At 67.2% G+C, this 55,573-nt stretch carries 57 protein-coding genes and 2 riboswitches (1 of these 59 cut by a window edge); of the genes, 20 read left to right on the top strand and 37 right to left on the bottom strand.

The window, feature by feature from the left end; genetic code table 11:
- Window positions 1-1,578: the 3' portion of an FAD-dependent oxidoreductase gene (locus ACWJIO_RS05960; RefSeq protein ID WP_480312084.1), read on the top strand. Its footprint begins 663 nt before the window's first position; the window shows 1,578 of its 2,241 coding nt (coding positions 664-2,241); the start codon falls outside the window, past its left edge; its stop codon occupies window positions 1,576-1,578.
- 66 nt (window positions 1,579-1,644) lie between these two features.
- Window positions 1,645-3,417, top strand: a complete 1,773-nt coding sequence (locus ACWJIO_RS05955; protein ID WP_480312407.1) for a mechanosensitive ion channel family protein — start codon at window positions 1,645-1,647, stop codon at window positions 3,415-3,417.
- Here ACWJIO_RS05955 and ACWJIO_RS05950 read toward each other — a convergent pair.
- Together ACWJIO_RS05950 and ACWJIO_RS05945 are read right to left on the bottom strand one after the other, a co-directional pair.
- The gene (locus tag ACWJIO_RS05950; RefSeq protein WP_480312083.1) at window positions 3,396-4,250 is read right to left on the bottom strand and encodes an aldose epimerase family protein; all 855 of its coding nucleotides are present in this window, start codon (window positions 4,248-4,250) and stop codon (window positions 3,396-3,398) included. The two genes, ACWJIO_RS05955 and ACWJIO_RS05950, sit on opposite strands and share 22 nt — an antisense overlap.
- Window positions 4,251-4,445: 195 nt before the next feature.
- Window positions 4,446-4,625, bottom strand: a complete 180-nt coding sequence (locus tag ACWJIO_RS05945; RefSeq protein ID WP_480312081.1) for a hypothetical protein — start codon at window positions 4,623-4,625, stop codon at window positions 4,446-4,448.
- A 103-nt stretch (window positions 4,626-4,728) separates the two neighbouring features.
- On the opposite strand from ACWJIO_RS05945, the gene ACWJIO_RS05940 reads away from it, so the two are divergent.
- A complete protein-coding gene (locus ACWJIO_RS05940; RefSeq protein WP_480312080.1) occupies window positions 4,729-5,256 on the top strand; it encodes a hypothetical protein in 528 nt (175 codons plus the stop codon).
- Here ACWJIO_RS05940 and hypE read toward each other — a convergent pair.
- From hypE to ACWJIO_RS05810, 26 genes are all read right to left on the bottom strand, one after another.
- Window positions 5,225-6,262: a hydrogenase expression/formation protein HypE gene (gene hypE, locus ACWJIO_RS05935; protein ID WP_480312078.1), complete on the bottom strand. Its 1,038-nt coding sequence runs from the start codon at window positions 6,260-6,262 to the stop codon at window positions 5,225-5,227. The two genes, ACWJIO_RS05940 and hypE, sit on opposite strands and share 32 nt — an antisense overlap.
- Complete coding sequence (gene hypD, locus ACWJIO_RS05930) at window positions 6,250-7,272, bottom strand: hydrogenase formation protein HypD (RefSeq protein WP_480312406.1); 1,023 nt, start codon at window positions 7,270-7,272, stop codon at window positions 6,250-6,252. Before hypD ends, hypE begins: the two co-directional genes overlap by 13 nt.
- 68 nt (window positions 7,273-7,340) lie before the next feature.
- On the bottom strand, window positions 7,341-8,375 hold the full coding sequence (locus tag ACWJIO_RS05925) for a dihydroorotate dehydrogenase-like protein (protein WP_480312077.1): 1,035 nt from the start codon (window positions 8,373-8,375) through the stop codon (window positions 7,341-7,343).
- Window positions 8,372-12,112, bottom strand: a complete 3,741-nt coding sequence (gene nifJ / locus ACWJIO_RS05920; RefSeq protein ID WP_480312075.1) for a pyruvate:ferredoxin (flavodoxin) oxidoreductase — start codon at window positions 12,110-12,112, stop codon at window positions 8,372-8,374. Before nifJ ends, ACWJIO_RS05925 begins: the two co-directional genes overlap by 4 nt.
- On the bottom strand, window positions 12,109-12,327 hold the full coding sequence (locus tag ACWJIO_RS05915) for a HypC/HybG/HupF family hydrogenase formation chaperone (protein ID WP_186697191.1): 219 nt from the start codon (window positions 12,325-12,327) through the stop codon (window positions 12,109-12,111). The genes nifJ and ACWJIO_RS05915 overlap by 4 nt, the downstream gene beginning before the upstream one ends.
- A gap of 27 nt (window positions 12,328-12,354) precedes the next feature.
- Entirely contained in the window at window positions 12,355-14,805 is a 2,451-nt protein-coding gene (gene hypF / locus ACWJIO_RS05910) for a carbamoyltransferase HypF (RefSeq protein ID WP_480312073.1), read from the bottom strand.
- A gap of 12 nt (window positions 14,806-14,817) precedes the next feature.
- Window positions 14,818-15,543, bottom strand: coding sequence for a hydrogenase nickel incorporation protein HypB (gene hypB, locus ACWJIO_RS05905; protein WP_480312071.1), 726 nt, complete (start codon window positions 15,541-15,543; stop codon window positions 14,818-14,820).
- A 25-nt stretch (window positions 15,544-15,568) separates the two neighbouring features.
- The gene (gene hypA / locus ACWJIO_RS05900; protein ID WP_193916070.1) at window positions 15,569-15,925 is read right to left on the bottom strand and encodes a hydrogenase maturation nickel metallochaperone HypA; all 357 of its coding nucleotides are present in this window, start codon (window positions 15,923-15,925) and stop codon (window positions 15,569-15,571) included.
- Window positions 15,926-15,970: 45 nt separating this feature from the next.
- Window positions 15,971-17,674, bottom strand: coding sequence for a protein adenylyltransferase SelO (locus ACWJIO_RS05895; RefSeq protein WP_480312069.1), 1,704 nt, complete (start codon window positions 17,672-17,674; stop codon window positions 15,971-15,973).
- A gap of 171 nt (window positions 17,675-17,845) precedes the next feature.
- Window positions 17,846-18,688, bottom strand: coding sequence for an HvfC/BufC family peptide modification chaperone (locus ACWJIO_RS05890; protein ID WP_480312067.1), 843 nt, complete (start codon window positions 18,686-18,688; stop codon window positions 17,846-17,848).
- Complete coding sequence (gene bufB / locus ACWJIO_RS05885) at window positions 18,685-19,509, bottom strand: MNIO family bufferin maturase (RefSeq protein ID WP_480312066.1); 825 nt, start codon at window positions 19,507-19,509, stop codon at window positions 18,685-18,687. Before bufB ends, ACWJIO_RS05890 begins: the two co-directional genes overlap by 4 nt.
- A gap of 82 nt (window positions 19,510-19,591) precedes the next feature.
- On the bottom strand, window positions 19,592-19,867 hold the full coding sequence (locus ACWJIO_RS05880) for a BufA1 family periplasmic bufferin-type metallophore (RefSeq protein WP_480312064.1): 276 nt from the start codon (window positions 19,865-19,867) through the stop codon (window positions 19,592-19,594).
- Between the two features lie 94 nt (window positions 19,868-19,961).
- On the bottom strand, window positions 19,962-20,414 hold the full coding sequence (locus ACWJIO_RS05875) for a hydrogenase maturation protease (RefSeq protein WP_480312062.1): 453 nt from the start codon (window positions 20,412-20,414) through the stop codon (window positions 19,962-19,964).
- A 22-nt stretch (window positions 20,415-20,436) separates the two neighbouring features.
- Window positions 20,437-20,946, bottom strand: a complete 510-nt coding sequence (locus ACWJIO_RS05870; RefSeq protein WP_480312061.1) for a hypothetical protein — start codon at window positions 20,944-20,946, stop codon at window positions 20,437-20,439.
- 22 nt (window positions 20,947-20,968) lie between these two features.
- Window positions 20,969-21,604 (bottom strand): HXXEE domain-containing protein, encoded by a 636-nt coding sequence (locus ACWJIO_RS05865; protein WP_480312059.1) that lies wholly within the window; start codon window positions 21,602-21,604, stop codon window positions 20,969-20,971.
- 740 nt (window positions 21,605-22,344) lie between these two features.
- Window positions 22,345-23,274 carry a CPBP family intramembrane glutamic endopeptidase gene (locus tag ACWJIO_RS05860; RefSeq protein WP_480312057.1) on the bottom strand — a complete coding sequence of 310 codons (930 nt, stop codon included), beginning with the start codon at window positions 23,272-23,274 and terminating at the stop codon, window positions 22,345-22,347.
- Window positions 23,275-23,375: 101 nt separating this feature from the next.
- The gene (locus ACWJIO_RS05855) at window positions 23,376-23,906 is read right to left on the bottom strand and encodes a dienelactone hydrolase (RefSeq protein ID WP_480312056.1); all 531 of its coding nucleotides are present in this window, start codon (window positions 23,904-23,906) and stop codon (window positions 23,376-23,378) included.
- Window positions 23,907-24,592: 686 nt separating this feature from the next.
- Window positions 24,593-26,842: a hypothetical protein gene (locus tag ACWJIO_RS05850; protein ID WP_480312054.1), complete on the bottom strand. Its 2,250-nt coding sequence runs from the start codon at window positions 26,840-26,842 to the stop codon at window positions 24,593-24,595.
- A 183-nt stretch (window positions 26,843-27,025) separates the two neighbouring features.
- Window positions 27,026-27,823 carry a hypothetical protein gene (locus tag ACWJIO_RS05845; RefSeq protein ID WP_480312052.1) on the bottom strand — a complete coding sequence of 266 codons (798 nt, stop codon included), beginning with the start codon at window positions 27,821-27,823 and terminating at the stop codon, window positions 27,026-27,028.
- 166 nt (window positions 27,824-27,989) lie between these two features.
- Window positions 27,990-28,745, bottom strand: a complete 756-nt coding sequence (locus ACWJIO_RS05840) for a hypothetical protein (protein WP_480312051.1) — start codon at window positions 28,743-28,745, stop codon at window positions 27,990-27,992.
- Window positions 28,746-29,042: 297 nt separating this feature from the next.
- A complete protein-coding gene (locus ACWJIO_RS05835) occupies window positions 29,043-30,503 on the bottom strand; it encodes a Ni/Fe hydrogenase subunit alpha (RefSeq protein WP_480312049.1) in 1,461 nt (486 codons plus the stop codon).
- A gap of 7 nt (window positions 30,504-30,510) precedes the next feature.
- Window positions 30,511-31,086 (bottom strand): NADH-quinone oxidoreductase subunit B family protein, encoded by a 576-nt coding sequence (locus ACWJIO_RS05830; RefSeq protein WP_480312047.1) that lies wholly within the window; start codon window positions 31,084-31,086, stop codon window positions 30,511-30,513.
- Between the two features lie 7 nt (window positions 31,087-31,093).
- On the bottom strand, window positions 31,094-31,819 hold the full coding sequence (hoxU, locus tag ACWJIO_RS05825; RefSeq protein ID WP_480312046.1) for a bidirectional hydrogenase complex protein HoxU: 726 nt from the start codon (window positions 31,817-31,819) through the stop codon (window positions 31,094-31,096).
- Window positions 31,816-33,423 carry a NuoF family protein gene (locus ACWJIO_RS05820; protein WP_480312044.1) on the bottom strand — a complete coding sequence of 536 codons (1,608 nt, stop codon included), beginning with the start codon at window positions 33,421-33,423 and terminating at the stop codon, window positions 31,816-31,818. The genes hoxU and ACWJIO_RS05820 overlap by 4 nt, the downstream gene beginning before the upstream one ends.
- Window positions 33,423-33,965: an NADH-quinone oxidoreductase subunit NuoE family protein gene (locus ACWJIO_RS05815; protein ID WP_480312042.1), complete on the bottom strand. Its 543-nt coding sequence runs from the start codon at window positions 33,963-33,965 to the stop codon at window positions 33,423-33,425. Before ACWJIO_RS05815 ends, ACWJIO_RS05820 begins: the two co-directional genes overlap by 1 nt.
- A 72-nt stretch (window positions 33,966-34,037) precedes the next feature.
- Window positions 34,038-34,310, bottom strand: a complete 273-nt coding sequence (locus ACWJIO_RS05810) for a hypothetical protein (RefSeq protein ID WP_480312041.1) — start codon at window positions 34,308-34,310, stop codon at window positions 34,038-34,040.
- 45 nt (window positions 34,311-34,355) lie between these two features.
- Between ACWJIO_RS05810 and ACWJIO_RS05805 the strand changes: the two genes are divergently transcribed.
- A complete protein-coding gene (locus tag ACWJIO_RS05805; protein WP_480312434.1) occupies window positions 34,356-34,496 on the top strand; it encodes a hypothetical protein in 141 nt (46 codons plus the stop codon).
- Between the two features lie 336 nt (window positions 34,497-34,832).
- Here ACWJIO_RS05805 and gluQRS read toward each other — a convergent pair whose 3' ends face one another.
- From gluQRS to ACWJIO_RS05790, 3 genes are all read right to left on the bottom strand, one after another.
- Complete coding sequence (gene gluQRS / locus ACWJIO_RS05800; RefSeq protein ID WP_480312039.1) at window positions 34,833-35,780, bottom strand: tRNA glutamyl-Q(34) synthetase GluQRS; 948 nt, start codon at window positions 35,778-35,780, stop codon at window positions 34,833-34,835.
- Between the two features lie 39 nt (window positions 35,781-35,819).
- Window positions 35,820-36,095 carry an HU family DNA-binding protein gene (locus ACWJIO_RS05795; protein ID WP_186697163.1) on the bottom strand — a complete coding sequence of 92 codons (276 nt, stop codon included), beginning with the start codon at window positions 36,093-36,095 and terminating at the stop codon, window positions 35,820-35,822.
- A gap of 203 nt (window positions 36,096-36,298) precedes the next feature.
- On the bottom strand, window positions 36,299-36,916 hold the full coding sequence (locus tag ACWJIO_RS05790; protein ID WP_480312038.1) for an MBL fold metallo-hydrolase: 618 nt from the start codon (window positions 36,914-36,916) through the stop codon (window positions 36,299-36,301).
- 137 nt (window positions 36,917-37,053) lie between these two features.
- Here ACWJIO_RS05790 and ACWJIO_RS05785 point away from each other — a divergent pair, with 137 nt between their 5' ends.
- Together ACWJIO_RS05785 and ACWJIO_RS05780 are read left to right on the top strand one after the other, a co-directional pair.
- The gene (locus ACWJIO_RS05785) at window positions 37,054-39,153 is read left to right on the top strand and encodes a glycogen debranching protein (protein WP_480312036.1); all 2,100 of its coding nucleotides are present in this window, start codon (window positions 37,054-37,056) and stop codon (window positions 39,151-39,153) included.
- Between the two features lie 107 nt (window positions 39,154-39,260).
- Window positions 39,261-39,467: a hypothetical protein gene (locus tag ACWJIO_RS05780; RefSeq protein WP_480312034.1), complete on the top strand. Its 207-nt coding sequence runs from the start codon at window positions 39,261-39,263 to the stop codon at window positions 39,465-39,467.
- 141 nt (window positions 39,468-39,608) lie between these two features.
- Here the strand turns inward: ACWJIO_RS05780 and ACWJIO_RS05775 are convergent, their stop codons facing one another.
- Window positions 39,609-39,752: a high light inducible protein gene (locus ACWJIO_RS05775; RefSeq protein WP_480312033.1), complete on the bottom strand. Its 144-nt coding sequence runs from the start codon at window positions 39,750-39,752 to the stop codon at window positions 39,609-39,611.
- A gap of 169 nt (window positions 39,753-39,921) precedes the next feature.
- Between ACWJIO_RS05775 and ACWJIO_RS05770 the strand changes: the two genes are divergently transcribed.
- The gene (locus ACWJIO_RS05770) at window positions 39,922-40,575 is read left to right on the top strand and encodes a DoxX family protein (protein WP_480312032.1); all 654 of its coding nucleotides are present in this window, start codon (window positions 39,922-39,924) and stop codon (window positions 40,573-40,575) included.
- A gap of 39 nt (window positions 40,576-40,614) precedes the next feature.
- Window positions 40,615-41,262, top strand: coding sequence for a thermonuclease family protein (locus ACWJIO_RS05765; RefSeq protein WP_480312030.1), 648 nt, complete (start codon window positions 40,615-40,617; stop codon window positions 41,260-41,262).
- Here ACWJIO_RS05765 and ACWJIO_RS05760 read toward each other — a convergent pair.
- Entirely contained in the window at window positions 41,214-41,957 is a 744-nt protein-coding gene (locus tag ACWJIO_RS05760) for a hypothetical protein (RefSeq protein ID WP_480312028.1), read from the bottom strand. The genes ACWJIO_RS05765 and ACWJIO_RS05760 overlap by 49 nt on opposite strands.
- Before the next feature lie 63 nt (window positions 41,958-42,020).
- Entirely contained in the window at window positions 42,021-42,230 is a 210-nt protein-coding gene (locus tag ACWJIO_RS05755; protein WP_480312026.1) for a hypothetical protein, read from the bottom strand.
- 90 nt (window positions 42,231-42,320) lie between these two features.
- On the opposite strand from ACWJIO_RS05755, the gene ACWJIO_RS05750 reads away from it, so the two are divergent.
- The 10 genes from ACWJIO_RS05750 (at window position 42,321) to ACWJIO_RS05705 (ending at window position 51,607) form a co-directional block, all read left to right on the top strand.
- Entirely contained in the window at window positions 42,321-44,480 is a 2,160-nt protein-coding gene (locus ACWJIO_RS05750; protein WP_480312024.1) for a PhoX family protein, read from the top strand.
- Between the two features lie 3 nt (window positions 44,481-44,483).
- Window positions 44,484-44,933: a CopD family protein gene (locus ACWJIO_RS05745; protein WP_480312021.1), complete on the top strand. Its 450-nt coding sequence runs from the start codon at window positions 44,484-44,486 to the stop codon at window positions 44,931-44,933.
- Between the two features lie 57 nt (window positions 44,934-44,990).
- Complete coding sequence (locus tag ACWJIO_RS05740) at window positions 44,991-45,248, top strand: hypothetical protein (protein ID WP_480312019.1); 258 nt, start codon at window positions 44,991-44,993, stop codon at window positions 45,246-45,248.
- Between the two features lie 28 nt (window positions 45,249-45,276).
- Entirely contained in the window at window positions 45,277-45,840 is a 564-nt protein-coding gene (locus ACWJIO_RS05735) for a pyridoxamine 5'-phosphate oxidase (protein WP_480312017.1), read from the top strand.
- Between the two features lie 34 nt (window positions 45,841-45,874).
- A riboswitch (cobalamin riboswitch) is annotated at window positions 45,875-46,016 on the top strand.
- 26 nt (window positions 46,017-46,042) lie between these two features.
- Window positions 46,043-46,651: a HupE/UreJ family protein gene (locus ACWJIO_RS05730; protein ID WP_480312015.1), complete on the top strand. Its 609-nt coding sequence runs from the start codon at window positions 46,043-46,045 to the stop codon at window positions 46,649-46,651.
- Between the two features lie 32 nt (window positions 46,652-46,683).
- Window positions 46,684-46,858, top strand: a riboswitch (cobalamin riboswitch).
- Between the two features lie 280 nt (window positions 46,859-47,138).
- On the top strand, window positions 47,139-48,164 hold the full coding sequence (locus tag ACWJIO_RS05725; RefSeq protein WP_480312013.1) for a fatty acid desaturase: 1,026 nt from the start codon (window positions 47,139-47,141) through the stop codon (window positions 48,162-48,164).
- Window positions 48,115-48,624, top strand: a complete 510-nt coding sequence (locus ACWJIO_RS05720; protein ID WP_480312011.1) for a hypothetical protein — start codon at window positions 48,115-48,117, stop codon at window positions 48,622-48,624. The genes ACWJIO_RS05725 and ACWJIO_RS05720 overlap by 50 nt, the downstream gene beginning before the upstream one ends.
- Before the next feature lie 64 nt (window positions 48,625-48,688).
- Complete coding sequence (locus ACWJIO_RS05715) at window positions 48,689-49,690, top strand: arsenic resistance protein (protein ID WP_480312009.1); 1,002 nt, start codon at window positions 48,689-48,691, stop codon at window positions 49,688-49,690.
- A 7-nt stretch (window positions 49,691-49,697) separates the two neighbouring features.
- A complete protein-coding gene (locus ACWJIO_RS05710; protein ID WP_480312006.1) occupies window positions 49,698-50,864 on the top strand; it encodes an acyltransferase family protein in 1,167 nt (388 codons plus the stop codon).
- An 11-nt stretch (window positions 50,865-50,875) separates the two neighbouring features.
- Window positions 50,876-51,607, top strand: coding sequence for a TIGR04283 family arsenosugar biosynthesis glycosyltransferase (locus ACWJIO_RS05705; RefSeq protein WP_480312004.1), 732 nt, complete (start codon window positions 50,876-50,878; stop codon window positions 51,605-51,607).
- A gap of 12 nt (window positions 51,608-51,619) precedes the next feature.
- Here ACWJIO_RS05705 and ACWJIO_RS05700 read toward each other — a convergent pair whose 3' ends face one another.
- The gene (locus ACWJIO_RS05700; protein WP_480312002.1) at window positions 51,620-52,306 is read right to left on the bottom strand and encodes a DUF547 domain-containing protein; all 687 of its coding nucleotides are present in this window, start codon (window positions 52,304-52,306) and stop codon (window positions 51,620-51,622) included.
- A 33-nt stretch (window positions 52,307-52,339) separates the two neighbouring features.
- Window positions 52,340-52,543 carry a hypothetical protein gene (locus ACWJIO_RS05695; protein WP_480311999.1) on the bottom strand — a complete coding sequence of 68 codons (204 nt, stop codon included), beginning with the start codon at window positions 52,541-52,543 and terminating at the stop codon, window positions 52,340-52,342.
- 143 nt (window positions 52,544-52,686) lie between these two features.
- Between ACWJIO_RS05695 and ACWJIO_RS05690 the strand changes: the two genes are divergently transcribed.
- Window positions 52,687-53,382: a DUF305 domain-containing protein gene (locus ACWJIO_RS05690; RefSeq protein ID WP_480311998.1), complete on the top strand. Its 696-nt coding sequence runs from the start codon at window positions 52,687-52,689 to the stop codon at window positions 53,380-53,382.
- Window positions 53,383-53,537: 155 nt separating this feature from the next.
- Window positions 53,538-55,031: a multicopper oxidase family protein gene (locus ACWJIO_RS05685; RefSeq protein ID WP_480311997.1), complete on the top strand. Its 1,494-nt coding sequence runs from the start codon at window positions 53,538-53,540 to the stop codon at window positions 55,029-55,031.
- Window positions 55,032-55,066: 35 nt separating this feature from the next.
- Here ACWJIO_RS05685 and ACWJIO_RS05680 read toward each other — a convergent pair.
- Window positions 55,067-55,573: cupredoxin domain-containing protein (locus ACWJIO_RS05680; RefSeq protein ID WP_480311995.1), on the bottom strand; the 507-nt coding region annotated here is incomplete at its 5' end.

The following is a 55,573-nucleotide window of genomic DNA, read 5'->3' as shown; positions in this document are numbered from 1 at the left end:
CTGATTTCGTTCGCCCTGCTGGCCCTGTTCCCCTGGCTGGCGCGCGCCGCCACGGCCCGCCTGGCCATCTGGCGGCTCTACCGGCCCTGGAGCCGTCCGCGCCGCTTCGATCGCAACCTGATCGTGATCGGGGCCGGTGCCGCCGGGCTGGTGACGGCCTACATCGCCGCCACGGTGAAAGCCCGCGTCACCCTGATCGAGGCGGAGGCCATGGGTGGCGACTGCCTCAACACCGGCTGCGTGCCCAGCAAGGCCCTGATCGCCTCGGCGCGGCTGGCGGCCCGCATGCGCCGGGCTGATCGCTACGGCCTCAGGCCGGCGGAGCCGAGCCTCTCGGTGCGGGAGGTGCTGGAGCGGGTGGCGGCCAAGGTGGCCGCCGTGGCTCCCCACGACAGCGTGGAGCGCTACCAGGCCCTGGGGGTGGAAGTGGTGAAGGGCCATGCCCGCCTGGTGGATCCCTGGACCGTGGCGATCCGCGGCCGGGATGGCCAGGAGCAGCGGCTCAGCGGACGCTCGATCGTGCTGGCCACCGGCGCCGCGCCGGTGCTGCCCGACCTGCCGGGGGCCTCGCAGGTGCCGCTGCTCAGCAGCGAAACTCTCTGGAGCTGGCTGCGCCAGTGCCCCCTGGAGCGGCCACGCCTGGTGGTGCTGGGCGGCGGACCGATCGGCTGTGAGCTCTCCCAGGCCCTGGCCCAGCTGGGCCTGCCCGTGACCCTGATCCACCGCGGCGAACGGTTGCTGCGCAAGGAGGATGCCGACGTCGCCGAGGAAGTGCGCAGCGCCCTGGAAGCAGACGGCGTGCAACTGCTGCTGCAGACCAGGGTGCTGGGCTTTGCCGCTGCTTCGCCAGGTGCGGCCGATGCCTCTGCCCAGGTGCTGGTGGAGCACGAGGGCGCCAGCAGCACGATCGCCTGTGATGCCGTGCTCTGCGCCCTGGGCCGCAAGGCCCGGCTGGAGGGCTACGGCCTCGAAGAGCTGGCCATCCCCACCGGTGACACGATCACCACCAACGACTACCTCCAGACCCTCTACCCCAACATCTATGCCGCCGGTGACGTGGCAGGCCCCTTCCAGTTCACCCACACCGCCTCCCATCAGGCCTGGTATGCCGCGGTGAATGCCCTGTTCGGCAGTGTGCGGCGCTTCAAGACCGACTACCGGGTGATCCCCCGCACCACCTTCACCGATCCGGAAGTGGCCACGGTGGGCCTCACCGAAACGGAGGCCTCGGCCCTGCAGATCCCTGTGGAGGTGACGCGGGTTCCCCTGCACGAGCTCGACCGGGCCATCGTGGAGAGCGCCGAGCGGGGCTTCGTGAAGGTGCTCACCGCCCCGGGCAAGGACACGATCCTGGGGGCCACGATCGTGGCCGAGCATGCCGGCGAGCTGCTGGCGGAGTTTGTGCTGGCGATGCGCTGGGGGCTCGGCCTCAGCCGGATCTTCGGCACGATCCACGCCTACCCCACCTTCGCTGAGGTGAACAAGTACGCCGCCGGGGCCTGGAAGAAAGCCCGGGCACCGCAACGGCTGCTGGGCTGGTTGGAGCGGTTCCACCGCTGGCGGCTCGGGGCGCCTTGAAGCGGCGTCTGTTGGCCCGGATAATGGTCAATCGACCTGGGCCCTGAGCCACCGAGCACCTTGGCCATGCGGCGTGGGTTCTACCTCAAGCAGCCGGGGCCGGCCTGGCGCTGGCTGAGCGCCTTGATGGTGACCGTGGCCCTGGTGGCGGGGCCGATGCAGCTGGTCTCCCTGGCTCAGCCGGCTCTGTCGCACCCACCGCTGGCTCAGTCGCTGGTGCAGCCACCGGTGATGGTCGCCCAGCAGGTTCTGGCCAGTCCCGGAGCCACCACAGCGAAACCGGACACCACCAAGCAACCGGCAGAGGATTCAGGCGCCTGGGTGATGCTCGATGGCCGCAGGGTGATCGAGATCGAGAGTGCCGCCGGCGCTCAGAATCCCAAGGACGTGGCCCGACGCATCACCGGTCACCTCGAGCGCCTGGTGCGCAATCCGAACTTCCAGGCCGATCGGATCGTGGTGCGGGAGCAGGACCCCTATTCCACGGTGGGGCTGCTCGCCCTTGACGGCAAGTTCCTGCCCGGCCTGGCCGTGGACGAACGAGCCGCCAAGGAGGCGGGCGTCAGCCGCCAGGTGTTGGCCGAGCGCTATCGCGACCAGATCCGCGCCGCCGTGCGCGACTACCGCACCCGCAACAGCCGGCGCTCCTGGATCGTCGGCACCTTGCTGGCGGTGCTGGTGCTGGCGGTGTATCTGGTATGGGTGCGCTGGCAGCAGCGGCTGCACAGGCGCCTGCTGCTGTGGCTGAGTCGGCGCAGCGTGGCGTTGGCGCCCAAGTTGAAGCTCGGGGAGCAGACCCTGGTCAGCCCGGCCCAGACGATCGGGATCTCGCGGCTGCTGCTCAACACGGTGCATTGGGGGCTGCTGCTGCTGATCAGCTGGCTGCTGATTCCCCTGCTGCTCGGCTTCTTTCCACCCACCCAGGCCATGGCCGCGGGCCTGCGGGGTCAGCTGCTGTCCTGGTTCATGCAGGTGGTGGAGGCTGTGCTCAGCCTGGTGCCCAACCTGCTGTGGATCGGGTTCATCGGGGTAGGCACGGCGCTGATGGTGCGCCTCAGCAACTTCCTGTTCGGGGCCCTGCGGCGCGGGCGGCTGAAGATCTCCTGGTTCTATCGGGAGTGGGCGATTCCCACCTGCCGGATCGCCAACACCTTCATCGTGTTGGCGGGCCTGTTGTTCGCCTTTCCCTACATCCCGGGCTCCGACAGCCGGGCGTTTCAAGGCGCTGGCCTGCTGTTCGGTGTGCTGGCCGCCCTGGGCTCCAGTGCTGTGGCCACCAACGTGATCAGCGGCCTGATGCTCATCTACACCCGGGCTTTCCTGGAGGGTGATCGGGTGGAGATCAACGGCGTGATCGGGCTGGTGCAGGAGCGGGCCCTGCTGGTGACCCGCATCCGCACCCCCCGCAATGAACTGGTGAGCATCCCGAACGCCGCTGTGATCACCTCATCGGTGGTGAACTACAGCTTCTCCAGGCGTGAGATCCGCAAGCCGGTGGCGATCTGCACCACGGTGACCATCGGCTATGACGTGCCCTGGCGCCAGGTGCACGAGCTGATGATCTCTGCCGCCAAAAGCGTGGAGGGCATCAGCCGTGAAGACGAACCCTTCGTGCTGCAGACCAGCCTCAACGACTTCAACATCAGCTACGAACTCACGGCCAGCATTCGCGACTCCAAGAAATACCGCGAAACCCTCTCTGCGCTGCTCGGCGCCATTCAGGATCAGTTCGCCGACGCCAAGATCGAAATCCTCTCGCCCGGCTACCACGCCATGCGCAACGGCAACCCCAGCACCCTGCCGCCGCCGTGGAGCCCTCAGGACAACGCCACCACGTAGCGGCACTCCAGGCTGAGGCCATCGGCGGGGGGTACCTGCAGCAGCCGATCGCCACTGATCAGGGACAGGCGTGGGCCTGTCCAGGGCTCCAGGCAGAGCATCGGCCGGGGCGGATCGCTCCAGATCACGGCCAGATCCCAGGGCGCCACAGGCTGCAGGCCCACCCTGCAGCCTGTGGCCCCATCCACCAGGCTCACCGGCCCGCTGGGCCGCACCAGCAGATCCACCCCCTGCTCCAGCTGGGCCAGGGCCGCGGCGGTGGACGCCTCCGCCATGCTGAGGTGGTCGAAACCCTGCTGGGGCAAGCCCTCCAGGTGAACATCCGCCAGGCTGGTGACAGCCCAGTAGGGGTGCAGTCCGAGGCTGAACGGCATCGGCTCGCGGCCCTGGTTCTCCACCCGGGCCGTGATCTCCAGCAACCCGGGGGCGAGGCGGTAGTCGAGCTGAAGCCGGAAGCGGAAGGGGAAGGCCGCCAGGGTGGTGGCGTCGTGCTCCAGGCTGAGGCTCACCCCCTGGCCATCGGCGCGCTCGGCCAGCTGCCATGGGCGGTCTCGGGCGAACCCGTGCTGGCTCAGCTGCACCAAGCCCTGGGGCAGCAGGAGCGCATCGCCAGGCAGCCCGCCACAGATCGGGAACAGCACCGGGATGCCACCGCGCACCGAACAGGACGGATCGGCGAAGCGCTCGGCATCGAAATAGAGCCAGTCGCGGCCCAGACTGCGCCAGCTCGTGACCAGTCCGCCACGCTCAGGCACCAACTGCAGCAGCTCGGCGCCGGAGGGATCGGTGAACTTCCAGTGGGGATAGGGCTCCGAGTACTGCGTGAGAGCCAAGCGTCAATCCAGAAGTCAGTTCCGGATCTTAATCCGGTTGATCAGGCGATGGATCGGCTGGCTGACCAGCGCAAGGATATGGATATCTGACTACTGCCCGTGCAGGACTACCGCAGACAACACTGATCAACTGACCCCAGTGGATCAGTGTTGCTGGGGATCAGTGTTGCTGGTGAATCGGCTGTGCTGATTCATTCAGTTATTTTCACGCAGGATTTCGGTGCAGGTGGTCACGCATTCACCGTCATCCACCGAGCAGGTGGTAATGCACTCGAAGTAGGCCTCCACTGGGTCATTGTCGGCAGTGGGGAATCCTGCGGCGGCATGCTCACCACTGCGAGGGGTGACGGAAGCATTGGTGTGGGAGGCTGTCATGGCGCCTTGTGTGAGGGAACTTGCATGAACCGTATGAACAGCACGTTCAGGAAGCAAGCAGATTGAGCAGGGATACCCATGGATTGATTGCGCGTTGTGAAGCATGGTGCCCCCGCTGGGTGTGAGCATTCCCGACGGCCCCGCGATCCTGGAGCTGGAGCGGCGCAGCCGCAGCCAGGGCTCCGGCCTCACCGCCCCTGAACTCGAGGGGGCCTGGCTGCTGAGCCAGCTCTGGAGCCGGCAGCAGGCCAGACCACTGGCGGCTGCGGCCCTGCTGCGCCCCCTGGCCGCCACCCTGGAGCTCCATCCCGGCAGCGATGGCGCCCTGGCCGTGACCAACAGCGTGCAGCTGGGCCGGCTGCAGCTCCGCTTTGACGGCGCCGGCGAACTGCGGGGGCGGCGGCCGCTGCTGCTGTTCTGGTTCGAGCGCCTGCAACTGCGCTGGGGGGAGCGGCTGCTGCTGCAGAAGGCGCTGCAGCGCCCCGAGCCGCGGGCACTGCCGTTCTTCGCCCTGATTGCCACGGGGCAGCAGGGCGATGGGGCCTGGCTGGTGGCCCGGGGCCGGGGCGGTGGACTGGCCCTGTGGCAACGGGCGCCGCTCAGCAGATCCTCGGCAGCAGCTCCCCGCTGAGGGGCAGCAGCAGCCGTTCGGTGCCCAGGGCCGTGGTCAGCACCACCCGCGGCCGGCCCGAGGCGGGCCGCACCTCACCGATCCAGGCGCCCCCATCGGGCTCCAGCAGGGCGAGGGCCCGGGCGCTGTGTTCCGGGGGCACCACCGCCACGAAACGGCCCTCGTTGGCCAGATGCAGTGGCTCAAAACCCAGCAGGGCGCAGGTGCGGGCCACCGGCTCGATCACCGGCAGCTGAGGCTCCTCGATCGCCAGCTCCACCCCCGCCGCCTCGGCCAGCTCCTGCAGGGCACTGGCCAGGCCGCCGCGGGTGAGGTCCCGCAGGCAGTGGAGCCGCAGGCCGGCGGCCAGCATCCGCTCCACCTGGGGCCAGAGGGGAGCGCAGTCAGACAGAACGGGCGGATCCAGCTGCAGTCCGTGGCGGGCGGCGAGGATCGCCACGCCATGGCGGCCCAGATCGCCGCTCACCAGCAGCTGGTCGCCGGGCCGGATCGCGCTGGGCTGGATCGCGCTGGGAACAAGGGCCGGGCCATCGGGCGCTGCCGGCTGCGCTCCGCCCAGGCTCTGCAGGCCGATGCCGCTGGTGGTGATGAACAGGCCATCGCCCTTGCCGCGCTCCACCACCTTGGTGTCACCGGTCACGATGGTGAGGCCACACAGTCGGGCGGCCGCGGCCATGGAGGCCACCACCCGGCGCAGCAGCGCCAGCGGCAGGCCCTCCTCCAGGATCAGGGCCACACTCAGGTGCAGGGGTCGCGCTCCGGCCATGGCCAGGTCATTGGCGGTGCCGATCACGGCCAGCCGGCCGATGTCGCCTCCGGGGAACTCCAGGGGCTGCACCACGTAGCCGTCGGTGCTGAAGGCGAGCCGGCCATGGGGCAGCGCCAGGCTGGCGGCATCGTGGAGCACCTGGGCGGGATCGGCGTAGAGGGGCCGCAGGTCCCGGTCGATCAGCTGCTGCATCAGGGTGCCGCCGCCGCCATGGGCCAGCTGGATCAGCTCCTGCATGGAACCGCCCGGTAGCGGTGGTAGGCCGCGCAGGCCCCCTCACTCGACACCATCGGCGCCCCCAGCGGGTGTTCGGGCCGGCAGCGGCTGCCGAAGGCGGCGCAGTCGCTGGGCAGCGCCCGCCCCTGCAGCACCTGGGCGGCAATGCACTCCTGGGCTCCCGCCCCCTCGGCCCGGCCCTGCTCCGCCAGATCGAAGCGTGCGCGGGCATCGAGCCAGGCCAGCTCGGGCCGCAGGGCCAGGCCCCCCGCCGCGATCACGCCCAGCCCCCGCCAGGGCTGATCCACCACCTGGAACACCTGCTGCAGCAGGGCCCGGGCCCCGGGGTTGCCCTGCTCGCGCACCACCTGCGGGTAGGCGTTCAGCACCGCGGGCCTGCCGGCCTCCAGCAGCTCCACACAGCCCAGCACGCCGCGCAGCAGCTCCTCGGGCTCGAAGCCGCTCACCACCACGGGCAGCCGATGCCGCTCCACCAGGGGGTGGAGTTCCTCCAGGCCCATCACCGTGCCCACATGGCCGGCCGCCAGAAAGCCCTGCACCTGGTTGCCGGGCGCCGCCAGGATCGCCGCCATGGCCGGCACCACTCGCACATGGGCCATCAACAGCGACAGGTTGGCCAGGCCCAACCGGGCCGTCTGCTGAGCCAGCAGCGCCGTGGCCGGAGCGGTGGTCTCGAAGCCCACGGCCAGGAACACCACCTGGTGGGCGGGGTGGCTCTGGGCCAGGGCGATCGCCTGCAGGGGCGAGGTGAGCAGGCGCACGTCCCCCCCCGCGGCCCGCACCCGCAGCAGGTCGTCGCCCGGCTCGCTGCCCGGCACCCGCAGCATGTCGCCATAGGTGCAGAGGATCACCTCCGGGCGACGGGCCAGAGCCAGGGCCTGGTTGATGCTGGCGGCGGGGGTGACGCACACCGGACAGCCCGGCCCGTGGATCAGCAGCAGCCCATCCGGCAGCAGCTGATCAAGGCCCCAGCGCACGATGGCGTGGGTCTGGCCGCCGCACACCTCCATCAACGTCCAGGGACGGGTGACCGTGGCCCGCAGCCTGGCGGCCAGCGCGGTGACTGCCGCGGTGCTGCTCACCAGGGCCCCCGGGCCGTGGCCGCGCCGGCCGGGCTGTAGCTGTGGATGGCCTGCATGTACTGGGCCCGCTCGTACTCCTCGGGATTGGGGCAGTGGGCCTGGCTCATGCAGCCGATCAGGGCGGCCACGCTCGCCACCTCGTGGTCGCGCATCAAGGTGGCGAGTTCATCCTCCAGCCCCTGCAGGCGTCCGGGGCCATGGCGCAGCAGGGCCGCCACCACCTGGGTGGCGGCGGCACCGGCCATCAGCAGACGCACCACATCGGTGCCGCGGTGGACGCCACCGCTGCCGATCAGGTCCAGGCCCACGCGGCCGTGCAGCAGGGCGATCCAGCGCAGCGGCAGGCGCAGGTCGTGGGGGGTGCTGAGCAGCAGGTTGGGACGAACGGTCATCGACTCGATGTCGATGTCGGGCTGGTAGAAGCGGTTGAACAGCACCAGGCCCTGGGCACCCGAGCACTCCATGCGCCGGGCCATCGCCCCGAAGTTGCTGAAGAACGGCCCGAGCTTCACGGCCAGCGGCAGGGTCACCTCGGCGCGCACCTCCCGCACGATCTCCTCCACCTGGGCTTCGATCGCGGCGCTGGAGAGATCCGGATCGGTGGGAACGGCGTAGATGTTCAGCTCCAGGGCCGCGGCGCCGGCCGCCTCGATGCGGCGAGCGGTCTCCACCCAACGGCCAGGGCTGCGGCCATTGAGGCTGGCGATCACCGGGATGGCCAGGCGGCGGCGGGCCTGCTCGATCAGGCGCAGGTAGGCGTCGGCTCCGCCGTGCTCCAGCGCCGCCTCCGGCAGGTAGCTGAGGGCCTCGCCGTAGCTCTCGGCACCCTGCTGGCCATAGCGGTGCAGGGCCAGCTGCTCCTGCTCGATCTGCTCCTCGAACAGCGAGTGCAGCACGATGGCCGCGGCGCCGCAGCGCTCCAGCTCCTGCAGCGCCTCGATGCTCTCGCTGAGCGGACCAGCAGCACCCACCACCAGGGGCGTGCGCAGGGGCAGGCCGAGGTAGGTGGTGGCGAGGTCGGGCCCAGTCATGGCCGGCTGGGGCTGCTCTGGCCACTCCAGGGTTGGGCCAGGGCGCAGTAGCTGGCCCAGCGGCGGGCCCGCTCGGCCTCGGCCTGATTCAGGAGCTCGCGGGCCCGCTCGGGCCGGCTGTAGCGGAGCACCTCGAAGCGCTGTTCGGCGGCCATCGCCTCCCGCAGGGAGCGCTGCGGCGCTGGGCTATCGAGCTGCAGCGGGTTCTCGCCCCGCTCGGCGCGGCGGGGATCGTGGCGGTAGAGGAGCCAGCGGCCCGAGTCCACCGCCAGCTTCTGGTGGTCCATGCCGCGGGCCATGGGGATGCCGTGGGCGATGCAGTGGGAGTAGGCCAGGATCAGGGACGGGCCCGGATAGCTCTCGGCCTCCAGGAAGGCCCGGATCGTGTGCTCGTCGCGTGCGCCCATCGCCACGCTGGCCACGTAGACGTGGCCGTAGGTCATCGCCATCAGGCCCAGATCCTTCTTGGCGGCGGCCTTGCCCGAGGCCGCGAACTTGGCCACGGCCCCGAGCGGCGTGGCCTTGGAGGCCTGGCCGCCGGTGTTGGAGTACACCTCGGTGTCGAGCACCAGCACGTTCAGATCGCGGCCGCTGGCCAGCACATGGTCGAGCCCGCCGAAACCGATGTCGTAGGCCCAGCCGTCGCCGCCCACCAGCCACACGCTGGTCTTGGTGAGGGCATCGGCCAGATCCAGCAGGCGTTCGGCCAGCGGGCGATCGGAGCCGCTCAGCCCACCCGGCTCCTGGCCGCCATCGAGGCCGAGCAACCGCTGCAGGCAGCGCTTCAACTCCGCCACCCGCTGGCGCTGCTCCAGGATCGCGGCCTCGCCGGCCTGGTCGGCTGGGGCGCCGCCGGCGTGGGCCCGGGTCGCCTCCACCAGCCTGGGTGGCAGCAACGGCGCCAGCTGAGCCAGCAGCTCCAGGGCCATGGCGCGCTGCTGATCCAGGGCCACGCGCATGCCGTAGCCGAACTCGGCGTTGTCTTCAAACAGGGAGTTGCTCCAGGCGGGGCCCCGCCCCTCGGCATTGGCGCTCCAGGGGGTGGTGGGCAGGTTGCCGCCGTAGATGGAACTGCAACCGGTGGCATTGGCCACCAGCATGCGATCGCCGAACAGCTGGCTGGCCAGCTTGAGGTAGGGGGTTTCGCCGCAGCCGGCGCAGGCGCCCGAGAAGGCGAACAGGGGCTCCAGCCATTGCTGGTGGGCGACGCGGTGCGGATCCAGCAGCTGCCGGGGCGGATGGGGCAACTGCAGGAAGAAGTCCCAGTGGCCGCGGGCGGCCGGCAGCTCGGCACGCCGGGGGGCCATGTTGATCGCCTTGCGCTTCGGCTGGCTGCGATCGCGCACCGGGCAGACCTCCACGCACAGGGAGCAGCCGGTGCAGTCTTCAACGGCCACCTGCAGGGTGAAGGTCTGGCCGGCGAACGTCCGGTCCCGGCAGGGGGCGGTGCGAAAGCCCTCAGGCGCCGCCGCAAAGGCCTCAGGCGCCGCCAGCTTGGCGCGGATCACCCCGTGGGGACACACCAGCACGCACTTGCCGCACTGCACGCAGAGGTCGCTCTCCCACACCGGCACGGCCGTGGCGATGTTGCGCTTCTCCCACTGGGCCGTGCCCACAGGCCAGGTGCCATCGCAGGGCAGGGCGCTCACCGGCAGCTCGTCCCCACGGCGCTCCAGCATCGGCCCGATCACCTCCCGCACGAAGGCCGGCGCGCCGGCCAGGCGCTCGCCGGTGCCCGGCAGGGTGGCCGGGTCAGGCGGGGCAGCCTGGGGGTCGCTGCTGCCTGCGGCAGCCAGGGCGTCGAGCTGGCGCCAGTCGAGGGGCTCCAGGTGGTCGAGGCTGGCATCGAGGGCCGCCAGGTTCATCGCCACCACCGCCTCGCCCTTGCGGCCGTAGTTGTGGTGGATCGAGGCGCGGATGCGGGCGATCGCCTCCTGCCGGGGCAGCACGCCGCTGAGGGCGAAGAAACAGGCCTGCATCACGGTGTTGATGTGGGGCCCCATGCCGGCCTGGCGAGCCACCCGCTCGGCGTTGATCTGATGCACCTGCAGGCCGGCTTGCCTGATCTGCTGCCGCACGGGCTCGGGCAGCCGGATCCAGGTTTCGGCGCTTTCGAACGGGCTGTTCAGCAACAGCACCGCGCCGGGCTCGATGCCCGCCAGCAGATCGAAACGGCGCAGGAAGTCCCACTGGTGGCAGGCCACGAAGGTGGGCCGCTGGATCAGGTAGGTGGAGCGGATCGGCTGCGGCCCGAAGCGCAGGTGCGACACCGTGACCGAGCCGGCCTTCTTGGAGTCGTAGACGAAGTAGCCCTGGGCGTGCAGATCGGTGCCCTCGCCGATGATCTTGATGGCGGCCTTGTTGGCGCCCACGGTGCCATCGGAGCCGAGGCCGTAGAACACAGCCCGCACCTGGCCGCTATCGGCCCGGGGACGCTCGGTGACGAAGGCCTGATCGAGGGCCAGGGAGCGACGGGTCACGTCGTCGTGGATGCCCACGCTGAAGTGATTGAGGGGACGGGCGCCATCGCCTGAGCCGGCGAGTGCCGCCTGGAGGTGATCGAACACGGCCTTCACCATCGCCGGCGTGAACTCCTTGGAGGAGAGGCCGTAGCGGCCCCCCAGCAGCAGCGGCTGCGGCTGGGGGCCATGCACCTGGCGCCACTCCTCACTGACGGCGGCGAGCACGTCGAGGTAGAGCGGTTCGCCCGGAGCGCCGGGCTCCTTGCAGCGATCCAGCACCGCGATCGCCCGGGTGCTGGCGGGCAGGGCCTCCACCAGCCAGCGGGCCGCGAAGGGCCGGAACAGACGCAGCTTCAGCACCCCCACCCGCTCGCCGCGGGCCTGCAGGGCCTCGCTGGCCTCCAGGGCGGTTTCGGCCCCCGAGCCCATCAGCACCAGCACCCGCTCGGCATCGGCGGGGCCGGCGTAGTCGTAGGGGCGGTAGTGGCGGCCGGTGAGGGCGGCGAACCGCTGCATCGCCTCCAGCAGATGGCCCGGCGCGGCGTCATAGAACCGGTTCACCGCTTCCCGCGCCTGGAAGTAGACATCCGGGTTCTGGGCGGTGCCGCGCAGCACCGGATGGGCCGGACTCAGGGCCCTGGCGCGGTGATCCCGGATCGCCTGCTCCGGGATCATCTGGCGCAGCAGCTCGTCGTCGAGGGCGTGCACCTTCTGAATCTCGTGGGAGGTGCGGAAGCCGTCGAAGACGTGCAGGAAGGGCAGGCGGCTGAGCAGGCTGGCCCGGGCGGCGATCACGGCGCCATCGGCGGCCTCCTGCACCGAGGACGAGCAGAGGATGCCGCAGCCGCTGCCCCGGGTGGCCATCACGTCGCTGTGGTCGCCGAAGATCGAGAGCCCCTGGGCCGCCAGGGAGCGGGCCGCCACATGCAGCACCGCAGGCGTGAGCTCGCCGGCCAGCTTGTAGAGGTTGGGCAGCATCAGCAGCAGCCCCTGGGAGGCCGTGAAGGTGGTGGTGAGCGCCCCGGCCTGGAGGGCGCCGTGCACCGTGCCGGCCGCCCCCGCCTCGCTCTGCAGCTCCACCACCTCCGGCACCGCTCCCCAGAGGTTGGGGCGCCCCTCGGCGGCCCAGGCATCGGCCCATTCGCCCATCGGCGAGGCCGGTGTGATCGGGTAGATGGCGATCACCTCGTTGAGGCGGTAGGCCACCCGGGCCACGGCCTCGTTGCCATCCACCGTGATGCAGGCGCCTGGATCTGGTCTTGCGGCAACGGTCATGGCTCCAGCTCCGCCAGGGGGGATTCGGTGTCGTCATCCACCAGCGCCAGGGCCACGCCCACGTGCACCAGCACCCGATCGCCCACCAGCGCCTGGGGCAGACAGGCCAGGCTCACCTGCTGGCGCACGCCGCCGAAATCCACATCGGCCCGGCGCCAGAGGGGATCGGCGGCGTCGCTGATCGCCAGGATCAATCCTGCTGTGGCCAGGCACATGGCCGTGCCGCGAGGGCTACTTCCGTTCTAGGAAGGCCACTCACAAACTGCCCACAGCTGGCCCAGGGCGAGGCCGCCGTCGTTGCAGGGCACCTGCTCACTCCAGAAGGGCCGCAGGCCCGCGGAGCGGGCGGCCGCGGCGCAGAGCTCCAGCAGCAGAGCGTTCTGGAAGCAGCCCCCGGCCAGCGCCAGGGGCGCCCCTGGCGGCGCGGCCGCAGCCGCAGCAGCCGCCATCGCATCAGCCAGGGCCTGGTGCACTGCCAGCGACAGCCTGGCTGCGTCCACCCCCTGGCCGCGCTGCTCCAGCAGGTGGCGCAGCAAGGGCTGCCAGTCCAGCCAGCCCAGGGGCAGGTCCGGGGCCGGCAACAGCGGCAATAGCGGTGAACCGCCGACCCGCCTGGAGTTGGCCTTCCGCTGGCCCTCGGCCTCCCGCTGGCCTTCGGCCCGCCGCTGGGCCTGGGCGCGGCGGGCGAGTCCCTCCAGCAGCAGGCCGGACTGGCCTTCATGGCTCTGCCGCTGACACGCCCCCAGCAGCGACGCCACGCCGTCAAAGAGCCGCCCCACCGATGAGGTCTGGGGTGCCTGGCAGCCGGCCCGCAGCGCCGCCAGCAGCAGGGGCAGCTCCGCCTCGGCAAAGGCCTCGCGGCAGCACTGCGCGGCCGGATGGTCGAGCCAGCGCCCATCCTCCAGAGCGGCCAGCAGGCCCAGCGCCACCCGACGGGGCTCCCGCATGGCCCGCTCACCGCCGGGCAGGGGAAAGGGCCGCAGGGCCGCCAGCCGCTCGGCTGCAGGTCGCGTGGACCCCAGGCTGTTGAGCCGCAGCAATTCGCCGCCCCAGAGCTGGTGGCTGCTGCTGCTGTTGCCGCTGCCGTTGAGGTTGCCGGGGGCGTAGCCCAGGCCATCCCAGGCCCACACCAGCAAGGGCAGCGGCAAGCCGTGTTCCGCCGCCACCGCCAGGCCATGGGCCCGGTGGTGCTGCACCGGCACTAACCTCACCGGCGCTGAACCGGCTGCCTGCCGGTTCCAGCTGGTGATGGCGTCGTTGGCCAGCCGCTGGCTGACGTAGCCCGGATGGGCATCACAGGCGATCAACTGGGGCGGCTGCGGCCCCGCCCGTGGTTCCTGCAGCCACACCTCCAGCACCCTGTGCTGGCGCGGACCGGCCAGATCCCCCAGGTGGGGCGCCAGCCAGATGTGCCCGCCGCTGGCCTCGGCGGCGGCGTTCTTGAGGTCGCCCCCCAGGGCCAGCGCGCGGCAGTCGGCGGGCGGGGCCAGCGGCAGCAGCAGGGCGGCGGGGGCATGGCCCCGGGCCCGGCGCAGCAGCCGCGGCCGGCCCTCCACCACCTGCACCAGGGAATCGTCGAGGGGGCGGGCGATGGGGCGGTTGTGGTGCAGCAGGGCATCGGCGATGCCGGCCAGCCGCTGGCGGGCCTCCTGGGGATCGGTGCAGAGCAGATCACCGCTGAGATTGCCGCTGGTGGCCACCAGGGGGCGGCCCACGGCCCGGGCCAGCAGCTGGTGCAGGGGCGAGGCGCTCAGCATCACCCCCAGCTGGGCACTGCCTGGGGCCACCCCCGGCCAGGCCTCCGTGGCCAGGGGATCGGCCCGCCTCAGCAGCACGATCGGGGCGGCCGGGGCGTGCAGCAGGTCGCGCTCCAGGGGCGAGATCTGCACGCAGTTCTCCAGGGCGGCGGGATCGTGCACCAGCAGGGCCAGGGGCTTGTGGGGCCGCCGCTTGAGCCGCCGCAACCGGGCGATGGCCTCGGGCTGGGACGCATCCACCAGCAGCTGAAAGCCGCCCACCCCCTGCAGCGCCAGGATGCCGCCGGCCAGCAGCAGGGCCGCCGCAGCCTGGATCGGCTCGCGGTCTACCGAGGCCGCCTGAACCAGGCTGAGCTGCGGGCCGCAGGCCGGGCAGCCGATCGTCTCGGCGTGGAAGCGGCGATCGGCGGGATCGCTGAACTCCCGCCGGCAGGCGGGGCAGAGCGGGAAGGCCGCCAGGGTGGTGTGGGCCCGGGCGAAGGGGGTGGCGGTGGCGATCGAGTAGCGCGGCCCGCAGGCGCAGCAGCTGATGAAGGGGTAGCGGTAGCGGCGGTTGGCGGGGTCGGCCAGCTCGGCGAGGCAGGCCTTGCAGGGGGCCCGATCGGCCACCAGGGCCGGGGCGATCAGGCCGGTGCCCAGGGGCCGGGGGGCAGCCGCGGCGATGCGCAGGCCCGCCGGTGGCTGGGAGAGGGGCGGCAGCCAGCTGGGCTCCACCGGCTCCAGGCGCGCGGGAACGGGCAGCTCGCTGCTGAGGCGGCCCAGAAAGCGCTCCAGGGCCGGGCGTTCGCCGTGCAGGTCCACCCGCACCGCCCCGTCCACGTTCTCCACCTCACCGCTGAGCTCCAGGGCGCTGGCCAGGCGGTGCACAAACGGCCGGAAGCCCACCCCCTGCACGGTGCCGCGGCAGTGCAGCAGCAACCGGGCCGGATCGGTCACGGAGCTGCGGCCTCAGGCCAGGGCCGGCGCGGCCAGCCCGGCGGTGATGGCGTCGCGCAGCTGGGCCATGCCCTCCCCGGTGCGGGCCGACACCTCCACGATGGGAGCCGCCGGCGCCACCTTGGCGATGTGGCGGCGGGCGTGGTCGCGGTCGAAGTCAACAGCGGCGGCCAGGTCGATCTTGTTGATCACCACCAGATCGGCGCTGTGGAACATGGCCGGGTATTTGAGCGGCTTGTCCTCCCCTTCGGTGACCGACAGCAGCACCAGCCGCAGGCTCTCGCCGAGGTCGTAGGCGGCCGGACACACCAGATTGCCCACGTTCTCGATCACCAGCAGCTCCAGGGCGGCCAGATCAAAGCGCTCCAGGGCCGGCTCCAGCATGGCGGCCTCCAGGTGGCAGGCCTGGCCGGTGGTGATCTGCACCGCCTCGATGCCGGCGGCGCGCAGGCGGCGGGCGTCGTTGTCGGTGGCCAGGTCGCCCACGATCGCGCCCAGGCGGCCGCTGCCGCTCCAGTCGCGCCCCAGCCGCTCCAGCAGGGCGGTTTTGCCGGAGCCGGGCGAGGAGAGCAGGTTGAGCACGGGCAGGCCTGCGGCCGTGAAGCGCCGGCGCAGGCTGGCAGCAACGGCGTCGTTGCGCGACAGCAGGGCCGCCCCAAGCTCCAGCCGGCGGGCGCTGGGGGAGGGGGCGTTGATCACGGCCGGTTCGCTCTGGCCGCAGTGGCAGGTGGTGCACATCTCAGCAGGGCTCCCGGTGGGGGTGTCAGCAGGGCTCCGGATCGGCCAGCTCCAGGGAGGCCAGTTGCAGCTCACGGCCCCGCAGGAGCTGGCGGCTGATGGCGCCGCAGCGGGGGCACTCACACACCCCATCCTGGGCAGGAAACGGCGCCTGGCAAGCGGCGCAGAAACATTCCGCCGCCACCGGCTCGATCAGCAGCCGCGCCGCGGCGGCAGGGGTGCCGGCCATCACCACCTCGAAGGCCAGCGCCAGGGCGTCGATCTCCACCCCGGCCAGGCTGCCGATGCGCAGGGTGATGGCGGTGATCAGACCGCCGCCATGGCGCTCGGCCTGCTCCAGGGCCTGATCGCGCACCGCTTCCATGATGCTGAGCTCATGCATGGGCGTTCAGGCGGGGCGTTGATCAACCATCGCCCTCATGCAGCATCACGACGAACAGCTGTAGTGGGAAACACCCCCTGCATTGAAAAACTGCTCAGGCTTCAAGCGGTAATAGCGAGCTTCCACCTCCTCTGATTGCTCTTCGTAGGGGTGGGAAAGAACGTTCTGCAACTCTCTCACCAAGGCGTAGTCACCCTGCATGGCCTGTTCGTACGCGGGCACAATCAGCCATTCACGCCAGGTGTATTTTGGGTTCACCTGCTTCATCTGTGCTGACAGCTCAGCTGGATCACGGTCGTTGCCGACGTGGTCGCGCCAGCGTTGCAGCCAAGCCTGCCATTGCTGATCGAGCTGCTGCGATGGGTTGGCGTAGAAGCTGCTGTTCAGGGCTGAGGCCTGGCCTGGCAGATGGGACAACTCGCGGAAGAAGATGGTGTAATCCACCTTTGTTTCAGCCATCAACTGCAGCAATGCTGTGACCAGGGCTGGGTTGGATGTGCTCAAGCCCAGCTTGGCAGCCCACATGGCTTGCAGTTCCGTTTCCATCGCCGCGGCAAAGTCACGACGCACGTGATCGAAACGGTCCAGGGCTTCAGGATGGTCTGCGAGCAGTGGTCGCACAGCGGTCCAGAACATATGGAAGTTCGCTTCAGCGGCGACCGGTTGATTGAAGAAGGCAAAGTGATCACCGCCGCCGATCCAGGGCTGGAAGGCAGGATCAAACAGCTCGCAGAATCCGAAGGGGCCGTAGTCAAGCGTGAAGCCACCAGCGGCGCAGTTGTCACTGTTGAAGTTGCCCTGGCAGTACCCCACCCTCAGCCAGTTGGCGATCAGGGCGGTGAGGCGGCCGCGAAAACACCTGGCCAGCTCAACGAGCTGATCGACAAAGGCAAGACCTCGGTCAATGTCCTGTCGATACTCCCGCTCGATGAGATGGGACACGATCATGCGCAACTCGTTCAGTGCACCAGGGTGTGCCTTGCTGCGGGCACGGCGAGCAAACAGCTCCAGTTGACCAACCCGCAGAAAAGATGGTGCAACGCGAGTAGAAATAGCCACAGGATTGCTCACCGCAATATCAGGATTGCTGGAGCGGGACTGCGGCGAATACCAAGGCCGCACAACGGTCTCGGATGTCGACACATACAGCGTCAACGAGCGCGATGTGGGAACGCCCAAAGCGTGCATGTGCTCCTGGGCCAGAAACTCACGCACACTGGAGCGCAGCACGGCACGCCCGTCGCCACCACGGCAGTAGGGCGTGGGGCCGCCACCCTTTAATTGCATCTCCCAACGCTGGCCCTTGAACACACCTTCAAAGACAGAGATCGCCCGACCATCGCCATAACCATTGCCCGTGCCAAACGGACATTGCTGGATGTATTCGGTGCCATAGATCGACAGGGCATACCCGGTGGCCCAGCCAACCCGTCGCATGGGCTCAGGGGTGGCAGACAGGTCACCGGAAAAGACCTGGCGAAAGCCCTGGTTCAGGGCCAGTTCGTCGCTCAGGCCAAGTTCAGCAAACAACGTGCTGCTATGGGCCACATAGACAGGGTCGGCAATGGGAGTAGGCGTAACAGGGACATAGTGGCCCGAAAAGACCTGCCTGACCTGGTGATCATCACCATCTTCCGTGGCATCAGGATCAGCATTCAAGCCATCCAGCAATGAATAATCGGCCAATCGCGCAAAGTCCTCAAAGGCTGTAGCGCAGGGCTTGGCAGACAACTGGGATGGAGACAACATTGTTGGAAGCAGGCTTCTTTCAAGGCAAGGGAGTCATTATAGAGCGCCTGCGGCTGATGGGTTGAAAACTAACGCTGTTGGGCATTCTGATGTTCTGCATCGCTGCTGCGCGTTGCGACGCTTGAACATGTCTCGATGACCTGTTGAAATCCGCTTCCCCTCAGCGCGCCATCAGCAACACCCTTCTGTCGCAGCAGTGTCTTGATCACCACGTGCTGATCCAATAGCGGCATCCTGCAGCGCAAAATCACGCAGCCAGCCGCGCTGCACCCAGAGGGGCAGGAGGGAGGCGATCGAGACGCCGGAGATCTCCACGCCCTGGCGGCAGACTTCGCCGAAGGGCATCCCCCACGCGAAGGCCTGGAGCAGCTGCCACTCCGGCTCGCCGGGAAGATCGAGGCGGGTGGTGTGGCCGTCGCGCCACACGAAGATCCGGATCCCTCCCTGATCGAGATCAACCACTTGGTGCTGCGCCGCCGGCTTGGTGTTGACCTCCCAGATGTGGTGGATGGGGTAGTCAGAGGCGATCAGGGCAGCCCCGGCGGGCAAGCGGAACACGAGCCGATCCCAGTGCTCGGGAGGCACCTGGGCCAGGGCCTGCAGATTGAGGCTGGGTTGATCCGGGGCATTGAAGGCCCGATGCCAGAGCCATTCCAGCCGCGCCACATCCGCCAGGTAGGGAAGGGCGTCGGCCGGCTGGAACTCCGCCAGGAACGCGGGCAACCCGGCGCCGTAGTCGCCCAGGTCTGGCGAGCGGGAGACGCCCCGCTCCAGGAAGGCAGACGCCATGGCCTGGAAGAACGCCTCGCCCACCAGCCGCTGGCAGACGGGATAGATCTGCTCAAGACTGCGCCGCAGTTTGCCGTTCACGCTGGTGCGGTAGGCCTCGATGCCCTGCCGGGCCGGCAACACACGGCTGCCCTGCAGCTGAGCTGCCAGGCGGGCCTGCTCGGGCTCGCTGGCCGTGCCGAGGGCCGCTGCGGCGAAAAGCTGCTGGAGGGCTGCCAGCTTCATGGCAGCACCTGATCCGAGCGCAGAGCCTCCGCCTTGGCCGCTTCGCCGATCAGCACATCGAGAGAGGGGATGTCAGTGTCCCACTCGATCAGGGCCGGCACCTGCGCGAAGCGCTGCAGGGCCTGCCGGTACAACGCCCACACCCCATCCTGCACGGCGCGGCCATGGGTGTCGAAGAGGAAGCTGCCCTCCTCTTCATAGCCGGCGAGATGGATTTCCTTCACCCGCTCGACCGGCAGGGCATCGAGATAGTGGAGCGGATCGAAGCCGTGATTGAAGCCATTCACAAACACATTATTCACATCCAACAGCAGGAAACAGTCGGCCCGGCGGGCCAGCTCACTGAGAAACTCCCATTCGAGGTAGTCGGCTCCGGCAAAGCTCACGTAGGGGGAGAGGTTCTCGATCAGGATCTGCCGTCCCAGGAAGTCCTGCACGCGCTGGATGCGTTCGGCCACATGCACCAGGGCTTCCTCGGTGTAGGGGAGTGGGGCGAGGTCATGGAAGTAGCGGCCCCCCTGGGACACCCAGGCCAGATGATCCGACACAACACTGGGCTGCACCCGATCCACCAGCGCTTTCAGGCGATGGAGGTAGGCCTGATTGAGCGGATCCACCGAACCGAGCGAGAGGCCCACACCGTGCAAGGTGATCGGATAGCGCTCGCGGATCAGGCTGAGGTGATGCAGGGGCAGGCCTCCCCCGAGGTAGTTGTCCGAGAGGGCTTCAAACCAGGGAAGTGCCGGCCAGCTGCTGAGGATGTCGGCGTAGTGGGGCGGGCGCAGACCCACGCCTACGCCCTGGATGTTGGAATCAGCCACGGCAAGCGCAGAGCAACAGAAGGGCGGGGGTTCTGGAGGGCTGAGGACGCACCACACCAGAACCCCCTGAATCAACGCAGGCTCAGGACTTCTTCAGCTTTCCTCCCACGATCTTGTTGCAGGTGCCGGTGGGAACGTAGACCCACTCTTCCGGGTCGCCGGACACGCTGGCCTTGCCGGCACAGGAGTGCTTGCTGGTGCCGCAGTCGTTCATGCCGGCTTTGGCGATGCCGGCGCATTTTTCCATGCCGGCCTTACCGGCCAGGGCTTCGGTGCCGGCTGCGGCCACCAGCCCAAGGGCCAGAAGGCCTGAGATGGCGGTGCTGACCGCGGCATGGGGCGCCTGAGGAGTGTTCATCGGAATGGGGGGTGGATAACGAAGGATCGAGCGCGGCCGGCTGAACGATGCAGCCACCGGTCGCAGAGTTACCGCTCGGAAAGCCGATTGGATTTCAGGCTTCCACCAGCCAGCAGCGCAGCAGGCGGCGTGCCGCCGGCAGGGAGGCCTGGAGCCCGGGGGAGAAATCCCTGCCATGGCTGAAGCTGTGGGCGGGGATGCGCAGCCAGAAAGCGCTGGGGGCACGGCCATAGAGGGCGGTGGTGATCGCCAGCAACTGGGCGGGATCGAGGTGATGGCTGGTGCCGCTGCCAGCGCCGGGCATCAAGGCAGGCAGCGGGTCGAGGCGGGGATGGGGCAGGGGGCCGGGCTGCTGTGGAGCCAGCCAGGCATCGATGAACAGCACCCGCTGCAGCGGCGCCAGAGCGGCAGCCAGCTCCGGCGTGAGCTGGTGCACGCTGCGCCCACCCACCTGCTCGGCCAGCAGGGTGCCGACGCCGTCGTCGCCGCGCAGGGGGTTGCCGATGCCGATCACCAGGCAATCAGGCCGCAGTGCAGGACGCTTCAACACAGACCTGGGGGAGTTGGTGTCATCGAGCTGAGAGCCGAAGCCAGGGCATCACGGCAAACACCAGCAGCACAACGAGGTAGACCGGGCCCGATACCTTGTCTCGGCTGGCGATGAACTCCGCAGGTGCCATGCCTTGCACCAGGCTGGCCAGGGCCAATTCCGCCGCCAGCATCAGCGCCAGGGCCAGACAGCCTGCGAGCAACGACCGGCTCGGCGAGCGAATCTCAGGGAATTGGCGAAGGATCACTCCTGCCGCCAAGTAAATGACCATCGCCATGATGGGCATCTCCGCCAATTCCGCCCAGCGCTCGCCGATGCGTGGCACCAGGAGCGGAATCCTGATCATACCAAGCGCAAATCCCGCGCTCAGCACAATGGCGAAGTAAGCGAGGCCGGCTTGAATGGTCTTGGGCACGGCAACGCAGGGAGACGTGATGGGCAGACTATTTGGGATCAGGTCTATTGACTCATTGACTTCCATCAACTCAACCTGAAGAGCATGGTGCTCGCCATGGGCAGTGAGTTCCATGCGCGTGTCAGGCGACTTGAGGTTATCGGAGCCGGGCTTGCTTGGAGGCTGGCATCAGACAGCGCTCTGGGAAAATGCAGGAGGTTTGCTCGTCTTTGAGCCAATCAATCAGCTTGAGGATTCCGATGTAGTTCAGCACAATTCCAAGCCCGAGACCCAGACCCCAATCAAGGACTGACGCTGCATTGGACTGAAGAATGAGCCAATAGAAAGCAATCGCAATAGGCAGAAACAAGAGATCTGCAGTAGCCATGCCCGGGTTGTAGAAGGTTTTGCCCTTGAGATTAAATAGAAACGTGTGGGCCACGACATTGCCGACCGAAACAAGCATCGTTGCGATGCCCAGCCAAATGGCCCGATCGCTGGAGACGGCAGCCAGAAAGTAAAAGAGCCATCCAACAATAACGTTGACTAGAAATGCTGTATGGCTATTCAGAGGGTAACGGTCTGGCTGTTTGCTTGCAAACATGGTTGCGTTGATCATGCCAGGAAAGTAGCCAGGAAAACGGTATTCTTCAAATTGATGAAGGAACAAAGCGATCAGGTTTCCCCAAAGCAGGATTGACATGGGGCTCAGCCTGGCAAAGAGCAAGCAGCCGCTGACGCCAAGCGCAAGAACCAGGCCCACATCAAACCAATGCTGCCTCATGAAGTTCATTGGATGCTGCTCAGCAGTGCAAGACTACGGACCGCTTGGAGGGGTATTGCTGGCCAGAGTACAGCGAAAGCCATAGAAATCCTAGGAACGAGATTCGGTTACCCTCAAGCTCAGAAGTGGATATTCATTTTGGCTAAGTAGTCAGCCTCCGCTCGCGCCTTCTGAATCCTAATGTTAGGCAACCTTCGCATCGCCAGCGGAGTGTGCATAGTGTGCTTGATCATCATTTCAGGAGAGGGCCGCATTCCAGCCAAGTCAAGTTGCGGCCACCCAGGAGGGCCGTGTTTACTTGGGTTGGCCTCATTCTTGATGGGGGCAAAAGACTTAACTGTGCATTTTATCGTATCGATCGAAGACGCTCCAGTCAACATCCGCTAGACAAGCAGCCTTGATGTTGGCCTAACAGCATGAACATGCCGTTCTTGATCGTGAAGGTGGGTGACGCGGGCAAGGCCTCCAGCTTCGATCCCGAGCTGCTGTCGGGAGCCATGGAGGAATAGGGCGACTTCAACTTCTGCTTCGTGCTAGATAGCAGCCTGGCGGTAGTAGCCACCAGCCCCAGATCCGAACGCGTTCTGGCGGCGGCGGCAGCACTAAGTGCTGGGAGAGTGAGAGCTTCGACTGCTCCTCCACCCAGCACTAGCTTCCGTATCCAACTGGTCACCGATGTGGTGATGGAGGCCATGGAGCACGAGCTGGGGGGGGCCTGCGCACCAACGAGTGAGGGTTCAGTCCCTGATTCAGGAGGCAGCAAGATCGATGCGCTCGGCCTCTCGCTGATAGCGCCGATAGCTTAAGCGTGTGCGAGTTGCGATCACCAGCACCAGCGCCATGATCACACTGCCGATCAGCATGCCTGGGCCGATGCTGCTTGCGACTGCGTCTGCAGAAAGGATGCGCCTCTCGGCGAGAACCTGCAGGTAGGTTGCCGTTCCATCCACCGAACCATGCAGCAGGATCGACAACAACAGGCTGGCTTGTGTGTTGTTGAACAGCCAGGTGAAGACGAACGACACGGAGGTGGTGCTCACCACAAACAGGCCGGTATCGATCAGGCCCTCACCCCAGTTCCCCGATTGGCACCAGACCGGCACATAAAGAAAGAAATGCCAAGCGCTCCAGAGGAGGCCAAGCAGGAGCGTTCCTGACAGGGGGCCGTAGCAGTGCTGCAGCCGGGGTAGGGCAAAACCTCGCCAGCCTGATTCCTCAAACAGCGGTCCAAAGAAAAAATGCGCTGCGTAGGCCGCTGGATACAGAAGCAGTGCCTGAGGTGAGACCGCGACCAGGGCCTCTGGATGGCCGAGTGCCACCGCCACCAGCAGCTGCGTGAGGGGGATCAACAGCATGGCAACGGCATACCAGCGCAGATTCACGCGCCACAACACAAGGCGCTGCAACAGACGGTCCACCCCTGCCCTGCCCTGGGTGATGGCAGTCATCAGAAAGGCCGACCCGGTTACGCCGATTGCAACGCCAGGAAGAATGTAGAGGGCTGGTGCATGGGTGGCCGGATTGAACGGCGGCAGCCGAAGGATCATTACCGGGCTCCACAACAGCCAGGTCACCCCATAGGCGAGTACAAAGAATGAGGCCAGAGGATGCCTGCGCATCGTTTGCACAAGCCTCACAGTGAGCGTAGCCTGGGAAGTGGGCTCGAATGCTTCACTCATGGCGTAGGACTACCCCTGGGAGCACAGGCTATTGGAAAAATCGCAGAAGACTTGAACAGCACGGAATCCCAGTGTTCTTGCGTGTCATCGCGGGCCTGAAGTCAGCTCTCCTGAAAAAACGGATCAGGGAGGCTGGCGTCTCTCAACTTTGCGGCAGCACCGGCGCCTGTAACGGGCAGACCAGTTGGATCGAGGAGGCCAATCTGAACCAGCACATTGGCCTGATCCCAGTGGATATGCTCATAAGAAACCTTGTCGTCTTCGATACCGACAATCACCACAAAAACCACTTCGACCCGTTTTCCGGTAGGCTCAACTCTGGGCAACATCCAGTCGATCTTGTGAGTGTGCGTAAACGAGATAATGAGTTCATCGACCAGCCTTTCCTCACTATACGTTCGTGATATTGTTTCGAAGGTGACGTCGGGGGGGAAGAACTGCCCTATCAGGCGCTTTGCATAAAAGGTTTTAACGCCCCCGAGGCCTTGCCCTCCGACCATCGTTGGCACATTGATCAGGTGTGGCTCTGGTGCCATGGTGGCTAACGTCTGGTCGAGGTCGCACGCCAGCTCAGCATTCAGATGGGCACCAAATATGGCATCAAGTTTCTCCTTCAAGCTTGGGTCAGTCATTTCCGCTTGTTTTTCGGGTTTAATTGTTGCCTAGCTTTTGACCTAGCCGGCCGACAGCGGCGTGGCGCGGTGCCCGCGAGACGCAACAATAACCTGGATGGCTCGCAGGCAAGGCGACATGCCAAGCAGCAAGTGATCTCGTCTCGACGGACCTTGGACGAGATGTTCAGCTTGGGACAGGTTGGAGCGCTGGGAGATCAAAGGCCAGTGTAGGAGTCAATGACTTCAAGGCTGGACAGTTTTCCCTCCGCGTCTAGGTGGACATAGATTACTATGGCTCGTGAGTTCGATGTCTTTGATCTCAAGATGCCTTGATATCGGTTCGCAAAGCGGTCGAACGAGTAGGTAATTCCATGCTTCGCGAGCGCCACCTCGATTTCCGGCCTTACAGCGCCATAGGCAAGTGTTGCTTGTAGCTTTTGTTCAATTTGCGAAGCGCTCGGAAGGTCACGGGCACATCCTGTGCCCGCCATCAGTAGGCTCAACGCAAAAGCCGGGATGGGATGGTGCATTGCGATGCCTAACGCACAAGATCAGCGGCGGGCAAGTACCCCCTTCGATAAAGCAGAGGCAAGCTACTCCCGTCCGCTGCATCTTGATGTTATACGGCATCTGGATAGGCCTGATGAACCAGAGCTAAACAAGAAGAGACCTCTCAATCAATGAGTGATAAGGACTTGGCGTATCTACGCCCGAGGCAAATATGTATTGGCTGTTCGCCGCCTCATGCGATTAGCGTCGTCATAGATATGGGCGTTATCGCTAGTCCGATTAGAAGGGGCAACAACCCTGAAGTACTGAGCCTTCCCAAAAGTACCTTCATCGCTAACTTCAACAAACACACCTACAACTTCAAGGGAATCAGCAACCAGTGCAGTTGCGCTTGCCTTATCATTGATCTTCTGCCAATCGACTGGGTGCTCTGAGCTTTGCATCCACACGAATAGCGGCTGCTCATCGCTAGCTAATGCGAAGTAGCGCTCAGGGTGCTGACTTATCTTTATTCGCAAATCAGACAACAACGCAGCAAGCTCATTACGTGCTTGATCACCATAGTTTCGGATATGACTTTCAGCGAAGAGCCATCCCTTCGCTCGCGTGGCATCGAGTGCTGCAAGCAGATTCACTAGTTCTTTCGGGATCCTCTGCGTAGGAAATGGATTGTCTTCCCAGCCCTCACTCTCGAAGCTTCTATCGATAATCTTGCTCATGCCATCCAACACCAGCAAGTCAGCTTTGCCCTGCCGGAAGTGATCCGAAATGTCCTCATCAATGCGGTTCTTTTCTATGTACGCGCCAAGGTGATCAAACTCGTCAAACAAATGAGCACGCCTTATTCCAGCAACAGCCTGGCGCACTTCCATGTAGTGGGCAAACATCCCAGGCGTTGGCAGAATTCGCTTTAGGACAAACAGATCATCAATAGACAATGATACAAAAGCATGCCTTCCGAGAAGCGGTTCAACCTGAGGTAGTTCCTTGCAAAATGTAGAAAAGGGCGAGAATGACTCGACCGTCAATCCAATGGGCAACATTACACGATAGTCAGAACAACGAATTCGACCACACTCTTCATACTTGCCGTGTGCATGGCTGTAGAGCGGAACCTCATCCGCAGAATTTAGATAAGCAAAGAAACGCTCGCACTGTTTGTAAGCCTTAAGAAACAAGTCCTGCACTGATTGGGCATGCCGCTTAAAATCAAGAGCAGGCGAAGCAATGGTTGCTGCTGCACCGGCTTTTGCTTCAACGAGATAGAGCACATCATCAACTAGAATCAGGGTGTCATTTTCGGACCACTGTCTAGTCACTGGATCCTTATAATAAACTTCTTGGTAGACTGTTGCTCCCTGTAGCTGAATGGAAAGAATGTCTGGGAAAGCTCCTTCGCTCATTGTCTTCTGACGGCCTTCGAAAGCCTGTTTATAGTCCGATCTTCTTTGCAGTAGATTAAAAAGAAGTGCACGATACCCGGCGTCGCGGGTAAAGCAGGGGTCAACAGCGTAGTAGTCTGATCCAAGTTGGATTAACGGCTTTTTACGGGAGGGTAGTGTCCTGAAAGGGGTTCCTGCAAAATCACCTTCAGCAAAGAACTCAGTCTCTTCACCACGTGTATACGCCAGATCGGCTAATAGATCTGGTGGTAAATTTGTATGACGACTTACATTGGCGATTCCACCGCGGTGCATATCGTCCATCGCTTGGCCAGCGGCTCGGGATTGATCTGGATTTGCTTCAACCCACGCCTCCATAACATCTTCCAGAGGTCTCTTCTGCTCTATCGCAAAGTTCTGAGCAGCTTCAAACTGCTTTTTCACTTCTTCCATGGCGTTCGAGTGTCCCGCACGAAAAGCATTCGCCATATCCTGGAAGCCTTCTGCAATCTCAGTGGCTGCTACTCCATAGACCTCCTTCAAGACATCATCGTGTGGCGCAAGTACATAATTGTAAAATTCACCTTCTAATACCTGGTAACGGTTGCCTCTAAGCAAAACCCATGTCGATTTCATGTGAAATTCAATATCCGCCGTGTCAGGCCCAAATTCTTGATTCTCTGTTTCAACAGATGAAGCCATGGCGAAAACCATGGCTTGCTCCCTCAGTCTAGAACTCATTTTGAACAATTCATCGCATTCTGCTTCGTCGAATTCAAGTTTGTCGGGGGCAACATCTGATGCTAGAACGGCATGGACGTACTCAAGTAGAAACTGTGTTTCATTAATCGTGTCCTCTGAAACAGCAGCGTCTTCATCTGCGAAAGCATCACCGCTACCGGCTACCATCCCAAATAAGAGTTTGGCGTAGATGTATACAAGAAGATCTTCGGGGGATATGTGTGCTAATTTGTTGCGCATAGTAGCAGCAGTTGACTCCATTTCTTTTCGTAACCTGGCAACTGCTTCGTTCCGTTCTCGTTGAGTAGTTGGTGACAGCATGGTTATTCTTGAGCCAATGAGGTCTCTGGAGACTGTTTGCTAGATCTTAATTCACAAACTACCAAAGTAGGGAATGAGTGCACTGGGATTCTTGGGGCCGTATAACGCTTGCCATCACCTGGCCGCATTGAGTAACGGCTGCATAAGAAGGCCATGAGGAGGCGGCCCAGGTGAATGGCAATGTTATACGCCCAGCATGGTGATGCCTTGTGCAATGTCGTATATTGCAGACTTTAGGACTTGCAATGATATCTTTGCCGTGCCTTCCCTAGGGCTAAATCCAACACTCATCTGCTCAAACGGATGGATGTAGTTTCGAAAGTCACGCAGTGTGTGACTAAACTTCTTTGTATCGTGCTCAATTAACTTAAGTTCGGCAGCGACATCAATCAAAGCATTCAAATTCCACTGATGAAACTTCATAGGCCTTCCATCTGCGCCTTTGGGGGATGCTTGGGCTTGATTGAAATGGCGTTGATGCTTTCCCGCAATTCCAAGCAATAGGCCTTCTAAGGTGCTACCAGCTAGTATAAGTACAGCCAGATATGCGCCAGACTGGAAGCATCGTTCAATCTCTTTAACCCGCTCATTGAGAACATCAACCAAGCCTCCCTCAAGCCCAAGCGCATCAATGGATAAGTTAGAAAACTCGCGCTTGAGGAACTGATCCTCTTCGTTCATCTCAGCTTTAACAGTGTTGGTCGCAGCCTGATTTTTATCAACACGCACAAACCGAAGATCGGCTCCCTCTCTCACAACTTTCCAGCTGTCAAAAGCCAGATACTGGTTGAACTCCTCCAGTAGCCGATCAAGATTGCCAAACTGGCCGACAAAGTTAACCGGAGCGAATACTGCGCGTATGCATTGGTCAATCCCAGGAGCTCCGTTTAGCCTGGCAAGCCTTTCATCGGTGTATGCCCATCGCGACGGGAAGCCTTGGCCATAGCTGTCACTAAATCCAAGGCTGTTAAAGAATTGCACAAGTCTCGGCCCTGACCTATATTCAGTCTCCTCGTTTATTAGTTGTCGTAGCTTTTCGAGCGTCTTCTGATTGAGAATCATTTTAGTGGAGCCTTGGCGAGCACTCTAGTGCGTATAACGCTCAGCATCAGCGGCGGCGCGCAGCGCCGTCCGCTGCATGCTGTTGTTAGGCAATCGAGTCATCATAATTCAATTCTCCAACTCGACTGGCGAGCGCCGCGCGAAGGCCGTTACACACACCAAAGGACGATTGAAGATTCACAGACCAAGCGACGACCCGTGTACCTACAGGAAGCCGACCAACCAGGACGCGGGACTCCACCGATGAGCCATTCACAGTTCCGGCTGCCTGTAGCGAAATTCCGGTCATACGCTCGAACTGCCGAACAACGCCGGTGCCATTGATTAGGAGTAGCTTGAACGAACCCATCCTGAGCTGCTGGTCGAGAAAGGCGGCATCTTCCTCGATCAATTGATCGCGCACGGCACGATCCGGAATCTTGCTCCACACGGGATTGGTAGCCCACTGAACGAGGTCAAGGTGGCACGCGGTGCCGTCGTAGTAGGAGGCGCCGACTGATCGCAGCACCGACTCAAGCTGATTGAACCATCGGCGATATGGGTTGGCTCCAAAGTAGCCATTGCATGCATTGACCACTCGGTGCAGCGCCTCCTCGGTAGCCGAGCCGAGACTGGCTACGCCGAGGGAAGCGAGCGTCTCGAAGCGGCGGGTCGTGCCACTGAGCTCGCTACCGTTTGAGTCCAGAAACTCCAAGCGGCTCGGGTTCAATCCGAGCGTCGCTACGACCGCTTCCGATGGGTTGCCAAAGGACAGTACCGGGGTGGAGCCGGGCACGATGTGCGCTGCACGCGGAGGCTTCCGCAGACGTTCGACGATGTATTCAGCAAGGGGCGTAGTCATCGGATCTGCCGTGCTTCAAGATCAATTTGCCTAACGCCTTTTGGACGGACCCGTATAAACACCATCCTCATCTGCCTGCAGCCACATAAGAGCCCCTCAATCTCCGGTCAACACTACAAAAGCCCTTGTACCGCAGCGGCTCCTGGCTGGCCACCTCTAGATCCTCGCGTCTTATGCGGGTCCGCATAAGACCGTTCACATGGCTACACAGCCAAGCACTGCTGCCATCCCCGGGAAGGGCGTGGTCCTTCGGAGAAAGGTTCTTCAACCGTGGGGCTTGGCCCCTGATGCCACCCCTCAATCCCTCAGCCGCTCTGCCACCAACACCCCACCCGCATCCCGCAACTCAATGTGCAGCGGCATCTGTCCCGCCGCGTGGGTGCTGCAGGAGAGACAGGGATCAAAACAGCGGATGCCCGCCTCCACCCGGTTCAGCAGGGGTTCGGGGATGTCGGCGCCGGCAGCCACCGGCTCGGGGATGAACTCCCGGGCGATCTCGGCCACGGTGCGGTTCATGGCCAGGTTGTTCTGGCCGGTGGCGATGATCAGGTTCACCCGGGTGATCAGGCCGTTGTCATCCACCCGGTAGTGGTGAAACAGGGTGCCGCGCGGCGCCTCGCTCACGCCCACCGCTTCGTTGGCGTTGAGGTTGGCGCGGGCGCGGATCCGGCCGCCCATCAGCCTGTCATCCGCCACCAGCTGCTCGATCCCCTCCAGACAGGCCACGATCTCCACCAGCCGGGCGTGGTGATAGGCAAAGGAGGAGGTCACGATGCGGCCGCCGCTCTCAGCGGTGCCGCTGCGCTGGCGGAATTCGGCCAGCTCGGCATCGGCCCATTGCGTGCCGATCGAGACGCACACATTCAGCCGCGCCAGCGGCCCCACCCGGTAGATCCCCTCGGGATAGCCCAGCGGCTTGTAGTAGGGGAATTTCAGGTAACTCCAGCTCTCCACGGCCTCGCCCAGGAAGCTGGCGTAGTCGTCTTCGCTGAGGCCATCGGCCACGATCCGGCCGTCGCTGCCGGTGAAGCGGATCAGGCCGTCGATGCACTCCCAGCGGCCTTCTGGCCCCACCAGGCCCATGAACAGCGAAGGAAAATCGCCGAAGCTGCTCTGCTCCCGCTGCAGCGGCCCATCCAGCAGCGATTTGTAGAGCTCCAGGGCCATGGCCACCGTGGCCTTCGCCTCCGGCAGGCGTTCCAGGATCCACTGCCTGGCCTCGGCGCTCAGGGGCGTGCGCACGCCGCCGGGAACGGCCCAGGCCGAATGAATCCTGCGGCCGCCGAGCAGCTCCAGCACCTGCTGGCCGAACTGGCGCAAGCGGATGCCGGCCCGGGCCAGATCGGGATCGGCGGCCATCAGGCCGAACACATTGCGCCGCGCCGGATCGCTCTCCCAGCCCAGCAGGAAATCAGGACTGCTCAGATGAAAGAATGAGAGCGCATGGCTCTGGCAGATCTGGGCCAGGTTGAGTAGCCGCCGCAGCTGGCGCGCCGCCGGCGGCGGCTGCACCGCCAGCAGCTTGTCGCCGGTTTTTGCCGCCGCCAGCAGGTGGCTCACCGGGCAGATGCCGCAGATGCGGGCCGTGATGCCGGCCATATCGGTGAACGGCCTGCCCTCGCAGAAGGTTTCGAAGCCGCGATACTCCACCACGTGGAAGCGGGCATCGGCCAGGCGCCCGGCCTCGTCGAGGTGGAGGGTGATCTTGGCGTGCCCTTCGATGCGGGTCACCGGATCGATCGTGATCGTGCGGGTCATGGGGGCCTCAGCCGAACTGCAACATCGCCTTGCCTTGCATCGGCGGCATCTCGCCCCGCAGCAGCGGTTCGATGGCGGCCTGGATGCGCTGCGCCGACGGCGGGCAACCCGGCAGGTAGAGGTCCACCGGGATCACCTCATGCAGGGGCAGCACCCGCTCCAGCAGCTCCGGCACGATGCCGGGGGCATGGGGATGCTGGGCGCCGGTGTCGGCCAGCTCCAGGTAGCCGCGATCCAGCACGCTCTGGCGGCTGCCGCCGTCCACCTCGCTCCAGAGGTTGCGCAGGGCCGGCACGTTGCCGGTCACGGCGCAGTCGCCGAAGGACACCACCAGCCGGGTGCGCTCACGTAGCTGCAGGGCCAGCTCGCGGTTGTCGGCATTGGCCACAGCCCCCTCCACCAGGCACACATCCACGTTGTCGGGATAGGTCTTGGCGTCGCTGGCCACCGGTGAATACACCACATCCACGTGGGCCGCCAGCTCAAACAGCCATTCGTCGAGATCGAGGAACGACATGTGGCAGCCGCTGCAGCCGGCCAGCCACACCGTGGCGAAGCGCAGTTTCGGAGACGGGGTGGTCATGGCGAGCTCACGGGCACGGGTGCCTGCCCAGCTGCTGCTCCCGGGCGCGGCGCAGCAGCTGGGGCCGGGGCGGGTGCACCTGCTTCTCGGTGGTGGTGTCGTCCTTGTGGAAGATGGCGCCGGTGGGGCACACATCCACGCACTTGCCGCAGGAGGTGCAGGCCTCCACCTCGCCCCAGGGTTGATCGAAGCCGGCGATGATCGAGCACTGGGCGCCGCGCTGGGCCACATCCCACACATGGGCCCCCTCCACCTCGTCGCAGACGCGCACGCAGCGGGTGCAGAGGATGCAGCGGTGGTGGTCGATCACGAAGCGGGGGTGGGAGGCATCCACCCGCCGTGGCGGGTACTGGTAGGGGAAGCGGCTGTGGTCCATGCCCACGGCCACCGCCAGGGCCTGGAGCTCGCAGCTGCCGCTGGCCACACAGAAGGCGCACACGTGGTTGCCCTCAGCGAAGAACAGCTCCACGGCCATGCGCCGGTAGCCGCGCAGCTGGGCCGTGTCGGTGTGCACCGCCATGCCCTCGGCGGCGGCGGTGGTGCAGGCGGGCAGCAGGCGGCCGCCGTCCTCCAGCTCCACCAGGCAGAGCCGGCAGGCCCCCACCGGGGTGAGCCCCTCCAGGTGACAGAGGGTGGGCAGCTCGGCGCCGGCCGCCCGCACCGCCTCCAGCAGGGAGGCGCCATGGGGCACCGCCACCTCCAGCCCATCCACCGTGAGGGTGAGCACGCTCATGGGGTCACCTCCAGCAGGCAGGCCGCCAGGTACTCCTGCCGGAAGTAGCGCAGGGTGCTGAGCACCGGGTTGGGCGCCGCCTTGCCCAGGCCGCAGAGGCTGGTGGCGCCCACCATGTGGCAGAGCTCCTCCAGGCGCTCGAGGTCGGCCAGGGTCGCCCGCCGCGCCACGAAGCGATCCAGCAGCTGGGCCAGCTGCACGGTGCCGGCGCGGCAGGGCAGGCATTTGCCGCAGCTCTCGTTCACGTTGAAGCCCATGAAATAGCGGGCCAGCTCCGGCATCGAGGTGGTTTCGCCCATCACCACCAGGCCGCCTGAACCCAGCATCGAACCCAGTTCCCGCAGGCGCTCGTAGTCCACCGGCGTGTCGAGCAGGGGGGCCGGGATGCAGCCGCCCGAGGGGCCACCGGTCTGCACGGCCTTGACGCCGCCATCGGCTCCGGTGCCGCCGGGCACACCGCCGCCGATGGTCTGCACCACCGTGCGCAGGCTGGTGCCCATCGGCACCTCCACCAGGCCAGGGTTCAGCACCGCCCCCGAGAGGGAGAACACCTTGGTGCCCTTGCTGCCCTCGCTGCCGATGGCGGCATACCAGTCGCCGCCGCGGCGCAGGATCGCTGGGATCGCGGCCAGGGTCTCCACGTTGTTGATCAGGGTGGGGGCCCCCCAGAGGCCCACCTCGGCGGGGAAGGGCGGCCGGGGCCGCGGCGTGCCGCGCTCCCCCTGGATCGAGGCCAGCAGCGCCGTTTCCTCGCCGCACACGTAGGCGCCGGCCCCCACCCGCAGCTCCAGCTGCAGCTGGAAGCCACTGCCGTCGATCGGGGCCCCCAGCAGCCCGCGGCTGCGGGCCTGGGCCAGGGCCAGCCGCAGCCGTTCGATCGCCAGCGGATACTCGGCCCGCACATACACATAGGCCTGCTCGGCGCCCACGGCGTAGGCGGCGATCGCCAGGCCCTCGATCAGCCGGTGCGGGTCGCCCTCCAGCACGCTGCGGTCCATGAAGGCGCCGGGGTCGCCCTCGTCGGCGTTGCACACCACCAGGCGCGGGCCGGGAGGCTGCAGGGCCACGGTGTCCCACTTCAGGCCCGTGGGATAGCCGGCGCCACCCCTGCCCCGCAGGCCGCTGCGCTTCACCTGCTCGCGCACCTGCTCGGGGCTGCACTCCTGCAGCACGCGCCGCAGCTGGCCGTAGGCCCCATGGGCCAGGGCGTCATCCAAGTTGGTGGGATCGATCAGCCCGCAGCTCTCCAGCACCACGGGGTGTTGCAGGGCAAAGAACGGCTGGCGCAGGTCGAGCTGCCGGTCCGCCAGGGTGCCGACCCCTTCGCCCAGGGCCAAGGCCACAAGCGCTTCGGCCTCACTGGGCTGGAGCTCCCCGAACAGCAGGGAGTCGCCGGGAGGGCCAGGGCCAGCATCAGGGCCAGAGCTCTCCCCCAGCCGATCGATGGCCACCAGGGGGCCGCGGCCGCAGAGGCGCAGGCAGCCCACGCTCTTGACGCCCACGCCAGCGGGGGCCGCCTGCTCAAGGGCCTGCCGCAGGGCCTCGCTGCCGGCGGCGCGGCAGCCACTGGCGCCGCAGCAGCGCAGCAGGGCCGCGGCCGCCATCAGCCCTTTCCCCCGGTGGGTTCAGCCACAGCCGGGATCCGGGCTGAAAGCCGTTCCTCAAGCCGCTCGGATTGATCCAGCGGCAGCTTCGCCTCCAGCTGGCCGTCCACGACCAGCACCGGCGCCTGGCTGCAGGCCCCCAGGCAGCTCACGGTCTCCAGGCTCCAGTCACCGTTGCCGGCGGGATCATCGAGCCTCAGCGCCAGCCGCCGCTCCAGCAGGGCCGCCAGCTCCGCCCCACCCTTCACGAAGCAGGCGGTGCCCAGGCACACGCAACAGCGGTGGGCTGTGGGGGCCCTGAGGCGGAACAGGTGGTAGAAGCTGGCCACCCCGTAGACGCGGGCCTGGGACAGCCGCAGTTCCCGGGCCACCTGGGCCAGGGCCTGGGGCGGCAGCCAGCCCTGCAGCTCCTGCACCCGGTGCAGCACCTCGATCAGCTCCCCGGGTCTGGCGCCATGCAGCCGCACGATGTGGCTGATGCGCTCGTCCTGGGGCGGGGGAGTGCCGGCGGCAGGGCTGGGCGGGAGAAGCGTCGCTGCCATGACCTGGACCGATCGCCAATCCAGGCCTAGCAGGGGATCAGGGTGCTGTCAGCGCCGAGCGCGGATCGGGGCTCAGGTCTCGTTGCCGCCGAACATCTCGTCATCGGCCTCAAACGGTTCGAATTCGTTCCAGCCGGGGCTGGCTGCGTCATAGAGGCCGAAGCGGGCTGCCTCGTCATCCACCCGGGTCTCGCCGGTGGGGCGGGTGTCGCAGGTGACGCCACCGTCCGCCGTGGGCTGGCAGTCGTCGAACACCACATCGGCCGCAGAGGGGAGAGGGAGCCCCAGGCCCAGGGCGGCAGCAACAGGCAAGGCGCCGAGCAGAGCGCAGGGGAGGAGTCGCATCACAAAGGCACGGGGGCGGCACTCAGGGGAATCCTGGCTGGGATGATGGGACACAGTGACTTGGCGGCGATGTACACCGACTGGACGGCCGTGATTCTGCTGCTGCTCACCGCGGCTCCTCTCGCCGTGGTCGTGGCCACCGCCGCCTTCTTCATCAGGCAACAGCAGAAGAAGCCGACCCGCTGATCGGCCCCTGCAACCGGGGCGCAGGGATCAGCAGCACCTCGGCGGCCGGTACTGCCCTGGGCCGTTGCCTGCCCTGCCCCACACAGTCCATGCAGGTGCGATAGCGCTGGCCGTCCAGCCGCAGCACGCCACTGCCGCCGCACTGGCAGCAAAGGGTGCCGGACAGGAGCCCGGAGACACTCAAGTCGGAACGGCCGGCGCTCGAGAGCAACCGCGCTGGGGTGGTCATCAAGGCGGCCTCGCGCCAGCCGTAGGAACCTCACCAGTGTGCGTGGATTCGCACACCACGCTCCCGAAAGCTTCCTTAAGAATTGGGCTCGGCCGGGTGGTGTGCGCCTAGGCCCCCCGGGGCTTCAGCTGCTGCATCAATTCAGCGGCGCTCAGCCGTGATCCAGGCGGCACCAGGCCGGCGCTGGAGGCCAGTAGGCCCACCACCCCGGCCGCATCGAACCCCCGGGCCCGCAGGCCCTCCAGCCCCTCGGCGCCGCTGCGCTTGCTCAGCCGCTGGCCCGTGCCCTCCTCGCGCCAGAGGGGGACATGGGCATAGCTGGGAGGCGTGGCGCCCATTTCCCGCATCACGGCCACCTGGGCCGCGGTGGAGCGCCAGAGGTCTTCACCGCGCACCACCGCGCTGATCCCGAGGCTGAGCTCATCCACGGCAGTGGCCAGGTGATAGGTGATGAAGCCGTCGGCCCGGCGCAGCACCACATCACCCACCTGGCTGGCTCCATCCAGTCGCCCCGCAGCTGACACCGGCACCAGGGCCGCAGCCTCCTGCCAGGCGATGGGACCGGCGGAGAGCCGCAGCCGCCAGCTGGGCCAGCGCCCCCCTTCGCCCCCCCAGCCCACCTGGCCCTGGCGGCAGAAACCTGGATACACGGCCCAGTCGCCGTGGGGGGCCGACACATCGGCCAGGAGCCTGCGACTGCAGCGGCAGGGGTAGAGGCGCCCGTCCCGGCGCAGGGCCGAGAGCACGCTGGCGTAGAGGCCGCGGCGCTCACTCTGGCGCCAGAGGGGGCCGTCCCAGGCCAGGCCCAGCCAGGTGAGATCCGCCAGGATCGCCTGCTCGGCGCCGGCCCGGTTGCGGGGCGTGTCGAGGTCGTCGATGCGCAACAGCCATTCACCGCCAGCGAGGCGCGCCTCAAGCCAGCTCAGCAGCGCCGTGCGCAGGTTGCCTCGGTGCAGGGCCCCCGTGGGGGAAGGGGCATAGCGGCCTCGGTAGCCCTGATCGCGCCGGTGCAGGCCGGCTTCGATCAGGGACTCGACGTGGCGGGGTAGCGGCAACGGGATCAGCGGGCGGAGCTGGGGGCCCCGCCGGATGCCTCAACCCTGGACGCGGTCCTTGAACATCTTGCCGGCGGTGAAGGCGGGCACCCGCTTGGCCGGAATCTTGATCTTCTCTCCGGTCTTGGGGTTGAGGCCCTGGCGAGCGGAGCGTTCCCGGGGTTCGAAGGAGCCGAAGCCAAGGATCGACACCTTGTTTCCCTCCACCACCGAATCGATGATGGTCTCGATGGCGGCGTCGATGGCCTGGGAGACGTCGGTCTTGGTGAGCTCGGTGCGGGCAGCCACGAGGTTGACGAGATCTGCTTTGTTCATAGGAGCGGGAAAGGCCTCTGGGGCAGCGTTCAGAGCGATGGTGGGGCGGCGCCGGGGCTGGGAGGTTGGTAGGCCTCGCCGGGGCGGCCGCCCCGCAGGACCGGGGTTCAGCGCGCCAATGGTATGGGGGCCGCCCGGGGACTGCAACAGAAAAGCGCCTCGCCGCAACGGATCTGGTGCCGTTTGGTGCTGAATCGCCCAAATCAGGGTGCGGATCGCAACGCGGCGGCACCCTTGGGCACGAGCTTGGCGCCGCGCAGGGCCCCCAGCCCGCCGCCGCAGGCGATCCATTCGGGGGTGTCGGGCGGCAGCCAGGCCATCAGGGCCTCGAGGCTGGCCAGCTGGCGCGACCAGTGGAAACAGCGCGGTGTGCGCAGGGGCGCCACTGCGTTCGGCGCCACCGGCGCCAGCAGCCGCCCGCAGAACAACACATCGAGTTCCCGGCCTCGGGCATGCACCACGCACGACCCCGGCGTGGGCCCAGGGGTCCAGAGCAGGCGCACCCCCGGCGCCAGCTCACACGCCGCCCCGAACGTGCGCAGCGGCGCCACCCCTGGCAGCAGGTAGGCCTCCTGCTCCTGCACCAGCACCTCCCAGCCGATGGCCTGCTGCACGCGGCGGCAGCGGCCGTGGCCCTCGCGACTGGTGAGCACCAGCAACCCCGGCTCCCGGACGGCCAGCCAGTCGAGGTTCGCCTGGCTGTAGCCGGGGCAGTCGATCAGCAGATCGAAGGCCAGGCCGCTGGCGCCGGACTCCAGCAGCCAGCTGCTGCCCCCCTGGCTGTCGCGGCTGGGGGCGAACAGCCACAGGCCAGGCCGCACCAGCCGGGGAGGGCGGCCGGGCTCAGGCGGAAGGGCTAGTGCTGACAGTGGCCCGGGCCGGGAAGGTCTGTCTAGTGTGTTGGGCAAGCTGGCCCGAGCCGTTGTCTGCCTCACCAATCTCGGCCCAAGCGGCGCCCTTGGCGACCCGTCGGAGTCGTTCCGGAGCCATCCATCCCGGGCGCCCGGGCCCCCTGGGTTCCTCCCTCACCTCCCGCGGGGTGAACTTCTCGGTGGTGGCTCCCCGGGCCACCCGGCTCGAACTTGTCCTGTTCAGCCACCCGGACGCCACCGAACCGAGCCGGGTCGTGGCGCTCGATGGCCGCCACCGCTCCGGCGATCACTGGCACGTGGAGGTGGAGGGCCTGGGGCTCGGCTGCTGCTACGGCTACAGGGTGTTCGGCCCCCTGCAGCCGGGTGGCCACAGCTTCGCCCCCTCGAAGGTGCTGCTGGATCCCTGCGCCCGGGCCATCGCCGGCTGGCAGGGCTACCGCCGCGCCGCCGCGGTCGGCGCCGCCCCCAACAGCTCCTGCTGCCTGCGGGGCGTGGTCACCGAGCGCGACCGCTTCGATTTCGAAGCCGCGCCCCGGCCGCGCCACAGCTGGCAGCGCAGCGTGATCTACGAACTGCATGTGGGGGGCTTCACCCAGGGCGCCGGCTGCCCGGTGAAGCCTGACCGCCAGGGCAGCCTGCTGGGTCTGATCGACACCCTGCCCCAGCTGCGGGAGCTGGGCATCACGGCGATCGAGCTGTTGCCTGTGATGGCCTTCGATCCCAGCGACGCGCCGCCGGGCCGCGAGAACCACTGGGGCTACAGCCCCCTGAGCTGGATGGCCCCCCATCCCGACTACCTGGTGGGGAACGATCCCCTGGGAGCCCGCGACCAGGTGCGGCAGCTGGTGAAGGCCTGCCACCTGGCGGGCATCGAGGTGCTGCTGGATGTGGTCTACAACCACACCAGTGAGGGCAACCAGCACGGCCCCACCTTGAGCTGGCGCGGCTTCGCCGACCGCCTCTACTACCAGCAGAGCGCCCTGGGCGAGTACCAGGACGTGAGCGGCTGCGGCAACACGATCGCCGCCAACCGGCCGCTGGTGCAGCACCTGATCCTGGAATCGCTGCGCTGCTGGGCCACGGAGCTGGGCGTGGATGGCTTCCGCTTCGACCTGGGCATCGCCCTGAGCCGGGGCGAGAACCTGGCGCCCCTGGCCCGGCCACCGCTGTTTGAGGCCATGGAGGCCGACCCCGACCTCGCCGACCTGAAGCTGATCAGCGAACCGTGGGACTGCGGCGGTCTCTACAAGCTGGCCGACTTCCCAGCCCGGCGGGTGGCCACCTGGAACGGCCGCTTCCGCGACGACCTGCGCCGCTTCTGGAAGGGCGATGAAAACTGCTCCTGGGCCGTGGGCCAGCGGCTCAGCGGCAGCCCCGACCTCTACAACCTGATGCCCACCCACCCGGGTCAGGCCATCACCTTCCTCACCGCCCACGACGGCTTCACCCTGGCCGATCTGGTGAGCTTCAACGGCAAGCACAACCTGGCCAACGGCGAGGACAACCGGGACGGCGACAACCACAACAGCAGCTGGAACCACGGCGTGGAGGGCCCGAGCAGCGACCATGCCGTGACGCTCCTGCGGGAGCGGCAGCTGCGCAACCTGCTGTGCACCCTGCTGCTCGCTCCGGGGATGCCGATGCTGCTGATGGGTGATGAGGTGCGCCGCAGCCAGGGGGGCAACAACAACACCTGGTGCCAGAACAACCCCCTCGGCTGGATGCACTGGCAGCCCGACAGCGGCGATCTGGCCCTGCGCCGCTTCGTGCGGCGGCTGCTGAGCCTGAGGCGGCACCTGGTGGATCTGATCAACCCCGAGCTGCCCCTGCAGGACCGTCCCCAAAAGCGGCACGACGATCCCCAGCAGCGCTGGCGCCAGTGGCACGGCGTGGAGATCACCCGGCCGGACTGGGCCAGCTGGTCGCACACCGTGGCCTGGAGCATCAACGACCACACCCAGGGACCGCTGCTGTGGTGTGGCATGAACGCCTTCAGCAAGGCCGTGCACTTCGACCTGCCGGTCTCCACCTCCGGCTGGCTGCGGGTGATCGACACCGCCCTGCCCGCCGGCCAGGACCTGCCGGCCCGTCCGGGGATCTGGAGCCCGGCGGGGATCCCGCTGGAGAGCCGCAGCCTGGTGTTGCTGGTGGCGCGGCGGCGGCTGGCCGGGGTGAAGCTGGATTGAACCGCCGGGACGAGGCCGCCGCGGCAGCAGCCAGGTCACGGGCTTAACAATCTGTCACGATTAACACTTCTTTACACTAAGCTGATGGTCGTTACGAGCTGAATGCCGTGGTCTTTGCCCTCCTCTACGCCGTGGCTGCAGCCGTTCTGCTGTGCAGCTCCTTCGCCCTGATGAGCCAGGGCTTCCGTGGCGGATCCGCGGCCGGGCCGCGGATCCGCAGCCGCCATCCTGAAGCCCCGGAGCCCGGCGAGCGGCTCCTCTATGTGGACCTCAACCGCGAACGCCTCGAAGCGCTTTACCAGCAGGCCTCCTGAAGGTTCCAGGCCCCGGCGGACCAGCGTCCGCGGGGTCTGCCGCCATCCGTGCGGTCGATCCACAGTCACCCCAGACCAGCAAAAAGCGGCGCCGTCCCTGGGGATGGCGCCGCTGCGGCGTTCTGGGGCTAGGGACAGGGCTCAGCCGAGGCCGATCTGACCGAGGATGCCCTGGCCGGTGAGAACTTCGGTGGCAAGGCCGATCACGAAGCCGAGCATGGCCAGGCGGCCATTCCAGGTTTCGGCGAAGGCCACGAAACCGAAGCGGGAAGCGGAGTCAGACATGGTTGCGCTTGGTTGCGAAACGTGAAGAAATAGTAACAGTGCTTGGGGCGGTTTGGGGCGCCGTGCTGGCCCGAAGGGAGCCGGCTTCCCGCCCCTCCTTCCCTTCTCAGCCAGTGCTTCACGTTTCGTTACCCGGCTTGCCAGAGTCTGGTGAGATCTCCCCTGAGCGATGACCACCGCCCAACTCCTCGAGGGCTTCGCCGGCCTCACCGGTTCCCTTATGGCCCTCTGGCTGCTGCGCCTCAACCGTCCCGACCTTGCCCCTGCCGAGGGGGCTGGCCCACTCACCCGCCTGCTGCAGCGCCCGGCTGTGCAGAGCGGCCTGCGGCGCTACGTGCTGCAGAAGGGCACCGCCGCCAGCATCGGCCTGCTGGCCCTGCGGCTGGCGATCGGCCTGATGATGATCCACCACGGCCAGGACAAGCTCGCCAATCCCCAGGCCTTCGCCGACACTTATGTGGCGCCGCTGCACCTGCCCTTCCCGCTGCTGCTCGCCTACGTGGCTGGCTTCTCGGAGGTGGTGGGCAGCTGGCTGCTGATCCTGGGCCTGCTGACGCCGCTGGGAGCCCTGGCGATCACCGGCACCATGGCCGTGGCCGCCTACCACCACATCCTCACCGCCGGGCTCAACATCTACGTGCTGGAACTGGTGGTGCTCTATCTGGGCGGCAGCCTGGCCCTGCTGCTGCTCGGCCCTGGACGGCTCTCCTTTGACGGCGCCATCACCGCCGAGCTGGTCAGCGAGTCGGTCGATGGATCCCGCGGCGGCCGTCCTGCTGCCCAGCCCCAGGCGGTCGCCGTCAGTGCCGCTCAGGGCGCCTGAGCGCGCGGCGCCCACACCCGGGGGCTGGACAATGGCCCCATGGTTCGTCGGTTCACAGTTCTGGGCTGCGCCACTGCCGCCGCCCTCTGCCTGGTCGCCCCGCTCCCCTCCGCAGCGACCGGCGGCACCGTCAGCGCCACCGTGCTGTCGATCGGTGACGGGGACAGCCTGAGGGTGCGGCAGGCGGGCCGGGTGGTGACGGTGCGGCTGGCCTGCATCGATGCCGCCGAGCTGAACCAGGCCCCCCACGGCCAGGAGGCCCGCAACGCCCTGCGCCTGCGGCTGCGCGTCAGCAGTTCCGTCAGCCTGCGCGTCAAAAGTACTGACCGCTTCGGCCGCACGGTGGCCGAGGTGATCAGCAACGCCTCGGACCCGGTGAACATCGGCCTGGCGCTGGTGGAATCCGGCCAGGCCTTCGTCTATCGCCGCTACCTGGGTCAGTGCAACGCCCGCGCCTACCTCGCCGCCGAAGAGCGGGCCAGCCGGCGCCGCAGCGGCGTGTGGCAGGTGGTGGGCGGCATCACCCGCCCGTGGGAGTTCCGCCGTGGTGGCAATGGCGGCAGCTCAGGCAGGCGCTACAGCTGCCGGCAGATCGGCTCCCATGGCCGAGCCCAGCAGATGCTGCGGCAGGGCCACACCTATCTCGATGGCAATGGTGACGGCGAGGCCTGCGAATCGCTGCGCTGAGGGCCATGGGCCCGCACCGTGGCGATCTGGCGGTAATGGGGGCTGGCTGCGCTGTCCACCTCGAAGGCGGTCCAGGAGGCGGCAGCCGCGGGCTCATCGCTCAGCACCGGCCATTCGAGGCGGACCCCCGCGTAGGTGATCCCCACGCAGGTGAGGTCCGGGTCGTCGGCCATCAGGGACCACAACAGATGCAGGGAGCTGCGGCGGTAGTCCGAGGCCGAGGGGCAGCAGGAAGGATCAGCGATGAAGCCTGGCGCCAGGGTGATGGCCTCAGCCCGCTCCCAGCAGAGGTAGGTGCCGTCGTCGGTGGGATAGAACCAGCAGGCTTCGTTCTCTGCCTGGTGCAGCGGGAAACGGTCCAGGGCGACGGCCTTGGTGCGGTCGTCTTCCAGCGCGTAGACCGCCAGCCACAACTGGGGCGGATCGAAGCGCGGGATCACCGCATCGCAATAGAGCTGGGTCGCAGCAGCCTGGGGCAGGCCCTCGGGGATGCTGCCGTTGAAGGGAAGCGCCTCAAGGCCCTGGCCTGACTCAGCAAGGGCTCTATGCCCAGCCTCCGGCAGGGCATAGAGCCGAAAGGCGGCCGCTTCGCGGATGCCGTGGCGCTGGGCCAGCTGCAGCTGGTCCCAGTCCGTGGGGCCATCGGGGGGAAGGCCCGACTCAGGAGCCAGAACGAAAGCCAATGACGCGGACATGAGCTGAGCTCCTGCTTCTGGGTGAACAGCCCCCCCCGGGGGATCCAGCATGGCGGCGATGCCTCAGGCCAGCCGCGGCAACCGGCAGCCGAGCTGGATCACGCCCTGATCCAGAAGCCTGCCGAGGCGCAGGGCCGCGGCCTCCTCCACTCGGGAAAACTCCGTCTGGCGCCTGGCCAGCCAGCTCAGCTCTTCGGGGGTGATCACCCCTGAAGCCATCGACTCGAGAAACAGTTCGCCCATGGTCATGGCGATGTTACGAAGTGTGTTCATCCTGGCATCCTTCTGGGGGGGCCGTGAAGAGGGGGCGTTGCGAAGCGGCTGTCGCCTGGACGACCACGGTCAGGCCCGAGACTGGCCGCCATGAACCGTCGCTCCCTGCTGGTGCTGCTCGGCCTGGCGACAGCCGGAACGGCCCAGGCCGGGCGGGCCAGGCCAGGACGCGCCTCGCCAAGCCCGATCCGCGGCAGTGGCCGCAGCGGCGGGCTGCCCTTTCAGCCAGTGTCCACGCCGCTGCCCCTGCCCCTCGATGGCCTCAGCGCCGCGGAGCAGCGCCTTCACTACGGCCAGGTGCACCTCGAGGATCGCCTCGTGGTGCCGGCTGGCTACCGGGCCGATCTGCTGGCGGTGTGGGGGGATCCGCTGGGGGATGGGAGCTTCGGATACAACAACGACCACCTCGCCTACCTGCCCCTGGCGCCGGGGCAGGCCCTGCTCACCGTCAATTTCGAGTACATCAGCCCCCTTCCCTGGGCGGAGGGGCTGGGTGAAGCCCGCGGCCTCAGCCTGCCCCTGGAGCAGCTCCAGGCGGCCCTGGCCGATCGCAACTCCCGGGTGGATGCCACCGCCCTGGCCAGTGGCGATCCCTTGCTGGCCATGGTGAAGGAGGTGGCCGGCGCTGCCCTTGAGGATCTCGGCATCGGCGTGGCGGGCCTGGAGCAGGGGCCCGAAGGCCGCTGGCGCCGCCAGCCAGGGCGCTTCGACCGCCGCATCAGCGGCCTCAGTGGCCTGCAGGATCCCGCCCAGGCCCTGCGCGCCAGTGGGCCGGCGGCGGCGGTGTTCCGCGCCGAGCGCCGCCTCGGCTACGACGACGGCCTCGGCGAGCGAATCATCGGCACCTTCGCCAACTGCGCCGGCGGCACCACCCCCTGGGGCACCGTGCTCAGCGCCGAGGAGAACATCCAGACGCAGGTGTGCGAGGCGGTGTACGCCGATGGCTCCTCGCTGGACCCGTCTGAGCTCCCCTTCCACTGGGACGGCCGCAGGCTCCGCGGCCTGGGCAACCCCTTCGCCCTGGCGGGCAACAAATACGGCTGGATTGTGGAGCTGGATCCGCGCCGGCCCCAGCGGCCTGCGGTGAAGCACACCGCCCTGGGGCGCTGCCGCCATGAGGCCGTGGCCGTGAAGGCCGAGGCCGGCCAGCCCCTGGTGCTGTACTCCGGGTGCGACCGCCACGGCGGCCACCTCTACCGCTACGTGAGCGCAGAGCGGATCAGCGATCCTCTCGATCCAGCCAATTCCGCCCTGTTCAGCGCCGGCCAACTGGAGGTGGCCCAGTTCAGCGCCGGCGGCCAGGGCCGCTGGATTCCGCTGCTGCCCACCACTCCCCTGGCTCCCCAGCTGCCCAGCCACTACCAGCGCTGGGGCCTGAGCCAGGCCACGCGGTTGCCCCACCCCGACCGCCGCCAGCCCGGCGCCGTCGACCTCAGCAGCGATGCCGAGGTGGGGCGCTATCTCGAGCAGTTCCGCAGCCTGGCTGCCCTCTACCCCGGCAGCGGCGAGACCCAGCTCGGCGCGATCCTGATCGACGCCCATCTGGCCGCCAACGCCGTGGGAGCCACCGCCGCAGCCCGCCCGGAAGACACGGTGATCGATCCGGCCACAGGCGATCTGCTGATCGCTTTCACGGCCGGGGGAGCCGATCGGGAGGGCCGGGCCGACCCCGCCATCTTCTCCGGCCCGGCCGGGGAGCCCACCTGGCCCCACGGCTGGGTGATGCGACTCAGCGAGAGCACTTCCAGCGCCGGCGGCTTCCGCTGGCAGATGGTGGCGGTGGGCGGCCTGCCCTGGGAGGGGGGCGTGGGCTTCGCCAACCCCGACAACCTGGAGGTGGATGGCGCCGGCAACATCTGGGTGGTGACCGACCGCTCCTCAGGGGCCAGCCCGGCCGAGGCCTTCGGCAATAACAGCTGCTGGGTGCTGCCCAGGCGCGGGCCGGCCCGGGGCGAGGCCCTCTGCTTCGCCACTGGGCCCATGGAGTGCGAGCTCACCGGGCCCTGCTTCGACAGCTCCGGGCACAGCCTGTTTCTGGCCGTGCAGCACCCCGGCGAAGTGCATGGCACCCGCAGGGCCCAGGGGTCCAGCCGCCACGCCACCGCCCTGGTGGATCGCGATGGGGCGGGTTTCGAGCAGGAGCGCTGGGTGCCGACCGGCTCGAACTGGCCCTCGGGCGTGCCCGGCAGGGTGCCCCGGCCTGGGATCGTGGCCATCAGCCGCCAAACCGGCGGGCCGCTGTTGCCTTGAGCGATGTCTCTGTTCTCCTGGCTGGTGATCGTGCATGCCCTGGCCGCCACGGTGTGGACCGGCGGCCACCTGTTGCTGGATCTGGGGGTGTTGCCCCGGGCCCTGCGCCAGGCCAGCGCCGCGCCGATCCGGGCCTACGAGGAGGTGTTTGAGCCGCTCGGACTCACCGCCCTGGCGATCCAGGTGATCACCGGCCTGGCCATGGCCTGGATCTATCTGCCGGGCCTGCAGGGCCTGTTCAACCCGGCGAACCCGATCGGGGTGCTGCTGGGCACCAAGCTGCTGCTGCTCGCCGCCACCGTGGCCCTGGCCCTGGACGCCAGGCTGCGCCTGATCCCCAACCTCACCGACAGCCGACTGGGTCCACTGGCCTGGCACATCCGCGCCATCACCGCCCTGGCGATCGCCTTCGTGGTGGTGGGCGCCGGCATCCGGCTGGGGGGCTTCAGCTGAGCGAGGCCAGCGGCTGGCAGGGCCCACCCGCCAGCATGGGGGTAACGCCCTGAGCCCATGCTGCTTCCCTGTCCCTTCGGCCCCCTCACCACCGCGGCCCTCGCCGCCAAGGCCGCCGGCCTTCAGGCCACTGTGTTGCTGCTGCTCACGCTGCTGATCAAGGCCCGCATCCAGATCAAGGCCGCCTCGGCCCTGGGGCTGTTTCTGCTGGCCCTGCAGACGCTGGTGTTTCTGGCCGTGGCCGGAGCTCTCGGGCTGGCGGCGGTGGGCGGTGGGGCCCTCGCCTTCCAGCGCCGCGCGGCCCAATCGGCGTGAGGGTGGGGCGGCGTGACGCTGGGAGGGTGTGATCGAACTCCCTCCCTGGCGCCCCCTGCTGCGGGCAGCACGTCAGCGCGAAGGACGCTCCCCGGCGGCCCGCTGGCTGCAGCTGGCCAGCGTGGCCACCGATGGCACCCCCCGGGTGCGCACCCTGGTGTTCCGCGGCTGGGTGGAGGGCAGCGTGCTGGAGCTGTTCACCGATGGCCGCAGCGCCAAGGCCGCTGAACTGCACCGGCAGCCGGCCGTGGAACTCTGTTGGCTGCTGGTGAGGGCCCGCAGCCAGTTCCGCCTGCGGGGGCGCCTGCTCAACCCCGATGCCGCGGCCGATCGGACGGCACGGCTGAGGCACTGGCAGGCCCTCAGCCCCGGCGGCCGGGCCCTCTGGGGCTGGCCCGAACCGGGGGCACCCCTTCAGGCCGGCGCCGCCTTCCCGGCCGCCCTCGACGACGGCACGCCGCTGCCGCCCCAGTTTCAGCTGCTCCAGATCCAGCTGGAGCATGTGGACCTGCTGGAGCTGGGGGGGCATCCCCACCGGCGCCGTCGCTGGCGGCTGGAGCACGGCTGGCGTGAGGAAGGGCTCAATCCCTGAAGGTTCGGGCTACTGCCGAATCGCCACGGCAGGAGCACAATGGGGGCGGAGTGGTTTCCGTGGCTCAGGCCCGGAAGGAAACGAGGAAAGTCCGGTGCAAGTCCGGCGCTGTCCCGCAGCTGTGAAGGAGAGACCTGCTCCTGAGCCAGAACGCTCGCCGCTTTGAGTTCTTTCCTGCCCGGCGCGGAAACCGGGAGAATCCATGCAACACCTCCGCTCCAGCCGCTCCCTCGGCCTTCTGGTGGCTCTTGCCACTGCCACGACCCTGCTCCTGGGCCAGCCCGCCCAGGCCCACAGCGTGGCCTCAGGCGGCCTGGCTGGAGGCTTCCTGCACCCCCTGGCCGGCACCGATCACCTGCTGCTGCTGATCGCCGTTGGCGCCGCGGCCTCCTACCTGTCGGCCGAACTGCTGCTCTGGGGTCTGGCGGGTGCCCTGGCCGGAGGCGTGTTCGGCGCCGTGGGCGGCGGCCTGCCCGGTGCCGAGCTGCTGGCGGGCCTGGCCATTCCGGCCGTGGCCCTGCTGGTGCTGCGCAGCCAGCAGTCGTCGCGGGCGCCGGCCCTGGAGTTCTGCGGCGCCCTGATCGCTGCTGCGGTGGCCGTGCACGCCATGCTGCACGGCCAGGAGGCACCGGCCGGTGCCGCCTCAGCCCTGTGGTGGGCGGGCGCCTTCTGCGCCTCGGTGCTGGTGAGCGGCAGCAGCTACCTGATGCTGCGGCGGCTGCCCAGCCGCTGGACCGCCGCCGTAGCCCTGCTGCTCGCCCTGGCTGGCGCGGCGCTGAGCCTCGGCCCGATTGCCTTCGGAGCCCGCTGAACACCGACGAGGCGTCAGTTCGCTGGCCTCTGCAGCAGAATGGCATCGACGGTTCCAGTGGTTCACACCCTGGACTTAAGGAGGAAAGTCCGGTGGGGAGAGGGTTCTTGGATCCTCTGCGAGTCCGGCGCTGTCCCGCAGCTGTGATGGGGTTCGCTCAAGGGAGCACCCCTCAGTCAGAACGCTCGCCGTTGTGATCAGCCCCCTCTCCCCCGGCGCGGACCGGGTTCCACGATGAATCCAGCCTTTCCTTCCAGCATCGGATCCCATCCCCTGTCGGCCTGCCAGGGCCTGGTGGAGCGCTGAGAAGCGCCGTAGACGTTTCCAAACCCAATCGAGAGTTGCATGGCCCGGCCATGCCAGCGCCGACCCCCAGGGTCGGGGCTGGTTCACCTGTAGGCGCCGTGGTTCTTCTTCTGCAGGGCCATGCACCGCATGGCTGCAGTCTCGTCTTTGCTTCCCCGGCCTTGTCTCCTCGCCCCCCTGCATGACCACCGACCTTCGGCCAGCCGACTTCGTTCTGGCTCCCTATGCCCGCAGCAGCAACTGGCACGGCGCCTTCCAGATCCTCAGCGCCGTGGGCCCCTACCTGGCCTGCTGGGCCCTTGCCATTGAGGCCGCCCAGCGGGCGCCCTGGGCCGTGCCCCTGCTGGTGATTCCCCTGGTGCTGTTCTCGCTGCGCTGCTTCTCCCTGATGCACGACTGCGGCCACCACTCCCTGTTCCGCAGCCGCTGGCTCAACCGGGTGGGTGGCTTCACCCTGGGGCTGGTGAATGCCATCCCCCAGCTGGCCTGGTCAAACGATCACGCCTTTCACCACCGCACCAATGGCGACTGGGAGCGCTACCGCGGCGTCACCGATCTGATCACCACCGATGACTTCGCCCAGCTCAGTGCCAGGCAGCAGGCCACCTATGGGCTGCTGCGCCATCCGCTGATGGGCCTGCCTGGAGGCTTTTACTACCTCGCCATCCAGCCCAGGCTGGAGTTGCTCAAGGCGATCTCCCGGGCGATCCGGGCCCAGGCCATGCCGCGCTCGGCCGAGTTCTGGGATCTGCTGCTCAACAACGTGGCGGTGGTGGGTCTGCTGATCCTGGCGGGCCAGCGCTGGGGCTTCGGCCTGGTGCTCGGGCTCTATGGCGTGACCCTGGCCTTCGCGGCGGCGATCTTCATCTGGATCTTCTTCGTGCAGCACATCTTCGAGGGCTCCTATGCCCACAACACCGAGGGCTGGAGCCACCTGCAGGGGGCCCTGGAGGGCACCAGCTATCTGCAGCTGCCGGCCTGGCTGCGCTGGTTCACGGCCGACATCGGCTACCACAACATCCATCACCTCTCGGAGCGCATTCCCAACTACAACCTGCGGGCGGCCCACGAGGCCAATGCCCATCTGCTGGCCGATGTGCCCACCCTGCGCCTGGGCGACATGCTCGGTTGCGCCCGCTTCATGCTCTGGGATCAGGATGGCGAGCGCCTGGTGCCACTACCGGGGCGGACCGATGCCGTGGCATGAGTCGCTGCCCTGGCGGGGGCCGATGCCCGGGCATGCCCAGGGGTCGGGATGCCATGGGGCCTGGGAGCCGCGCTTTCTGGAGCAGAACAGCCTGGTGATCGGCCACGCCGCCTGGCGGGGCTACCGGGCCAGCGGGCGAGGGCTGCTGATCTGTCAGCTAGACGCTCGGATCGCGCCGGAGCACGACTGGCGCCTGCAGGCGGTGCCGTTCAGCTGCCGCTATGTGGAGCGCGACCGGGTCGCAGACCAGCTGCGGCGGCAGGGGCTGGGGCCGGCGGCGATTCGTCCGAGCCTGGGGGCCCTCGACAGCTACGACCCGACCCGGGAGCTGGTGGTGCTGCTGTGCGGCAACGGTCCCGAGCTGATCGCCCTGCTGAAGAAGCTGCCCACACCGCCGCAGCAGTGCTTTGAGCTGGTGGAACGCCGCTGGAGCGAATTTGCCTGCGCAGCCACCCCATGACCCAATAGCACCCCGTTATGCGCATAAACGCGTAGAGTGATGATTCCGCTGCGCCCCCGCCGCCATGGCCGCCGTCTCCTGGCCCTTCGTCCTGCTGATGGCCCTGCAGCGGCGGCTGGTGTGGGCCATTCCCGCCGCCATGCTGCTCGGCCTGGCCTGGGGGGTGACCCTGCCCTCGGCCTGGCTGGTGGGCCTGGTGATGCCCCTCACCTTTCTGATGGTGTATCCGATGCTGATCGACCTGAGGCTGCCGCTTCTGTTCGGTGGCAAGGACCTCAGGCTGCAGCTCACCGCCCAGGCGATCAACTTCCTGGTGATCCCCTTTGTGGCCCTGGCGATCGGCCGGCTGTTCTTTCCCAGCCAGCCCCTGGTGGCCCTCGGCCTGTTGCTGGCGGCGCTGCTGCCCACCAGCGGCATGACCATCTCCTGGACGGGGTTTGCCCAAGGCAATCTGGAGGCTGCGGTGCGCATGACCGTGGTGGGCCTGGTGCTTGGCTCCCTGGCCACACCCCTCTACGCCAGGGCGCTGATGGGCGCTGTGGTGGAGGTGCCGATGGCCAGGGTGTTCCAGCAGATCCTGCTGATCGTGTTCCTGCCGCTGCTGCTGGGCCAGGTGACCCGCATGGTGCTGATCGCCTGCAAGGGCAGGGAGCACTACCAGAAGGTGATCAAGCCCCGCCTGCCGCCCTTCTCCACCCTGGGCGTGGTGGGCATCGTGGCCGTGGCCATGGCGCTCAAGGCGCCCCTGATCGTGGGCCAGCCCCTGCTGCTGGTGCGCATGCTGATGCCGCTGCTGCTGCTCTACGGCATCAACTTCGCCCTCAGCACCCTCGTGGCGCGCCGCTTCTTTCCCCGCAGCGACGGCATCGCCCTCGTGTACGGCACGGTGATGCGCAACCTCTCGATCGCCCTGGCCCTGGCGATGACGGCCTTCGGGCCGGAAGGCTCCGAGATTGCCCTGATCATCGCCCTGGCCTACATCGTTCAGGTGCAGGCCGCCGCCTGGTATGTGAAGGCCACCGACCGCCTGTTCGGTCCTGCGCTGGCGGCGGAAGCCCCGGCCTGAGGTGCCCGTGAGCGGTCCAGTTCGGGCCGCTCTCCCCGCGCCCCGCTGCCATGCCCTCGACGGCGCCCGCCTGCTGGCGGTGCTGCTGCTGATTCCCTTTCACGCCGCGGCGATCTTCTACGCAGGCGATCTGGGCACGTTCTATGTGACCAATCCCGAGAGCAGCCGGGCCCTGGGGGGCTTTCTGTTGCTGGTGCACCAGTGGCACATGCCCCTGTTTTTCTTTCTGGCGGGCTCGGCGAGCTGGTACTCCCTGCGATCGCGCGGTGCGGGGGCCTACCTGCGGGAACGCCTGCAACGGCTGCTGCTGCCCCTGGGGGTGGGCATTTTGGTGCTGGTGCCGCCCCAGGTGTACGTGCACGAACTGCAGAGCGTGGATTCAGCCCTGGGCTACCTGGGCTTCTACCCCCACTTCTTCGATGGGATTCGGCCAGCGGGTCACTTCGAGTGGGCCCACCTCTGGTTTCTGGCCTACCTGCTGGTGATCACCCTGCTCTGCCTGCCGCTGCTGGACCGGCTGAGTGCTCAGTCCAGCCCCAGCCCACCTGAAGGCGGTGCAGGCTGGCGGGTGAGCCTGGGCTCGTTGCTGCTGCTGGCCCTGCCCCTGATGCTCTCGGAGGCCCTGCTGAGGCCCCGCTGGCCGGGCTTTCAGAACCTCTACGACGACTGGGCCAATCTGCTGCTCTACCTGCTGTATTTCGTCTACGGCTACCTCTTCTGCCACCACAGCGGCCTCTGGGAGGTGCTGGATCGTCATCGCCGGCTGCTCCTGGCGCTGGCGGCGCTGAGCATGGCGGTGTTCGTGGCCCTCACGCTCAGCGGCGCCACGCCCGCAGCGGGCGATCAGTCTGCTGCCGCCCAGCTGTTCCAGGCCTTTCGCGGCTGGAACAGCTGGTGCGCCGTGCTGGCCCTGGTCGCCCTGGCGCGCCGCTTCCTGAAGGCACCCCATCCGCTGGTGAGCTACGGCAGCAAGGCCGCCATGCCGCTCTACCTGCTGCACCAGCCGGTGCTGGTGGGCCTGGGCTGGTGGGTGGTGCCGCTGCCACTCGCCATCGGCGCCAAATTCGCCCTGATCTGCGCCGGCTCCCTGCTGATCAGCCTGGGCCTCTACGAGGGTGTGATCCGGCGCCTGGGCCCCCTGAGCCCGTGTTTTGGCCTGGTGGGCCGGCCCTGAGCGCACTCCCCATGCAGCGCCTCTCGATCATCATTCCCACCCTCAATGAGGCCACCTGCCTGGCCGCCACCCTGGAGCGGCTGCAGGCCCTCGACCCGCCGGCCTGGGAGGTGCTGGTGGTGGATGGCGGCAGCCACGATCACACCACCAGCATTGCGGCGTCAGCGGGGGTGCGGGTGCTCCAGTCGCCGGCCACCGGCCGGGCGGTGCAGATGAATGAGGGGGCTCGCCAGGCCAGTGGGGCGCTGCTCTGTTTCCTGCATGCCGACACCCTGATCCCCACGGATCTGGTGGAGGTGGCGGAACGCGCCCTGGCCGATCCCTCGGTGGCCTGCGCCGGCTTTGTCTCCCTGATGCGCTCAGGCCAGCGCACCTGCTGGGGCGTGTCGGGGCTGAACCTGCTGAAAACCTATCTGGCGCCGCTGCTGTTTCGGCCGCTGCAGTTCCTGCGGGGGCTGAGGCTGCTGTTTGGCGATCAGGTGATGATCACCCGGCGCCACACCTTCTGGAAGGGCGGAGGCTTCGATGAAGCCCTGCCCCTGCTGGAGGATGGGGACCTCTGCCTGAGGCTGCTGAAGCAGGGCAGGATCAGGCTGATCCGCCGGGTGGTGGTGAGCTCCGATCGCCGCGTGCGGGCCTGGGGGGCCGGCAAGGCCATCGCCACCTATCTCGGCATCGGCATCCTCTGGGGCCTGGGCCTGCCACCTCGGCACCTGCGGCGCTTCTATGACGACGTTCGCTGAGAGGGCGCCGACTCAGCCCCTCTGCTGATTGAGGCTCCAGTCGTAGGGCAGGAACCGCACCTGGGGCTCTGGACCTGGGGGAATTCCATCTCCCAACCGGGGCAGGATGTAGCCGGGCAGAGAGGCGCTCACCGCCAGAAAGTCAGCCCGGTACCACTGAAAGATCCGGCTGACCCAGAGGATGTTGCGCTCCCGCTCGAAGCGCACCTTGGCGGGGTTGTGGATGAAGCGGTGAAGGTCAGCTTCGAGCTGCTGCTCCACGGCGTCGGTGCGGTAGGCGCGCTGGCGGAGCAAGGGACAACCCACCGAGGCACACACGATCGCGAAGTGAATGCGCGGATCCCCCAGCTGGCGCAACAGCTGATTTTCGATCTGGGCCAGGCTGAAGCAACCGTCCTGCAGCCGGTGCAGCGGCCGCTGAAAGAAGCGCAGAAAACCAACCCAGTTCGGCAGTCCCAGCAGGCTGGGGCGGATCGAGGCGATCGGGTAGGCCTCCAGCACGGCCTGAATCGTGAAGGCGTTGTAGAGGTTGATCCAGTGGGCCAGCTGCTCCTGGCGCCCTTCGGTGTGGGCCGTCTGGGCGGCCAGCCAGGCGCGGAGGGTGTGGCGATCCCGGCGCTGCCAGTTGGCGTAATCCACCCTGCCTTGGCCGTCCACATAGCGCTGCAGCAGCTGGTCCCAGACGGCGGGGTCTTTCATGCGGCAAGGATCCAGGGGGCAGGGGCCATCGGCTCAGCTGACGTTGCCCTCGCGCTGATCCGGCATCGAGGGCGGTGAGGGCGGCTCCTGCAACACCGGCAGCAGGCTGTTCAGGCCCAGCATCACGAACGACAACGCCCCCACCAGGGCCAGCAGCCGCATGCCGAGGGGCAAGCCCCGATCCACCAGCCTGTCGTCGGCATCCTGATCGTCGGGCTCGGGGGGCAGAGGCGTCATCGGGGGAAGCGGCTCAGCAGGCCATTCTCGCTGCCGCGGGCGAAGGGGGCAGGCGCCTTGGCGTGGACCGCTTGCTCCCCTTGACTCTCTAGCTGGATGGAGACCATACGGTGGACTGAACCGCTTCGTTGTCCCCTTTCCCCATGGTTGGATCCGCCTTTCGGTTCGGAGTGTCCGCACTGGCTCTGGCTTCGTTGCTCTCCTCCCCGGCCCTGGCCCAGGTGGATCCCCACGAGGGTCATCACGGCATGGACGGCATGCCAGGCATGACGACCCCAGGCCACGCCCATGACGTGGGCCCCGCCGGCGCCACCTACGACCTGCGCTTCCTCGACGGCATGGTGCAGCACCACACCGGCGCCCTGCGCATGAGTGAATTCGTCTTCGGCATTGACCAGCCCGGTGTGGGGGCCCTGGGCAACACGATCTGGCGGGATCAGGCCAGCGAAATCCGTGCCATGGGGCTGTGGCGCAGGGCCTGGTATCCCCAGGCGCCGGTGTATCCCGTGGCGCTGGCGCCTGGCGGTGATCCCAACAGCCTCTCCGGCCTCACCCGCATGAGCCAGGCCCAGATCGAGGGCATGCGGATGATGGGCGCCGGACCCACCCGGGAGAACCGGGTGGTGTGGTTCCTCGAGGGCATGCTCCACCACCATGGCGGGGCGCTGATCATGGCCCATGACGCCCTGGCCAAGAGCACCAACACCACGATCCGGCGCTTCGCGCGGGCTGTGATCGTGGCGCAGCGGGCCGAGATCATCGAGTTGCGCCGCATGCTGGCGGTGGAGGGATTGCGCAAGCCGGAGTACTCGCAGTACGACGAGCTCTTTGCCCTCTGAGCGGCCCGGCAGAAGCACGCTCCCCGCTTGACACTCCACCCCTGTGGAGACCATACGCTCAAAAAAGTCCATTAGCGGCGCAGGGTCATGGGATTCCAGGCGATCGATCGTTTGCTGCTGCACCCCCTTCCTGCGGATCTCTGCTTCGGGGCGCGATGAGCGGGCAACTCGGTCGCCGTTCCTTTCTTGCTATGGCTGGCGGTGCTTCCGCCATCGCCGCCGGCTCAGCCCTGCTGGGACGCTCCGCCCCGATTCGATCCCAAGCCAGCACGGGTGTACCAGCCCCGTCCCATCTGCGCTCCGGCGGCGGACGCCTGGAACTGGACCTGGTGGTCCAGGACACCCCTGTGGCGATCCCGGGCGGCCCGTCCAGGGCCCTCACTTACAACGGCCTGCTGCCTGGGCCCCAGCTAGAGGCCGAACCCGGCGATGTCGTGCGGATCGAGCTGCACAACCGCCTGACCCGCCCCACCAACCTGCACTACCACGGCCTCCACATCCCTCCCGGCGGCAGTGCTGACAACGTGTTCGTGAGCGTGGCCCCCGGCGCAAGCCACAGCTACGCCTTCACCCTGCCGGGCGACCATCCCGCCGGCACCTTCTATTACCACCCCCACCACCACGGCACCACGGCCGATCAGGTGTTCGGCGGCCTCGGAGGGGTGTTCATCGTGCGCGGTGCCCTGGATCAGATCGCCGAGGTGCAGGCCGCCGAGGAGCAGGTGCTCTTCCTCAAGGATCTTCCCCGGCAGGGGGGCTTCAGCCCGATGGGCATGGGGATGATGCTGGGGCGTGAGGGCGAGGTGCTCACCGTCAACGGCCAGGTGAACCCGGCGCTTTCGATCCCCTCAGGGGGTCTGCTGCGGCTGCGGATCGTGAACGCCTCCAATGCCCGCTTCTGGCGGCTGGCCCTCGAGGAGCATCCCTTCCACCTGATCGCCACCGATGGCGGTGCCATCGAGGCACCGGTGGAGCTGGCGGAACTGATGCTGGCCCCCGGCGAGCGGGCTGAGGTGCTGGTGCGGGGTGCGCGCCAGGGCGGTCGTTACCGGCTTCTCAACCTTCCCTACGCCAGGGGCTCCGGCGGAATGATGGGCGGCATGGGCAGCCGCATGGGCATGGGTAGAGGAATGGGAATGGGGAGGGGAAGGATGGGATCAGGCTTTGAGCAGCAGGCTCCGGTGCCGATCGCCACCCTGAACTACGAGGGCTCGGTGACGCCCCTGCAGCTGCCCGAGCGCCTGCTGCCGGTGGAGCCCCTGCCGGCGCCAGTGCGCAGGCGCCGCTTCGTGCTCAACCACGGCATGGCCCCTGGCATGGGCATGGTGTTCCTGATCAATGGCCGTGGCTTCGACCACGGCCGGATCGACACCTCCGTGCGCCTCGGTGACACAGAGGAGTGGGAGCTGGTGAACGACGGCGTGATGGATCACCCCTTCCACGTGCACATCAACCCCTTCCAGGTGATCAGCCGCAACGGCACGCCGGAGCCGTGGCGCGCCTGGAGAGATGTGGTGCTGCTGCGTCCAGGCGAAACCGTGCGGATTCGCACCCGGTTCGATGATTTCGCCGGACGCACGGTGTATCACTGCCACTTCCTCGATCACGAGGAGCTGGGCATGATGGGCACCCTGGAGATCAGCGCCTGAGCGCTCGCGACCAACCTGGAACGCGCCGCCCCGGGTCACTCCACCTCAAGGCTGCCCCGCACCATGTTCATGCCGCAGTGGAAGGGATAGGTGCCGGCAGCCCTGGCCGGCAAGTCCACGGAGGTGGTGGCATCCAGGGGCAGATCGAGGGATTGGTGGAAATCGGGGAAGATCACCTTCGCCACGCAGCCGCTCGGATCGATCCGGTGAAAGCTGAGCCGCACCGGCTGGCCGGCCTTCACCCGGATCCGTGAGGGGGCATAGCCCCCATCCACCGTGATGGTGATCTCCTGCAGGCCGTGCTCCCCCTCGCGGGCCGCCACGCCCGTGCCATGGCGGCCGAGGAACCACCACAGCTCCCAGACGATCAGCACCAGCCCCGCGCCGGCCACCAGCAGCTTCAGCAGCAGGGGTTGCTCGATGCTGCGCCAGAGCGGGACGGTGCTGGCGGCACTGGTGGCGGCGGCCGGCAGAAGCAACATCAACTCTGGGAGCGTCATCAGGCCGCCCTCGGCAGGGGCGCAGGCCGGAAGCGGCGCAGC

This window comes from Paraciimarium castrense LEGE 11436, from assembly GCF_056633055.1.
Note: the sequence above shows the minus strand (reverse complement) of the source record. Positions and strands in the feature narration are given on the sequence as shown.

Coding starts and splice junctions, on each gene's coding strand:
- ACWJIO_RS05955 (WP_480312407.1), top strand. CDS start 1,645: ATGCGGCGTGGGTTCTACCTCAAGCAGCCGGGGCCGGCCTGGCGCTGG.
- ACWJIO_RS05945 (WP_480312081.1), bottom strand. CDS start 4,625: ATGACAGCCTCCCACACCAATGCTTCCGTCACCCCTCGCAGTGGTGAG.
- ACWJIO_RS05940 (WP_480312080.1), top strand. CDS start 4,729: ATGGTGCCCCCGCTGGGTGTGAGCATTCCCGACGGCCCCGCGATCCTG.
- hypE (WP_480312078.1), bottom strand. CDS start 6,262: ATGCAGGAGCTGATCCAGCTGGCCCATGGCGGCGGCGGCACCCTGATG.
- hypD (WP_480312406.1), bottom strand. CDS start 7,272: ATGGAGGTGTGCGGCGGCCAGACCCACGCCATCGTGCGCTGGGGCCTT.
- ACWJIO_RS05925 (WP_480312077.1), bottom strand. CDS start 8,375: ATGACTGGGCCCGACCTCGCCACCACCTACCTCGGCCTGCCCCTGCGC.
- nifJ (WP_480312075.1), bottom strand. CDS start 12,112: ATGACCGTTGCCGCAAGACCAGATCCAGGCGCCTGCATCACGGTGGAT.
- ACWJIO_RS05915 (WP_186697191.1), bottom strand. CDS start 12,327: ATGTGCCTGGCCACAGCAGGATTGATCCTGGCGATCAGCGACGCCGCC.
- hypB (WP_480312071.1), bottom strand. CDS start 15,543: ATGTGCACCACCTGCCACTGCGGCCAGAGCGAACCGGCCGTGATCAAC.
- hypA (WP_193916070.1), bottom strand. CDS start 15,925: ATGCATGAGCTCAGCATCATGGAAGCGGTGCGCGATCAGGCCCTGGAG.
- ACWJIO_RS05895 (WP_480312069.1), bottom strand. CDS start 17,674: ATGTTGTCTCCATCCCAGTTGTCTGCCAAGCCCTGCGCTACAGCCTTT.
- ACWJIO_RS05890 (WP_480312067.1), bottom strand. CDS start 18,688: ATGAAGCTGGCAGCCCTCCAGCAGCTTTTCGCCGCAGCGGCCCTCGGC.
- ACWJIO_RS05880 (WP_480312064.1), bottom strand. CDS start 19,867: ATGAACACTCCTCAGGCGCCCCATGCCGCGGTCAGCACCGCCATCTCA.
- ACWJIO_RS05870 (WP_480312061.1), bottom strand. CDS start 20,946: ATGGAACTCACTGCCCATGGCGAGCACCATGCTCTTCAGGTTGAGTTG.
- ACWJIO_RS05865 (WP_480312059.1), bottom strand. CDS start 21,604: ATGAACTTCATGAGGCAGCATTGGTTTGATGTGGGCCTGGTTCTTGCG.
- ACWJIO_RS05860 (WP_480312057.1), bottom strand. CDS start 23,274: ATGAGTGAAGCATTCGAGCCCACTTCCCAGGCTACGCTCACTGTGAGG.
- ACWJIO_RS05855 (WP_480312056.1), bottom strand. CDS start 23,906: ATGACTGACCCAAGCTTGAAGGAGAAACTTGATGCCATATTTGGTGCC.
- ACWJIO_RS05850 (WP_480312054.1), bottom strand. CDS start 26,842: ATGCTGTCACCAACTACTCAACGAGAACGGAACGAAGCAGTTGCCAGG.
- ACWJIO_RS05840 (WP_480312051.1), bottom strand. CDS start 28,745: ATGACTACGCCCCTTGCTGAATACATCGTCGAACGTCTGCGGAAGCCT.
- ACWJIO_RS05835 (WP_480312049.1), bottom strand. CDS start 30,503: ATGACCCGCACGATCACGATCGATCCGGTGACCCGCATCGAAGGGCAC.
- ACWJIO_RS05830 (WP_480312047.1), bottom strand. CDS start 31,086: ATGACCACCCCGTCTCCGAAACTGCGCTTCGCCACGGTGTGGCTGGCC.
- hoxU (WP_480312046.1), bottom strand. CDS start 31,819: ATGAGCGTGCTCACCCTCACGGTGGATGGGCTGGAGGTGGCGGTGCCC.
- ACWJIO_RS05820 (WP_480312044.1), bottom strand. CDS start 33,423: ATGGCGGCCGCGGCCCTGCTGCGCTGCTGCGGCGCCAGTGGCTGCCGC.
- ACWJIO_RS05815 (WP_480312042.1), bottom strand. CDS start 33,965: ATGGCAGCGACGCTTCTCCCGCCCAGCCCTGCCGCCGGCACTCCCCCG.
- ACWJIO_RS05810 (WP_480312041.1), bottom strand. CDS start 34,310: ATGCGACTCCTCCCCTGCGCTCTGCTCGGCGCCTTGCCTGTTGCTGCC.
- ACWJIO_RS05805 (WP_480312434.1), top strand. CDS start 34,356: ATGGGACACAGTGACTTGGCGGCGATGTACACCGACTGGACGGCCGTG.
- ACWJIO_RS05795 (WP_186697163.1), bottom strand. CDS start 36,095: ATGAACAAAGCAGATCTCGTCAACCTCGTGGCTGCCCGCACCGAGCTC.
- ACWJIO_RS05775 (WP_480312033.1), bottom strand. CDS start 39,752: ATGTCTGACTCCGCTTCCCGCTTCGGTTTCGTGGCCTTCGCCGAAACC.
- ACWJIO_RS05770 (WP_480312032.1), top strand. CDS start 39,922: ATGACCACCGCCCAACTCCTCGAGGGCTTCGCCGGCCTCACCGGTTCC.
- ACWJIO_RS05765 (WP_480312030.1), top strand. CDS start 40,615: ATGGTTCGTCGGTTCACAGTTCTGGGCTGCGCCACTGCCGCCGCCCTC.
- ACWJIO_RS05760 (WP_480312028.1), bottom strand. CDS start 41,957: ATGTCCGCGTCATTGGCTTTCGTTCTGGCTCCTGAGTCGGGCCTTCCC.
- ACWJIO_RS05755 (WP_480312026.1), bottom strand. CDS start 42,230: ATGAACACACTTCGTAACATCGCCATGACCATGGGCGAACTGTTTCTC.
- ACWJIO_RS05750 (WP_480312024.1), top strand. CDS start 42,321: ATGAACCGTCGCTCCCTGCTGGTGCTGCTCGGCCTGGCGACAGCCGGA.
- ACWJIO_RS05745 (WP_480312021.1), top strand. CDS start 44,484: ATGTCTCTGTTCTCCTGGCTGGTGATCGTGCATGCCCTGGCCGCCACG.
- ACWJIO_RS05740 (WP_480312019.1), top strand. CDS start 44,991: ATGCTGCTTCCCTGTCCCTTCGGCCCCCTCACCACCGCGGCCCTCGCC.
- ACWJIO_RS05730 (WP_480312015.1), top strand. CDS start 46,043: ATGCAACACCTCCGCTCCAGCCGCTCCCTCGGCCTTCTGGTGGCTCTT.
- ACWJIO_RS05725 (WP_480312013.1), top strand. CDS start 47,139: ATGACCACCGACCTTCGGCCAGCCGACTTCGTTCTGGCTCCCTATGCC.
- ACWJIO_RS05720 (WP_480312011.1), top strand. CDS start 48,115: ATGGCGAGCGCCTGGTGCCACTACCGGGGCGGACCGATGCCGTGGCAT.
- ACWJIO_RS05715 (WP_480312009.1), top strand. CDS start 48,689: ATGGCCGCCGTCTCCTGGCCCTTCGTCCTGCTGATGGCCCTGCAGCGG.
- ACWJIO_RS05705 (WP_480312004.1), top strand. CDS start 50,876: ATGCAGCGCCTCTCGATCATCATTCCCACCCTCAATGAGGCCACCTGC.
- ACWJIO_RS05700 (WP_480312002.1), bottom strand. CDS start 52,306: ATGAAAGACCCCGCCGTCTGGGACCAGCTGCTGCAGCGCTATGTGGAC.
- ACWJIO_RS05695 (WP_480311999.1), bottom strand. CDS start 52,543: ATGACGCCTCTGCCCCCCGAGCCCGACGATCAGGATGCCGACGACAGG.
- ACWJIO_RS05690 (WP_480311998.1), top strand. CDS start 52,687: ATGGTTGGATCCGCCTTTCGGTTCGGAGTGTCCGCACTGGCTCTGGCT.
- ACWJIO_RS05685 (WP_480311997.1), top strand. CDS start 53,538: ATGAGCGGGCAACTCGGTCGCCGTTCCTTTCTTGCTATGGCTGGCGGT.